The organism is Janibacter alkaliphilus, assembly GCF_013408565.1.
GTDB classification, from domain to species: domain Bacteria; phylum Actinomycetota; class Actinomycetes; order Actinomycetales; family Dermatophilaceae; genus Janibacter; species Janibacter alkaliphilus.
Genome location: NZ_JACBZX010000001.1, coordinates 1,120,917 through 1,175,019 on the forward strand (window position 1 = coordinate 1,120,917; position 54,103 = coordinate 1,175,019).

Annotated in this window: 59 protein-coding genes, 1 tRNA gene and 1 pseudogene (2 of these 61 only partly in view); 32 read left to right on the forward strand and 29 right to left on the reverse strand. The window is 72.5% G+C overall.

Annotated features, from left to right (window positions below):
- The 12 genes from BJY28_RS05380 to BJY28_RS05435 form a co-directional block, all read left to right on the forward strand.
- Window positions 1-287 carry the end of a T6SS immunity protein Tdi1 domain-containing protein gene (locus BJY28_RS05380; protein ID WP_246313606.1) on the forward strand. 295 nt of this gene lie to the left of the window's left edge, so 287 of the gene's 582 nt are visible here — the last part of the coding sequence; its start codon lies off the left edge, out of view; its stop codon occupies window positions 285-287.
- A gap of 103 nt (window positions 288-390) precedes the next feature.
- A complete protein-coding gene (locus tag BJY28_RS05385) occupies window positions 391-942 on the forward strand; it encodes a DUF6301 family protein (protein ID WP_281366992.1) in 552 nt (183 codons plus the stop codon).
- Between the two features lie 2 nt (window positions 943-944).
- The gene (locus BJY28_RS05390; RefSeq protein ID WP_179462087.1) at window positions 945-1,496 is read left to right on the forward strand and encodes a TY-Chap domain-containing protein; all 552 of its coding nucleotides are present in this window, start codon (window positions 945-947) and stop codon (window positions 1,494-1,496) included.
- 572 nt (window positions 1,497-2,068) lie between these two features.
- Window positions 2,069-2,650 carry a T6SS immunity protein Tdi1 domain-containing protein gene (locus BJY28_RS05395; protein WP_246313606.1) on the forward strand — a complete coding sequence of 194 codons (582 nt, stop codon included), beginning with the start codon at window positions 2,069-2,071 and terminating at the stop codon, window positions 2,648-2,650.
- A gap of 104 nt (window positions 2,651-2,754) precedes the next feature.
- Window positions 2,755-3,303 (forward strand): DUF6301 family protein, encoded by a 549-nt coding sequence (locus tag BJY28_RS05400; RefSeq protein WP_179462088.1) that lies wholly within the window; start codon window positions 2,755-2,757, stop codon window positions 3,301-3,303.
- Between the two features lie 16 nt (window positions 3,304-3,319).
- Window positions 3,320-3,853, forward strand: a complete 534-nt coding sequence (locus BJY28_RS05405; RefSeq protein WP_179462089.1) for a TY-Chap domain-containing protein — start codon at window positions 3,320-3,322, stop codon at window positions 3,851-3,853.
- Between the two features lie 46 nt (window positions 3,854-3,899).
- Window positions 3,900-4,355 (forward strand): hypothetical protein, encoded by a 456-nt coding sequence (locus BJY28_RS05410; RefSeq protein WP_179462090.1) that lies wholly within the window; start codon window positions 3,900-3,902, stop codon window positions 4,353-4,355.
- Between the two features lie 9 nt (window positions 4,356-4,364).
- Window positions 4,365-4,913, forward strand: a complete 549-nt coding sequence (locus BJY28_RS05415) for a DUF6301 family protein (RefSeq protein ID WP_246313609.1) — start codon at window positions 4,365-4,367, stop codon at window positions 4,911-4,913.
- 81 nt (window positions 4,914-4,994) lie between these two features.
- Window positions 4,995-6,208 (forward strand): IS3 family transposase gene (locus tag BJY28_RS05420; RefSeq protein WP_179462092.1). Its coding sequence is split into 2 segments (ribosomal slippage): window positions 4,995-5,256 and window positions 5,256-6,208, totalling 1,215 coding nucleotides; the frame shifts between segments, so codons are not numbered across the junction.
- A gap of 29 nt (window positions 6,209-6,237) precedes the next feature.
- Entirely contained in the window at window positions 6,238-6,774 is a 537-nt protein-coding gene (locus BJY28_RS05425) for a TY-Chap domain-containing protein (RefSeq protein WP_179462093.1), read from the forward strand.
- A gap of 83 nt (window positions 6,775-6,857) precedes the next feature.
- On the forward strand, window positions 6,858-7,322 hold the full coding sequence (locus BJY28_RS05430) for a hypothetical protein (RefSeq protein ID WP_179462094.1): 465 nt from the start codon (window positions 6,858-6,860) through the stop codon (window positions 7,320-7,322).
- A 9-nt stretch (window positions 7,323-7,331) separates the two neighbouring features.
- Window positions 7,332-7,880 (forward strand): DUF6301 family protein, encoded by a 549-nt coding sequence (locus tag BJY28_RS05435; RefSeq protein ID WP_179462095.1) that lies wholly within the window; start codon window positions 7,332-7,334, stop codon window positions 7,878-7,880.
- 95 nt (window positions 7,881-7,975) lie between these two features.
- Here BJY28_RS05435 and eccCb read toward each other — a convergent pair whose 3' ends face one another.
- From eccCb to BJY28_RS05455, 5 genes are read right to left on the reverse strand one after another with little or no spacing between them, the layout of a single operon-like run.
- Complete coding sequence (eccCb, locus tag BJY28_RS05440) at window positions 7,976-10,846, reverse strand: type VII secretion protein EccCb (protein WP_218875200.1); 2,871 nt, start codon at window positions 10,844-10,846, stop codon at window positions 7,976-7,978.
- A 12-nt stretch (window positions 10,847-10,858) separates the two neighbouring features.
- On the reverse strand, window positions 10,859-11,980 hold the full coding sequence (locus BJY28_RS15810) for a hypothetical protein (RefSeq protein WP_218875202.1): 1,122 nt from the start codon (window positions 11,978-11,980) through the stop codon (window positions 10,859-10,861).
- A complete protein-coding gene (locus BJY28_RS05445; RefSeq protein WP_179462096.1) occupies window positions 11,977-13,074 on the reverse strand; it encodes a P-loop NTPase family protein in 1,098 nt (365 codons plus the stop codon). The genes BJY28_RS15810 and BJY28_RS05445 overlap by 4 nt, the downstream gene beginning before the upstream one ends.
- Window positions 13,075-13,083: 9 nt before the next feature.
- Entirely contained in the window at window positions 13,084-14,409 is a 1,326-nt protein-coding gene (locus BJY28_RS05450) for an EsaB/YukD family protein (RefSeq protein ID WP_179462097.1), read from the reverse strand.
- Window positions 14,406-14,684, reverse strand: a complete 279-nt coding sequence (locus tag BJY28_RS05455; protein ID WP_179462098.1) for a hypothetical protein — start codon at window positions 14,682-14,684, stop codon at window positions 14,406-14,408. Before BJY28_RS05455 ends, BJY28_RS05450 begins: the two co-directional genes overlap by 4 nt.
- 224 nt (window positions 14,685-14,908) lie before the next feature.
- Here BJY28_RS05455 and BJY28_RS05460 point away from each other — a divergent pair, with 224 nt between their 5' ends.
- From BJY28_RS05460 to BJY28_RS05470, 3 genes are all read left to right on the forward strand, one after another.
- The gene (locus tag BJY28_RS05460; RefSeq protein ID WP_179462099.1) at window positions 14,909-15,601 is read left to right on the forward strand and encodes a MerR family transcriptional regulator; all 693 of its coding nucleotides are present in this window, start codon (window positions 14,909-14,911) and stop codon (window positions 15,599-15,601) included.
- 46 nt (window positions 15,602-15,647) lie between these two features.
- Window positions 15,648-15,730: transfer RNA gene (locus tag BJY28_RS05465), tRNA-Leu, on the forward strand.
- Between the two features lie 84 nt (window positions 15,731-15,814).
- The gene (locus BJY28_RS05470) at window positions 15,815-16,873 is read left to right on the forward strand and encodes an NAD(P)-dependent alcohol dehydrogenase (protein ID WP_179462100.1); all 1,059 of its coding nucleotides are present in this window, start codon (window positions 15,815-15,817) and stop codon (window positions 16,871-16,873) included.
- Between the two features lie 42 nt (window positions 16,874-16,915).
- Here the strand turns inward: BJY28_RS05470 and BJY28_RS05475 are convergent, their stop codons facing one another.
- The gene (locus BJY28_RS05475) at window positions 16,916-18,496 is read right to left on the reverse strand and encodes a cation:proton antiporter domain-containing protein (protein WP_179462101.1); all 1,581 of its coding nucleotides are present in this window, start codon (window positions 18,494-18,496) and stop codon (window positions 16,916-16,918) included.
- Window positions 18,497-18,615: 119 nt separating this feature from the next.
- Window positions 18,616-19,092 carry a hypothetical protein gene (locus BJY28_RS05480; RefSeq protein ID WP_179462102.1) on the reverse strand — a complete coding sequence of 159 codons (477 nt, stop codon included), beginning with the start codon at window positions 19,090-19,092 and terminating at the stop codon, window positions 18,616-18,618.
- A gap of 181 nt (window positions 19,093-19,273) precedes the next feature.
- Here BJY28_RS05480 and BJY28_RS05485 point away from each other — a divergent pair, with 181 nt between their 5' ends.
- Window positions 19,274-19,819: a nuclear transport factor 2 family protein gene (locus BJY28_RS05485; RefSeq protein WP_179462103.1), complete on the forward strand. Its 546-nt coding sequence runs from the start codon at window positions 19,274-19,276 to the stop codon at window positions 19,817-19,819.
- Between the two features lie 161 nt (window positions 19,820-19,980).
- Here the strand turns inward: BJY28_RS05485 and BJY28_RS05490 are convergent, their stop codons facing one another.
- Window positions 19,981-20,514, reverse strand: a complete 534-nt coding sequence (locus BJY28_RS05490) for a mycothiol transferase (protein ID WP_179462104.1) — start codon at window positions 20,512-20,514, stop codon at window positions 19,981-19,983.
- A 177-nt stretch (window positions 20,515-20,691) separates the two neighbouring features.
- Between BJY28_RS05490 and BJY28_RS05495 the strand changes: the two genes are divergently transcribed.
- On the forward strand, window positions 20,692-21,645 hold the full coding sequence (locus BJY28_RS05495; RefSeq protein WP_179462105.1) for an SDR family NAD(P)-dependent oxidoreductase: 954 nt from the start codon (window positions 20,692-20,694) through the stop codon (window positions 21,643-21,645).
- A gap of 129 nt (window positions 21,646-21,774) precedes the next feature.
- Here the strand turns inward: BJY28_RS05495 and BJY28_RS05500 are convergent, their stop codons facing one another.
- From BJY28_RS05500 to BJY28_RS05525, 6 genes are all read right to left on the reverse strand, one after another.
- Window positions 21,775-22,104 carry a rhodanese-like domain-containing protein gene (locus BJY28_RS05500; protein ID WP_179463969.1) on the reverse strand — a complete coding sequence of 110 codons (330 nt, stop codon included), beginning with the start codon at window positions 22,102-22,104 and terminating at the stop codon, window positions 21,775-21,777.
- Window positions 22,105-22,340: 236 nt separating this feature from the next.
- Window positions 22,341-22,829 carry a DoxX family protein gene (locus BJY28_RS05505; protein WP_343036981.1) on the reverse strand — a complete coding sequence of 163 codons (489 nt, stop codon included), beginning with the start codon at window positions 22,827-22,829 and terminating at the stop codon, window positions 22,341-22,343.
- Window positions 22,826-23,836, reverse strand: coding sequence for an NADP-dependent oxidoreductase (locus BJY28_RS05510; protein ID WP_179462106.1), 1,011 nt, complete (start codon window positions 23,834-23,836; stop codon window positions 22,826-22,828). The genes BJY28_RS05505 and BJY28_RS05510 overlap by 4 nt, the downstream gene beginning before the upstream one ends.
- Before the next feature lie 5 nt (window positions 23,837-23,841).
- Window positions 23,842-24,264 (reverse strand): organic hydroperoxide resistance protein, encoded by a 423-nt coding sequence (locus BJY28_RS05515; RefSeq protein WP_179462107.1) that lies wholly within the window; start codon window positions 24,262-24,264, stop codon window positions 23,842-23,844.
- Window positions 24,261-24,725, reverse strand: coding sequence for a transcriptional regulator, SarA/Rot family (locus tag BJY28_RS05520; protein ID WP_179462108.1), 465 nt, complete (start codon window positions 24,723-24,725; stop codon window positions 24,261-24,263). Before BJY28_RS05520 ends, BJY28_RS05515 begins: the two co-directional genes overlap by 4 nt.
- Before the next feature lie 119 nt (window positions 24,726-24,844).
- Window positions 24,845-25,603 (reverse strand): DUF2470 domain-containing protein, encoded by a 759-nt coding sequence (locus tag BJY28_RS05525; protein ID WP_179462109.1) that lies wholly within the window; start codon window positions 25,601-25,603, stop codon window positions 24,845-24,847.
- 103 nt (window positions 25,604-25,706) lie between these two features.
- Here BJY28_RS05525 and BJY28_RS05530 point away from each other — a divergent pair, with 103 nt between their 5' ends.
- The 4 genes from BJY28_RS05530 (at window position 25,707) to BJY28_RS05545 (ending at window position 28,730) form a co-directional block, all read left to right on the forward strand.
- Window positions 25,707-26,888 (forward strand): acyl-CoA dehydrogenase family protein, encoded by a 1,182-nt coding sequence (locus BJY28_RS05530; RefSeq protein WP_179462110.1) that lies wholly within the window; start codon window positions 25,707-25,709, stop codon window positions 26,886-26,888.
- A gap of 143 nt (window positions 26,889-27,031) precedes the next feature.
- The gene (locus BJY28_RS05535; protein ID WP_179462111.1) at window positions 27,032-27,664 is read left to right on the forward strand and encodes a hypothetical protein; all 633 of its coding nucleotides are present in this window, start codon (window positions 27,032-27,034) and stop codon (window positions 27,662-27,664) included.
- A gap of 40 nt (window positions 27,665-27,704) precedes the next feature.
- Entirely contained in the window at window positions 27,705-28,325 is a 621-nt protein-coding gene (locus BJY28_RS05540; protein ID WP_179462112.1) for a hypothetical protein, read from the forward strand.
- A gap of 12 nt (window positions 28,326-28,337) precedes the next feature.
- Window positions 28,338-28,730: an SRPBCC family protein gene (locus BJY28_RS05545; protein WP_179462113.1), complete on the forward strand. Its 393-nt coding sequence runs from the start codon at window positions 28,338-28,340 to the stop codon at window positions 28,728-28,730.
- 92 nt (window positions 28,731-28,822) lie between these two features.
- On the opposite strand, the gene BJY28_RS05550 is transcribed toward BJY28_RS05545, so the two are convergent.
- From BJY28_RS05550 to BJY28_RS05560, 3 genes are all read right to left on the reverse strand, one after another.
- A complete protein-coding gene (locus tag BJY28_RS05550) occupies window positions 28,823-29,623 on the reverse strand; it encodes a DUF1295 domain-containing protein (protein ID WP_179462114.1) in 801 nt (266 codons plus the stop codon).
- Between the two features lie 98 nt (window positions 29,624-29,721).
- On the reverse strand, window positions 29,722-30,513 hold the full coding sequence (locus tag BJY28_RS05555) for an SUMF1/EgtB/PvdO family nonheme iron enzyme (protein WP_343036983.1): 792 nt from the start codon (window positions 30,511-30,513) through the stop codon (window positions 29,722-29,724).
- Between the two features lie 74 nt (window positions 30,514-30,587).
- Window positions 30,588-32,813 carry a sulfatase-like hydrolase/transferase gene (locus BJY28_RS05560; protein ID WP_218875206.1) on the reverse strand — a complete coding sequence of 742 codons (2,226 nt, stop codon included), beginning with the start codon at window positions 32,811-32,813 and terminating at the stop codon, window positions 30,588-30,590.
- Between the two features lie 111 nt (window positions 32,814-32,924).
- On the opposite strand from BJY28_RS05560, the gene BJY28_RS05565 reads away from it, so the two are divergent.
- Window positions 32,925-33,800, forward strand: coding sequence for a LysR family transcriptional regulator (locus BJY28_RS05565; protein WP_179462116.1), 876 nt, complete (start codon window positions 32,925-32,927; stop codon window positions 33,798-33,800).
- Between the two features lie 134 nt (window positions 33,801-33,934).
- Here the strand turns inward: BJY28_RS05565 and betT are convergent, their stop codons facing one another.
- The 3 genes from betT to BJY28_RS05580 form a co-directional block, all read right to left on the reverse strand.
- Window positions 33,935-35,980, reverse strand: coding sequence for a choline BCCT transporter BetT (gene betT / locus BJY28_RS05570; RefSeq protein ID WP_179462117.1), 2,046 nt, complete (start codon window positions 35,978-35,980; stop codon window positions 33,935-33,937).
- Window positions 35,977-37,737, reverse strand: a complete 1,761-nt coding sequence (gene betA, locus BJY28_RS05575; RefSeq protein WP_179462118.1) for a choline dehydrogenase — start codon at window positions 37,735-37,737, stop codon at window positions 35,977-35,979. Before betA ends, betT begins: the two co-directional genes overlap by 4 nt.
- A gap of 147 nt (window positions 37,738-37,884) precedes the next feature.
- Complete coding sequence (locus BJY28_RS05580; protein WP_179462119.1) at window positions 37,885-39,375, reverse strand: aldehyde dehydrogenase family protein; 1,491 nt, start codon at window positions 39,373-39,375, stop codon at window positions 37,885-37,887.
- Window positions 39,376-39,558: 183 nt separating this feature from the next.
- Here BJY28_RS05580 and BJY28_RS05585 point away from each other — a divergent pair, with 183 nt between their 5' ends.
- From BJY28_RS05585 to BJY28_RS05610, 6 genes are all read left to right on the forward strand, one after another.
- Window positions 39,559-40,149 carry a TetR/AcrR family transcriptional regulator gene (locus BJY28_RS05585; protein ID WP_179462120.1) on the forward strand — a complete coding sequence of 197 codons (591 nt, stop codon included), beginning with the start codon at window positions 39,559-39,561 and terminating at the stop codon, window positions 40,147-40,149.
- 78 nt (window positions 40,150-40,227) lie between these two features.
- Entirely contained in the window at window positions 40,228-41,028 is an 801-nt protein-coding gene (locus BJY28_RS05590; RefSeq protein WP_179462121.1) for a maleylpyruvate isomerase family mycothiol-dependent enzyme, read from the forward strand.
- Window positions 41,025-43,310 carry a DUF4185 domain-containing protein gene (locus tag BJY28_RS16770; RefSeq protein WP_179462122.1) on the forward strand — a complete coding sequence of 762 codons (2,286 nt, stop codon included), beginning with the start codon at window positions 41,025-41,027 and terminating at the stop codon, window positions 43,308-43,310. Before BJY28_RS05590 ends, BJY28_RS16770 begins: the two co-directional genes overlap by 4 nt.
- 208 nt (window positions 43,311-43,518) lie before the next feature.
- A complete protein-coding gene (locus tag BJY28_RS05600) occupies window positions 43,519-43,815 on the forward strand; it encodes a hypothetical protein (RefSeq protein ID WP_179462123.1) in 297 nt (98 codons plus the stop codon).
- 192 nt (window positions 43,816-44,007) lie between these two features.
- Window positions 44,008-44,541, forward strand: a complete 534-nt coding sequence (locus tag BJY28_RS05605) for a DUF389 domain-containing protein (RefSeq protein WP_179462124.1) — start codon at window positions 44,008-44,010, stop codon at window positions 44,539-44,541.
- Complete coding sequence (locus BJY28_RS05610) at window positions 44,542-45,207, forward strand: DUF389 domain-containing protein (RefSeq protein WP_179462125.1); 666 nt, start codon at window positions 44,542-44,544, stop codon at window positions 45,205-45,207.
- A 60-nt stretch (window positions 45,208-45,267) separates the two neighbouring features.
- Here BJY28_RS05610 and BJY28_RS05615 read toward each other — a convergent pair whose 3' ends face one another.
- The gene (locus BJY28_RS05615) at window positions 45,268-45,978 is read right to left on the reverse strand and encodes a M50 family metallopeptidase (RefSeq protein WP_179462126.1); all 711 of its coding nucleotides are present in this window, start codon (window positions 45,976-45,978) and stop codon (window positions 45,268-45,270) included.
- A gap of 77 nt (window positions 45,979-46,055) precedes the next feature.
- Here BJY28_RS05615 and BJY28_RS16140 point away from each other — a divergent pair, with 77 nt between their 5' ends.
- The 3 genes and pseudogenes from BJY28_RS16140 to BJY28_RS05630 all read left to right on the forward strand — a co-directional run.
- Window positions 46,056-46,340 carry an antitoxin gene (locus BJY28_RS16140; protein ID WP_179462127.1) on the forward strand — a complete coding sequence of 95 codons (285 nt, stop codon included), beginning with the start codon at window positions 46,056-46,058 and terminating at the stop codon, window positions 46,338-46,340.
- Window positions 46,337-46,747: a PIN domain-containing protein gene (locus BJY28_RS16145; protein ID WP_179462128.1), complete on the forward strand. Its 411-nt coding sequence runs from the start codon at window positions 46,337-46,339 to the stop codon at window positions 46,745-46,747. Before BJY28_RS16140 ends, BJY28_RS16145 begins: the two co-directional genes overlap by 4 nt.
- A 46-nt stretch (window positions 46,748-46,793) precedes the next feature.
- Window positions 46,794-47,114, forward strand: a pseudogene (locus BJY28_RS05630) (P-loop NTPase family protein); the annotation flags it as partial.
- A gap of 53 nt (window positions 47,115-47,167) precedes the next feature.
- Here the strand turns inward: BJY28_RS05630 and BJY28_RS05635 are convergent.
- Genes BJY28_RS05635 through BJY28_RS05670 form a run of 8 tightly spaced genes read right to left on the reverse strand, consistent with a single transcriptional unit; the run spans window position 47,168 to window position 53,739 of the window.
- The gene (locus BJY28_RS05635; protein ID WP_179462129.1) at window positions 47,168-48,640 is read right to left on the reverse strand and encodes a phytoene desaturase family protein; all 1,473 of its coding nucleotides are present in this window, start codon (window positions 48,638-48,640) and stop codon (window positions 47,168-47,170) included.
- Entirely contained in the window at window positions 48,637-48,930 is a 294-nt protein-coding gene (locus BJY28_RS05640; protein WP_179462130.1) for a response regulator transcription factor, read from the reverse strand. The genes BJY28_RS05635 and BJY28_RS05640 overlap by 4 nt, the downstream gene beginning before the upstream one ends.
- Entirely contained in the window at window positions 48,927-49,691 is a 765-nt protein-coding gene (locus BJY28_RS05645; protein WP_179462131.1) for a class I SAM-dependent methyltransferase, read from the reverse strand. The genes BJY28_RS05640 and BJY28_RS05645 overlap by 4 nt, the downstream gene beginning before the upstream one ends.
- On the reverse strand, window positions 49,688-50,257 hold the full coding sequence (locus BJY28_RS05650) for a hypothetical protein (protein ID WP_179462132.1): 570 nt from the start codon (window positions 50,255-50,257) through the stop codon (window positions 49,688-49,690). The genes BJY28_RS05645 and BJY28_RS05650 overlap by 4 nt, the downstream gene beginning before the upstream one ends.
- Window positions 50,258-50,302: 45 nt before the next feature.
- Window positions 50,303-51,193 carry an alpha/beta fold hydrolase gene (locus BJY28_RS05655; RefSeq protein ID WP_179462133.1) on the reverse strand — a complete coding sequence of 297 codons (891 nt, stop codon included), beginning with the start codon at window positions 51,191-51,193 and terminating at the stop codon, window positions 50,303-50,305.
- Window positions 51,190-52,029: a hypothetical protein gene (locus BJY28_RS05660; RefSeq protein ID WP_179462134.1), complete on the reverse strand. Its 840-nt coding sequence runs from the start codon at window positions 52,027-52,029 to the stop codon at window positions 51,190-51,192. The genes BJY28_RS05655 and BJY28_RS05660 overlap by 4 nt, the downstream gene beginning before the upstream one ends.
- A 24-nt stretch (window positions 52,030-52,053) precedes the next feature.
- A complete protein-coding gene (locus tag BJY28_RS05665; RefSeq protein WP_179462135.1) occupies window positions 52,054-52,761 on the reverse strand; it encodes an ABC transporter permease in 708 nt (235 codons plus the stop codon).
- A 45-nt stretch (window positions 52,762-52,806) separates the two neighbouring features.
- Window positions 52,807-53,739: an ABC transporter ATP-binding protein gene (locus BJY28_RS05670; RefSeq protein WP_179462136.1), complete on the reverse strand. Its 933-nt coding sequence runs from the start codon at window positions 53,737-53,739 to the stop codon at window positions 52,807-52,809.
- A 193-nt stretch (window positions 53,740-53,932) separates the two neighbouring features.
- Between BJY28_RS05670 and BJY28_RS05675 the strand changes: the two genes are divergently transcribed.
- Window positions 53,933-54,103, forward strand: the 5' portion of a protein-coding gene (locus BJY28_RS05675; RefSeq protein ID WP_179462137.1) for a hypothetical protein. It continues 81 nt past the right edge of the window; 171 of the gene's 252 nt are visible here — the first part of the coding sequence; its start codon is at window positions 53,933-53,935; its stop codon lies off the right edge, out of view.

Genomic DNA, 54,103 nt, shown 5'->3' on the forward strand with positions numbered 1-54,103 from the left:
CGCTGCCTCGGGGTGCGGGCCTGGCGCAGGTGGTGGGGTGGTTGCAGGACGAGCGGGTGCTGGACGGGGTGTTCGGTCGGGGGGTGTTCGCGGAGGCTGTGGCGGCGGACCGGGGTGGGGTGCTGGGTCCTGATGAGTGCTACGGGTTCGTGCCGTTGTTGGCGTTGGGCGGTCCGGAGCGGGCGGCGAATCTGGATCGGTGCGGGATGTGGGAGCACATCGCGTTGATCCTGGCGATGGCTGGTCCGCCGGCGGTGGGCGCGGAGCTGGCGCTGCCCCCGGCCTGACCTCTTCGACCGGTCGTGACGCGGAGGCTCGCGCAGGGCTCGGGATCAGGTCGATGCGTCCTGGTCTTGACGAGCCCCGATGTGTGAAGGGTGAGGTGTGCTGATGGCCGGGTTGACGGGTTCGGATCTGGTGGTGGGTGAGTGGTCGTGGGCTCCGGTGGAGGAGGTCGTGGCATGGGCCCGGCTCTGGGCATCGGCGTCCTGGCCGATGACCGAGGATGTGGCGATCGACCTGGGGGTGGCGCATCTGGGGTGGTCGGTGGACGAGAAGGGTGCGGCGGTAAGTCCGTGGCCGCTGAACCGGCCTGGAGTGTCGCTTTCACGGGACTACGGCGCGGATGACTGTTACGGATTCACCTTCCAAGTGACGGATGTCGTCGGGCGTCCGGGAGAGCTGCTGGATGGTGAGGGTCAGCGGCTGTGGGAGGCGTTCTTGCGGGATCGGTTCACGCTGCTGGTGCGGGCGCTGACGGCCGAGCTGGGGACGCCGAGAAGGTCGCGCGACAGGCTGGACGAGGAAGAGGTGCTGACGCGGGCACGGTGGGAGCTGCCGGACGGTGGAATCCGCTGGGATGTGACGCAGTCGGAGCGGTCGGTGCGGGTGTTTGTGAGTTCGCCGGATCGTGCGGAGCGGGAGCGGTACATGGGTCACTAGCAGTGGACATTCATCTGTCGGGTTCGCGCGTCGGTGTGAAGGAGTTGGTTGTGGTGGAGTGGTCGGAGTTTCAGGGTGCGTTGGCGGGTGTGCTGGGTGAGGTGGGTGATCGGTGGCGGGTGATCATCAGTGAGCCGGCCTCGGGGGTGTTCGTGCAGTTCGCGGATGACCCTTCGGGGGTGGAGATGCAGTGCTCGTCGCGTGAGGTGGCGAAGTTCGCTGATCTGATCCCGGCGTCCGCGGATGAGGTGATGGAGGCGCAGGGGTGGCAGGCGCCGACCCGGGAGCTGCCGTTGTGGTCGCAGGTGGTGGAGCTGCCGGCGTTGACGTCTGAGCTGGAGGCGGCGGCGGGGGCGTGCGTGATCGCGTTGCGTGATGCGTTCGGTGTGGGCTCACCTGACGATCTGGAGTACACGGCGTGGCGTGAGCGCGAGGTGATGATGCAGGGAGTGACGTACTCGGGCGAGGAGGTGGATGAGCTGGATCCGGGTGAGTATCCGATGCCGTTGCCTCGGCTGGGTCTGCCGCTGGTCGCCCCTCCGGGTATGGAGTAGCCAGTACCGGCTCGCCGGTGGTATTCGCGCTGGCCTTCCGGAATGGCCGGCCCAGGAAACCTCGGGTGAGGAGGCCGTGTGACTGAATCTAGAGTTGGTGCCGAGGTCGCTGCTTTCTTGGACTGGTGCGAGCTCCTGGACGAATCGGCGGCGCGGCAGATTTTGCGCTGGCGCAGATCTGTTAAGCGCGACCCCGGATTCCGAGCAGCGCTCGTCGAGCAGCGCGGTGCCGGTGTCCCGGCGTCATTCACCAGTGCCCTGTTCAAGGGTGTCGAGACGGTGAGGTGTCGGCTCGCACTGCTCCTAGTGGACGATGCGGCAGAGAGAGCGTTGGTGCAGACCTCGGTGCATTCCGCTGCGCAAGCGATCTATCAGCGGGGTCGGTTGAGTGTGGGGTCGTATCTGGTGTTGACGGAGCCATTTCGCGTGGCGGGGTTCGACTTCGAGGATGGGTGGGGTGTGGGTCCTCACGCGGAGGGTGTGGTGACGGCTGCTGCTGTGGGCGACAGCGGTTCCGTTGGTGGCGGCGGTTCTGGTCGTGGTTCTGGTGATGGTTCGGAGGGTGTGTCGTGATGTTGGGTGATGGTGTGGTGGCGTCGTTTGGTGAGGTGCCGTTCGAGTCGCGGGTGGTGTGGGGGCAGTGGGCTCCTGAGGGTGCGGTTCAGCTGTGGGAGAGCTCGGGGGTGTGTGCGTTCTCGGGTGGGTTCGTGCGGCTGGTGGATCCGGGTCGGGCGGCGCAGATGCTGGAGGGGGTGTACGGGCTGCCGGAGAACTCGGTGGTGCTGTTCGCGACCGGGTTGGGGGATCTGGTGGTGAGCGCGCAGGGGATGTTCTTCGTGGTGTTCTTCCGCTGGGGTGTGGTGGCGCCGCTGCCTCGGGGTGCGGGGTTGGCGCAGGTGGTGGGGTGGTTGCAGGACGAGCGGGTGCTGGACGGGGTGTTCGGTCGGGGGGTGTTCGCGGAGGCTGTGGCGGCGGACCGGGGTGGGGTGCTGGGTCCTGATGAGTGCTACGGGTTCGTGCCGTTGTTGGCGTTGGGCGGTCCGGAGCGGGCGGCGAATCTGGATCGGTGCGGGATGTGGGAGCACATCGCGTTGATCTTGGCGATGGCTGGTCCGCCGGCGGTGGGCGCGGAGCTGGCGCTGCCCCCGGCCTGATCCCTTCGACCCGGTTGTGACGCGGAGGCTGGCGCAGGGCTCGGGCCCAGGTCGATGCGTCCTGGTCCTGAAGAGTCGCTCAGCGTGAAAGGTGAGGTGTGCTGATGGGTGAGCCGGCAGGGTCGGATCTCGTGGTCGGGGAGTGGTCGTGGGCTCCGGTGGAGGAGATCGTGGCGTGGGCGCGGTTCTGGGCGGGCGCGTCGTGGCCGATGACGGAGGGTGTGGCGATCGATCTGGGGGTGGAGCACCTCGGGTGGTCGGTGGACGAGCAGGGCGAGGCCGTGGCGCCGTGGCCGCTGAACGGGAGGGATCTGTCGTTGTCGCGCGCGTACGGCGCGAAGGACTGTCATGGATTCTCGTTCGAGGTGACCGACGTTATGGGTTCGCCTCATGAGCAGCTGGACGTTGAAGCTCAGCGGTTGTGGCAGGCGTTCTTGCGGGACCGGTTCACACTCTTGGTACGGGCGCTGACCCCCGAGCTGGGTGAGCCCACGAGGCTACGAGAGAGCTTTCAGGGGCGCAGCATGGTCACCGCACGGTGGGATCTTCCAGACGGGGGGATTCGGTGGGATGTGACGCAGTCTCATCAGTCAGTGAGTGCGTACCTGAGTTCGCCAGCGACGGCAGCGATGGAGCGGCGGTCAGGCAACTAGGGATACCTAGCAACGGGTGTTGCTCTTGATGTGCAGGAAGGTGATCGTGGTGGAGTGGTCGGAGTTTCAGGGTGCGCTGGCGGGTGTGCTGGGTGAGGTGGGTGATCGGTGGCGGGTGATCATCCGCGAGCCGGCCTCGGGGGTGTTCGTGCAGTTTGCGGATGACCCTTCGGGGGTGGAGATGCAGTGCTCGTCGCGCGAGGTGCCGAAGTTCGCTGATCTGATCCCGGCGTCGGCGGATGAGGTGATGGAGGCGCAGGGGTGGCAGGCGCCGACCCGGGAGCTGCCGTTGTGGTCGCAGGTGGTGGAGCTGCCCGCGTTGACCTCCGAGCTCGAGGCGGCAGCGGGGGCGTGCATCACCGCGTTGCGTGATGCCTTCGGTGTCGGCTCACCTGACGATCTGGAGTACACGGCGTGGCGTGAGCGCGAGGTCATGATGCAGGGAGTGACCTACTCGGGCGAAGAGATGGATGAGCTGGATCCGGGGGAGTATCCGATGCCGTTGCCTGGGCTGGGTCTGCCGCTGGTCACGCCTCCGGGCATGGAGTAGTCAGCGGAAGACTCAAATCATGTGGGCACGGGGCGAGGTGAAGCGTATGAGCGGGATCGATGAGGACGTCGCCAGGTTCCTTGAGTGGTGCGAGAACTCGAGCCCGTGTGCCACGAGAGTCGTCAGCGATCGCACGCGGATCCTGGATCTGTCAGGTCAGATGTCCTTGGCTGTTGCTGAGCAGGGTCAAGTGGGCGTTCCCGCGTCCTTCACCTCGTCTCTGGTGAGTGCGACGAGGCCCGTGGCCCGATCGTGCCGAGGCAAGATCGAGGGGTCTTTGGCCTTCAGTCGTGTGCGCACATCGGTGACCTTCGCCGCGCAAGCGATCTATCAGCGGGGTCGGTTGAGTGTGGGGTCGTACCTGGTGTTGACGGAGCCGTTCCGGGTGGCGGGCTTCGACTTCGAGGATGGGTGGGGTGTGGGCCCTGGCGCGGAGGGTGTGGTGACGGCTGCTGGTGCCGGCGGCGTCGAGCGTGAGGTCACCGACGAGTGTGAAGGGTGAGGTGTGCTGATGGCCGGGTTGACGGGGTCGGATCTGGTGGTGGGTGAGTGGTCGTGGGCTCCGGTGGAGGAGGTCGCGGGGTGGGCGCGGTTCTGGGCGTCGGCGTCGTGGCCGATGACCGAGGATGTCGCGATCGATCTGGGGGTGGAGCACCTGGGCTGGTCGGTGGACGAGAAGGGTGCCGCGGTGGGGCCGTGGCCGCTGAACCGGCCTGGTGTGACGCTGTCGAGGGCGTATGGCGCAAAAGATTGCCGCAGTTTCTCATTCAACGTCACTGATTCCGTTGCGCGCTATCGCGAGCAGTTGGACGCCGAGGGTCAGCAGTCGTGGAAGGCATTCGTGCGGGACCGGTTCACGCTCCTAGTGCGGGCGCACAAGGCCGAGCTGGGGAAGGCGCAGAGGTTCCGCGAGACCTTCCAAGGGCGCACGCTGGTCACGGCGCGATGGGATCTGCCGGACGGGGGGATTCGGTGGGATGTGACGCAGTCAGAGGGCGCGGTCCGGGTGTACCTAACATCGCCGGCGACGGCAGCTATGGAGCGGCGGTTGGGCCACTAGCCGCACCTAGCGGTGGTGTGAGGTTGCCCCGGTTCGGCGGACATCTTGATGGCTCGGCCTGGTTGGGTCGGGCAGGGAAGGATGGCCCTTATGGGTGCGAAGAGGAAGAGCTACACCCCGCAGTACCGGCGTGATGCTGCGCGTCTGGTGATCGACTCGGGCCGCACGATCTCGGCGGTGGCTGCGCAGATCGGTGTGGGTGAGCAGGTGCTGGGTCGGTGGGTGGCCAGGGAGCGTGCGCGGATGGATCAGCCGCCGGAGGCGGTGGATCTCGACGAGCGTGCCGAGCTGGAGCGGTTGCGCGCGGAGAATGCTCAGCTGCGGATGGATCGGGAGTTCCTGAAAAAAGCAGCGGCCTTCTTCGTGGCGGAGGGGGCGTCGGAGCAGACGCCGCGTTCGCAGTGATTCACGCGGAGAAGGCCTGCGCCGAGGGTGTGCGGTCCACGGTCGGTGACATGTGCGAGCTGCTGGGGGTGTCGCGGTCGGGCTACTACGACTGGCTCGCCCGCCAGGCGGCTGGGCCGGGGCCGCGTGAGCAGCGGTTGCGGGATCTGGCCGCGAAGGTGGTGAGCGCGCACCAGGACTCCGACGGGGTGTACGGCGCGCCCCGGATCACCGCGCAGCTGCGGGCGGCGGGTGAGGTCGTGACCCGCAAGACGGTCGCGAAGGTGATGCGCGCGAACGGGATCGAGGGCATCAGCCCGCGCGCGTGGCGGCCGGCGACCACGGTCACCGGTGCGGCGCCGCACCGCATCCCGGACCTGGTCCAGCGCCGCTTCGACCAGGGCGAGCTGAACCGGGTGTGGACCTCGGACATCACCTACCTGGCCACCGGTCAGGGCTGGCTGTACCTGTGCGCGGTCCGGGACGGCTGCTCCCGGCGCGTGCTCGGGTACGCCTTCAGCGACAGCCTGCACACCGACCTCGTCGAGGACGCGCTGCGGCGGGCGGTCACCTTCCGTGACGGCCGCACGGCCGGGGTGATCCTGCACGCCGACCGCGGCTGCCAGTACACCTCCGACCAGCTCGAGCGCGCCGCCCGCGCCCTGGACGTGCGACTCAGCGCCGGACGTACCGGCGTGTGCTGGGACAACGCCCAGCACGAGAGCTTCTGGTCCACCCTCAAGACCGAGCACTACCACCGCCACGAGTTCACCACCCGAGCCGCCGCGATCCACAGCGTGACCCACTGGATCGAGACCGTGTACAACCGCCGACGACGCCACACCGCCCTCGGCAACATCAGCCCCGTAGCCTTCGAGCACGGACTCACCACGGCGGCACCAGCCGCCTAAACCGATGTCCACCAAACGGGGGCAGCCCCATGGTGTTGCTCGTGATGTCTAGGGGAGTGATCGTGGTGGAGTGGTCGGAGTTTCAGGGTGCGTTGGCGGGTGTGCTGGGTGAGGTGGGTGATCGGTGGCGGGTGATCATCCGTGAGCCGACCTCGGGGGTGGTGGTGCAGTTCGCGGACCATCCGGTGGGGTTGGAGATGCAGTGCTCGTCGCGTGAGGTGCCGAAGTTTGCTGATCTGATCCCGGCGTCGGCGGATGAGGTGATGGAGGCGCAGGGGTGGCAGGCGCCGACTCGGGAGCTTCCGTTGTGGTCGCAGGTGGTGGAGCTGCCGGCGTTGACGTCTGAGCTGGAGGCGGCGGCGGGGGCGTGCGTGACCGCGTTGCGTGATGCGTTCGGTGTGGGCTCGCCTGATGACCTGGTGTACACGGCGTGGCGTGAGCGCGAGGTCATGATGCAGGGAGTGACGTACACGGGCGAGGAGGTGGATGAGCTGGATCCGGGGGAGTATCCGATGCCGTTGCCTCGGTTGGGTCTGCCGCTGGTCGCCCCTCCGGGCATGGAGTAGCGCGCGCCGGATCGGGCGGGTGCACGGTTCGGGGGAACGTCCTGCTGGGTCGACAGGGTTCTGCGCGAAGGGTGGTGGCGTCGGTGGCTGGTCGCGAAGAGCTGCTGGCGGAGGTGTCAGGCTTCCTGGAGTGGTGCGAGGGACTGGACAAGCAGTTGTTCGAGGTTGCCCACGACGTGGTGAAGCGACAGCTGCGATCGAAGCTGCGTGTGCCGGTGGTGAAGGAGGTGGGGGCCTCTGGACTCCCAGTCACGTTCATTAGCGCGCTCGACAAGGCGGTCGCACCTGTGGCGCGCCACTTCGCAGAACTCTCGGACGACACTAGGTCTGCTGGTCGGACTCAGCTGGCGGCGACTGTTGCGGCGCAGGCAATTCGCCAGCGGGGTCGGTTGAGTGTGGGGTCGTATCTGGTGTTGACGGAGCCGTTTCGGGTGGCGGGGTTCGATTTTGAGGATGGGTGGGGTGTGGGTCCTGACGCGGAGGGTGTGGCGACGGTCGCCGGTGCCGGCGGCGTCGAGCGTGAGGTCACCGATGAGGGCGACGGGTGAGGTGTGCTGATGGGTGAGCCGATGGGGTCTGAGCTGGTCGTCGGTGAGTGGTCGTGGGCTCCCGTGGAGGAGGTGGTGGCCTGGGCGCGGTTCTGGGCGTCGGCGTCGTGGCCGATGACCGAGGACGTGGCGATCGATCTGGGGGTGGCGCATCTGGGGTGGTCGGTGGACGAGAAGGGTGCGGCGGTGGGGCCGTGGCCGCTGAACCGGCCGGGGGTGACCCTGTCGCGGGACTACGGCGACAAGGACTGTCACGGGTTCTCGTTCAAGGTCACTGACGTTGTGGGTCGTCCTGAAGAGTTGCTGGATGCTGACGGTCAGAGGTTGTGGGAGGCGTTCCTGCGGGACCGGTTCACGCTGCTGGTGCGGGCGCTGACGCCCGAGTTACGTGAGTCGAAGCGCCTCCGAGAGAAGCTCGAGGACAGCAGTTTGGTCACGGCGCGATGGGATCTTCCAGACGGGGGCATCCGGTGGGATGTCACGCAATCGGCAGGCTCGGTCACGTGCTGGGTGAGTTCGCCAGAGTCGGCGCAGGTGGAGCGGAACCTGGGCAACTAGACGCGATGACCGGGGTCGTCGCGCCCGCCGCATGAGCGCAGGCTCGGCCGACCAGAGCGAGCACCACCCCCCGCGACACCTCGGCGACGACCACGTCAGCCGTCGCCGAAGCCGCGTCCCCCGAGCGCGTCGTCGGCCTGCTCGCGGTGCCCCACCTGCACGGTGATCGTCGGCTCCCCGGTCCGCAGCAGCCGGGCCCGGCCCGTCGGCAGCCGCTGCGGCCGTTCGCTGCCGAGCAGCTGACCCTCGGTGCGGTCACCCGAGTACATCAGCCCCACCGAACCGGAGTCGCGCAGCGCCATGAAGGCCGACTCGTAGACCCCGCGCGAGGCGCCGCTGGTCCGCCGGGTCAGCAGCACGTGCAGGTTCACCTCCGCCGCCATCGAGATGAAGGGGACCAGCGGCGCCAGCGGCGAGCTGCTCCCCGCCGTCACGACCTCGTAGTCGTCGACGACCACCACGATCTTCGGCAGATGGGTCTCCTCCGGCTCGTCGCCGACCTGCATCGGCACCCGCTTCTGCAGCTCCGGCAGCACCGCCGCCACCAGCCGCTCCGCCAGCGGCGCCGAGCTGGCATACCCGCCGAGGTACTCGTCAGGCACCTCCCCGCGCAGCACCCGACGCGGGTCGATGACCGCGAAGACGATCTCCTCCGGGGTGTGCTGAGCGATCAGCGTCTGCACCACGTGCCGCAGCAGCGAGGTCCGCCCGGTCTGCGAGTCGCCCAGCGCCAGCACGTGCCGGTCCGTGCCCTCCAGGTCGATGGTCACCGTCTCCAGGGTCGCCTCGTGCAGCCCCAGCGGCACCATCCCGGCCCGGCCCGCCGGCGCCAGGTCACCGCTGGCCACCACCGACGGCAGCAGCCGCACCCGCGGCGCCGTCGAGGTCGCCGACTCGCCCACCCGGGCCACCAGCTCGGCCAGCCCCTCGGCCGCCGACCCGCGGTCCGCGCGCCCGTCCACCCGCGGCAGCGCCACCTGGGCGAAGAGCCGGGCCGGCAGCAGCGCCCGCCCCGCCGGCGCGTCCCGCAGCGTCGCGCTGAGCTTGCTGTCCACCGCCGAGTCGCCGGCATCGGCGAGGCGCAGCTCCACCTTCGTCCCGAAGAAGGTCTGCTGCTGCATCCGCACGTCGTTCCACCGGGTGGCGGTCGCCACCACGTGGATGCCCAGCCCGCCACCGCGCCGGACCAGGGTCAGCATGGTCTCCTCCAGCCCGGCGAAGTCCTCCACCAGGCCGTAGCCGTCGACGAGCAGCACGACGTCGGCGAGCATCTCCCCGCTCGCCGGGCCGGCCGCCGCCCGTGCCGCCGGCAGCGAGTCCACCCGCAGCCGCTGGAAGAGGTCCTCGCGACGCTCCAGCAGCGCGTGCACCTCCTCGACCGTGCGCCGGACCACCTCCGGGTCGCTGCGCAGCCCCACGCCGGCCACGTTCGGCAGGCCGTCCAGCGCCATGAGGTTCGAGCCGAGCAGGTCGATCGCGTAGACCACCGCCTCCTCGACCCGGTGGGTCACCGCCAGCGACGCCGCCAGCGTGCGCAGCACCGTCGTCTTGCCCGAGCGCGGCGCCCCGATGACGAGCACGTGCCCGCCCGCGGCCGCCAGGTCCAGCTCCCACGGCCCCTGGGTCTGCCCTCGCGGGTCGTCCAGCCGCCCGATCGGCACCCGCAGCGGACCGGCGCTGGGCACCCGCACCCCTTCGGCCGTGGCCACCGCCGGGCCGGCCGCCTGGTCCAGGGTCAGCTGCTCGGGCAGCGGCGGCAGCCACACCGGCGACCCTGACGCCGGTCGCCGCGCGATCTGGTCGATGACCGTCGCCAGCACCGTCGGACCGGTCGGCTCCTCGTCCAGCGCGTCGGCCTCGGTCGTCTCGACCCCCGGCTCGTCCTCGACCGGGATCGCTGGGTAGTCCGCCAGCGGCCGCAGCACCGGCGCCTCGTCCACCTCCACCTCGGTGTCGTCCGGGATGGCCCCGGAGACGTAGCCCGCGCGGAAGCGGGTGTAGGTCGTGGTGTCCACCTTGAGGTAGCCGTAGCCGGGCAGCGCCGGCAGCGCGTAGGCGTCGGTGGTGTCCAGGATCGTCCGGCTCTCTGCCTCGGAGAGGGTGCGCAGCCCGATCCGGTAGGAGAGGTAGGTGTCCAGGCCGCGCAGCTTGCCCCCTTCGATCCGCTGGCTGCTGAGCAGCAGGTGCACCCCGATCGACCGGCCGATCCGCCCGATCGAGAGGAAGAGCTCGATGAAGTCCGGGCGCGCGGTCAGCAGCTCGCCGAACTCGTCGATGATCACCAGCAGGTGCGGCATCGGCGGCAGCGACGCCCCGGCACCGGCCTGCTCGCGCCGCAGCCGCCGGTAGGCGGAGATGTCGGAGAGGTTGCCGGCATCCTTGAGCATCTGCTGGCGCCGCTGCACCTCCCCGGCCAGGCTGGCGTAGACCCGCTCGACGAGCGTCGAGTCGTCGGAGAGGTTGGTGATCACCCCGCTCACCTGCGGAGCCGTGGCGAAGGGAGCGAAGGTCGCCCCGCCCTTGTAGTCCACGAGCACCATCGCCAGGTCGTCCGGGCCGTGCGAGGTCAGCAGCGCCAGCACCAGCGTGCGCAGCAGCTCGGACTTGCCGGAGCCGGTCGCGCCGACGCAGATCCCGTGCGGCCCCATCCCGAACTGTGCCGACTCCTTGAGGTCGAGCATCACCGGGTCGCCCTGGTCGTCGGTGCCGATCGGCACCCGCAGGAAGGAGGTGCGCGGCCGCGGACCCCACAGCGCGTCCAGGTCGATCCGCTCCACGTCGTCCACCCCGAGCAGCCCGGTCACCTGCAGCGCCTGGCTGGAGGCGTCGTGCTCGAGGGAGTCCGCGGACAGCCGCAGCCCGGCCAGGTGCCGGCACAGCGTCTCGGCCTCGGCCGCGGAGAAGCGGTCCAGCTGCACCTCCTGGCGCACCGGCACGCTGTCGCGGCGCTCCAGGCGCTCCAGCACCGCCTCGCCGGCCTAGCCCGCCTGCACGATGCGCATCCGCACGTCCTCGGGCTCCTGGCGCTGGTCGTCGACGAGGTGCAGCACGGTCAGCCCGAGGTCGGCCGGGCCGTGCTCGACGTCGCCCAGCAGCAGCGGCTGCTCGGTGGGGTCGTCCACGTCGACGACGATGACCATCGTCGCGTGCGGGGTCGCCCCCTTCCGCCCGGTGAGGTCCCGGCGGGACTCCGCGGTGCGGGCCCGGCGGCGCCGCAGGTCCTCCCGGATCATCCGGTCCAGGGTCACCACGTCCGGCGCCAGCCGGCGCTGCGGACCCTCCGCGGTCGCCTGCCGCTGGTCGGCCAGGTGCGGCAGCCACGCCAGCCAGTCCCAGCGACGGCGCCGCTCCGGCGCGATCGCCGCGGCCAGGTGCAGGTCCTCTGGGGAGACGAAGGTGGCCGCCTGGCAGAGCAGATTGCGCACCGCCGCGGTCCGGAAGCCCGGGCCGCCGACGATGCTCACGTGGCCGGCCCGCTCCAGCGGCACCCGCACCGGCAGGTCGTCGAGGGTGGTGAAGCGCCGCTGGATGACCTCGAGCTCGCGGGCCAGGAACTCGTCGGTCTCGGTGAGGGCGTCGTCGCCGCCCTGCTCGTCGAATCGGCGCACCGGCATCGGTCCGGTGCCCAGCCGGGCCTGCAGGAAGTCGCCGTCGCCGCGGCGTCGCTCCCACAGCCGGTCCTGGTCGCGGACCACCGCCAGCAGCCCGGTGCACGCGGGGTCGCTGTGCCAGGCGACCTCCTCGGTGCGGGCGTCGGCGGAGCGCATCGCCGTGCGCGCTCGCTCCAGGTAGGAGAGGTAGGCCTCGCGCTTGCGGACCCGCGCCCGGGTGGCCTTGCCGCGCTGCGAGACGAGCATGACCACCGAGCTGATGAGCACCGCCACCATCATCAGCGCCCCGATCGCGGCGAAGCTCGACCCGCGGAAGAGCATCATCACCGTCATCGACGCGCCGGCGCCGAGCAGCGGCACGAGCATGATGAGCTGCCCGAAGCCGCCCTGCCCCTCCGGCAGGGTGGGCGGGCGCTCGATGTCCTGGTCGGCCGGGCCCGGCGCCGCGGGCGTGGTGCGGGCCGCCCGGTGGACGAGACGGACGCTCACACCGGCCTCGCGGCCAGGCTCACCACGGCGGCCGCGACCTCGGCGAGGTCGCGCTCGCCGGGCTCCCCGACGTGGCCCGGCACGATCCCGGCCGCGCCGGCGAGGTGCCGGTCGTGCCCCACCGGGGCGCGGGTCGGGGCGGTGCCGGCCAGCGCCTCGGCCGCCTCGGCCGCACCGATCCCGCTCTGCGGGTCCAGCTCGGTGAGCACGAGCACGATCCGCCAGGCGTCCCAGCCGGCCGCGAGCAGCTCGGCCACCGCGCCACGGGCCGTGCGCAGCCCGCGCAGGCTGGCCGCGGCGGCGACGACGATGACGTCCGCCTGGTCGGCCTGCGTCGGCAGCGCCAGCCCGGCGTCGGTGAAGGTGAGCGCGGCGTAGCGCCGCAGCCGGGTGGCCAGCTCGTCGGCGTCGGCCAGCTCCTCCGGCGCCGGGGCGAAGGTGAGCAGCGGCCCGGTGGACGAGGTGCGGCTCTGCGCCAGGTCCGGACGCACCGGACCGGTCACCGGCTGGGCCAGGCGCTCGCCCAGCCCGGTGCGGCCGGGCGCGGCGTCGACCAGGGCCACCCCGTCGGGGCGACGGGCCTGCAGCTCCTGGGCCAGCGCGACGGCCAGGGTGCTCGTGGCCGCCCCGCCGTGGGCACCGGCGACCCAGATGCGTCGGCCGGTCGCCACCGGGGTCTGCGCGGTGTGCCAGGCGGCGGCCAGCCGCTGCGGGGTGTCGTCGGAGCTCAGCGCCCCCTTCACCCGGTGGCGCAGCCGGGCCCGCCAGCCGTCCGAGGCGCGGCGGGTCAGCCGGTCGCGCAGCGCCTGGTCGGGGTCGGCCGGGGTCTGGGCAGGTGCGGTCTGCGGGGGCAGCGGTGGCTCGGCCGGTGCCGGCTGCGGGGGCAGCGGCGCTTGGGCGGGGTGCGGGGGTGCGGTCCCGGCAGCCGGTGGTGCGGGCTCGGGCACGGCTGGTGGGGCAGCCTGCTGAGGCGGCTGCTCCGGGGGCGCCGGTGGCGGCGGGTAGGGCGGAGGGCTCGGCACCTCCTGCGGCGGGGCGCTCGTGGGGCCGCGCAGGGCGGAGGGCTGCCAGGGCTGGTCAGGTCCAGTGCTCATCTCGGCCTCTCAGAAGGTGTCGAGCATCGCGGAGTACACGCCGAAGGCGCCGACCAGCAGCGGGATGCCCAGGAGCACCGCGACGGTCTCCAGCCGGCCGGCCCAGCGACGGACGGTCGCGGCCATCAGCGGGGTGGGTTCGCGCAGCAGCACCAGCGTGCACACCGCCGCGGCGGCGAGCAGGCCCAGCACGAGCGCGGTCTCGGCGGCCGGCCACCGCTCGGCGGCGACCCGGGCCACCGCGGCCAGGCCCACGAGCGCGCCGGCGCCGAGGAGCAGCCGCTCGGCGACCAGCGGGACGTGGCGCACCCGGACCAGCCAGGCGACCGCGGCCGAGCCGACCAGTGCCAGGGTCCATCCGTCGTCGGGGCGCTCGCTCACGGCGACCGCCATCGCCGCGGCGCCGCTGAGCGCGATCACCGCGACCGCACCGAGCAGCGAGAGGTGCGCGGCGGTCACCGTGCTGGCCACCCGGCTGCGTCGCAGCTGGGCGCCCCGGCCGAGCTGCTCGTCCACGGAGAAAGCCCCCGTCGTGGCCAGCGCGATCCGCGGCGCCAGCCCGAGGAACATCCCGCACAGCACGACGACGACGGCTGCCGCCAGGCCGACCTCGCCGGTCAGCCCCCAGGTGGCCCCGCCCGCGACGAGCACCCCCAGCCAGGCCATCACCCCGGCGGACGCGGCCGGCATCTGCCGCGCGCAGGCGCCGAGGTTGAGCAGCAGGATCGGCACCGCGAAGCCCACCCAGACCAGGTCGCGGGTGGAGGCGTTGAGCATCGTGCCGAGCGGCAGCATGACCCAGGCCACGGTGAAGCTGCCCCAGGCGATCGCCGTCCGGGATCGCCAGGCGGCGACCAGCGAGGCGGCCAGCGCCACCACGCCGACCAGGGCCAGCCCGGAGCCGGTGGAGCGCAGGGTCGGGCTCCCGGAGACCACCGCGGCGGCGGCCAGCAGCCCGCCGATGACCAGCGGCAGCGCCCAGTCCCGGGAGGCGCCGTCCCAGACACCGCGGGGGCGCTCCTCCTCGACCGCGTCGACGAGGTCGTAGACGATCGGGTCCGGCGGCGCCTCGGCGGCCCCGGTGAGCCGCAGCTGGGCGCCGTCGCGCAGCCCCGCCTCGGCGAGGGTGAGGTCCTGGCGCAGCGGCCGCCCGTCGAGCAGGTAGAGCCGGTGGCTGCTGCCGCCGGCCTCCGGGCCGACGAGGTCGAGCAGCGCGGGCAGCAGCGAGGACACCGGCTGGGTGGTCGGCAGCACGACGTCGATCGCCCGGGCGCTGGTGAGGATCGTCGTGCGCAGGTAGGGGCCGACGACGGGGTGATCGGTGGCGGTGCTCATCGGGCACCTCCGGCGGGTGCGCTCACCGTGACCTCGTCCGGGGTCGGTGCGGTGCGGCCCATCCGCTCGTCGTTGGCGAAGAGGTCGATGATGAAGCTCGCGGCCACGCAGCCGGCGCAGGCCAGCACCGCGAGGAAGGCCGCGGCCAGGTGGGTGCCCACCCGGTCGGTCCAGCTGCGCAGCAGCCGGTGCTCGCCGAAGAGGAGGGCGCGGGCCAGCCGGGTCCGCCGGACGGCCGTCGCCTCGATCAGCTGCTCGTCGTGGTCGTACGCCAAACCTCGAAGTCCTTCCCCTGCAACGCCACTGGAGGGCCGGCGTCGGGCCCGATCGTGTCCCGCCCGGCAGGCTACGTGAGGTGGGCTCCCTTCGCGCGTCGGAGCGGGGTAGGGCATCCGTCAGGTGCGCCACGTCCGGCCGGAGGGCTCCGAACGGCGCCACCAGGCACTAGGTAGTCGTACTGTCTACGGGTACGCGCGGCGCCCGCGCAACAGGAGGTGCGGTGAAGATCTCGGAGCTGGCCGACGCCGGTGACGTCTCGGTGGCCACCGTGAAGTACTACCTGCGCGAAGGGGTGCTCCCGCCCGGGCGGGCGATCTCCCGGACCCAGGCGGACTACGACGCCTCGCACGTGGAGCGGCTGCGGCTGGTGCGCGCGCTGATCGGTGTCGGCGGTCTCTCGCTGGCCCGGGTGCGGCAGGTGCTCAGCGTCATCGAGGACGGCTCGATCGGCCCGGCCGACGTGATGTCCGCCGCCCAGCTCTCGCTCTACGACACCGAGGGCGGAGAGGGAGGCGCCGGGCCGGTGAGCGCGGACGCAGAGGGCGACGCGACCGCTCCGCCCAGCCCTGGTGCCGCCCTGATGGGGGCGCTCGGCTGGCACGTGCGGCTACCCGACCCGGTCGTCGACGAGCTGGACGAGGCGATCGAGGCGTGCGTCACCGCCGACATCGGGTACTCCGACGAGCTGCTCGCCCGCTACGCCGAGATCTGCCTCGAGGTCGCCGAGACCGACCTGGCGACCGTGCCGAGCGAGCCGGCCGCGGCGGTCCGTCAGGTCGTCCTCGGCACCGTGCTGCTCGACCCGGTGCTCGTCGCGCTGCGCCGCCTGGCCCAGCAGCACGCGGCGCACACCCGTCTCCCGTCGACCGGCCCGGGCCCCGGTTTTGCTGCCCGCCCCCCTGGTGAGGCATGATGTGACGGCTCGACGCCTCGGACCAGAGGCTGCGGGCGACACTTACGCGAGAGTGGCGGAACGGCAGACGCGCTGTCTTCAGGTGGCAGTGTCCTTATGGGCGTGGGGGTTCAAATCCCCCCTCTCGCACGCATGACGCACCAGCAGGGGCGGACCTCGACGAGGTCCGCCCCTGCTGCGTGTCACCCCGCAGCCGTCTGAAGGAGAACCTGCATGCCCACCACCGTCCCCGCCCTCGCCGCCGCCGCGGCCGACGCCCCCTTCGAGCGGGTCCAGATCGAGCGCCGCGACCTGCGCCCCGACGACGTGCAGATCGACATCCGCTGGGCCGGCATCTGCCACAGCGACATCCACATGAAGCGCGGCGAGTGGGGCGAGACCCTCTACCCGCTCACCCCCGGTCACGAGATCCTCGGGACCGTCGTCGCCGTCGGTGACCAGGTCACCCGCCACCAGGTCGGCGACGTCGTCGGCGTCGGCTGCCTCGTCGACTCCTGCGGCGAGTGCGCCCCGTGCACCGACGGCGAGGAGCAGTACTGCACGAAGGGGTCGGTGCAGACCTACGGCCAGGAGGACTACCACGGCGAGGTGACCAAGGGCGGCTACAGCGACCAGGTCGTCGTCAAGGACGCCTTCGTCGTGCGCATCCCAGACGGTTACGCCGAGAGCGACCACGCCGCCGTGACCCCGCTGCTGTGCGCCGGCATCACCACCTACCACCCGCTCAAGGAGCACGGTGTCGGCCCCGGCAGCCGGGTCGGGGTCATCGGGCTCGGCGGGCTCGGCCACGTCGCGGTGAAGATCGCGGCCGCCATGGGCGCCGAGGTCACCGTGCTCAGCCGCACCGACGCGAAGAAGGCGGACGGGCTCGCCTTCGGCGCCACCGACTACCGGGCCACCGAGGACGGCACCGCCTTCAGCGAGCTCGCCGGCAGCTTCGACGTCATCATCAACACCGTCGGCTCGGGCATCCCGCTGGACTCCTACATGCGCCTGCTCGACCGCGGCGGCGTGCTCGCCAACGTCGGCGCCCCGACCGACTCGCTGCAGGTCAGCGCCTTCTCGCTGCTGGCCAACCGGCGTCGTCTGGCCGGCAACATGATCGGCGGCCTGCCGGAGACCCAGGAGATGCTCGACTTCTGCGCCGAGCACGGGGTCGCCGCCACCGTCGAGGTCATCGGCGCCGACCAGGTCGACGACTACTACGACAAGGTCGTCGCCGGCGACGTGCGCTACCGCGCGGTCATCGACACCACGACCCTCGCCGGCTGAGGACCGGGGCTCCCGAGCCTGCGACCGGGCCGGGGCGGGCGCTCACCGCGCGTCGGTGAGCGCCCGCGCCTCGTCCGCGAGCTGCGCCCCGGCGCCGGCGTAGACCTGCAGCACGACGTCCACCCCGGCCGCGCGCAGCTGCCGGGCGTGGTCCTCGTAGCGGGCGGCCGCGGCGATCACCCCGGTGTAGCCGTGCTCGTGCAGCAGGTGGGTGATGTCCAGGCAGGCCTGGTGGGCCGGCAGCGCGAGCACGACGAGGCGGATCGTCGGGCTCTCCACGATGGCGTCGACCAGCCCGGTGTCGGTGCCGTCGGCCTCGATGACCTGGATCCCGCCCCGGGTGATCGGCGCCAGCTTGTCCCGGCTCTGCTCCACCCCGAGGGTGCGCAGGTGGTGCACGTCGGCGAGCTGGTGCGCGGCGCCGGTGCCGACCCGGCCGATGCCGATGACCACGGCCTCGGCGTCACCGACGTCGAAGGGTCGGCACTCCGGGTGCACCCGCTCCCGCGGCGGGTCGGCCGGCAGCGCCCGGGCCACCTCGTCGGCCAGCCGCTCGTGCCGGTTCACCGCCGCCGAGAGCACGAAGCTGGCCGCCACCGCCAGCGCCATGATCGTCAGCCAGTCCTCGCTGACCCACCCGGTGGCGCTAGCCGTCGCGGTGACGATGAGGCCGAACTCGGAGAAGTTCGCCAGCAGCAGCCCCACCCGTGAGGTGGCGTGCCGCGTGATCCGGAAGAGCCGCAGCAGCCCGGCGTAGCCCCAGCCCTGTAGCGGCAGCATCACGAGCACGACCAGCGCGACGAGCACGTGGTCGAGCTGCGGCACCTCGGTCATGCCGATGTTGATGAAGAAGCCGATGAGCAGCACGTCCTTGATCGAGGACAGCTGCCGGGAGAGCTCGGTGGCGGCCGGGTGCCCGGCCAGCAGCAGACCCATGACCAGGGCGCCGAGATCCCCCTTCAGCCCGAGGGCCTCGAAGAGGGCGTAGCCCGGCACCAGCGCCACGAGGATGCCGAAGAGGGCCTGCATCTCGCCGTGGCCCAGCCACCCCCACAGCGCTCGCACCACGCGGGAGAGCGGCCAGAGCAGCACGAGGGCGAAGACCCAGGGGGACGGCAGCTCGCCGTTCGCCGCGACGATGAAGAGCACCGCGGCGAGGTCCTGGATGACGAGCACGCCGAGGGCGATCCGCCCGTAGAAGGCCTGCTGCTCGCCGCGGTCCTCGAGGACCTTCACCACGAGCACGGTCGAGGAGTAGGACAGGGCGAAGCCGAGCGCCAGCAGCCCTGGCCAGCCCAGCCCGGCGAGGTAGGGCAGGCCGGCGAGCGAGAGCAGGCCGAGCACCCCGGCGCCGACGATGGAGAAGATGCCCATGTGGGCCACCGAGGTCACCCAGACCTCGGGGCGGACCAGGGTGCGGACGTCGAGCTTGAGGCCGATGCCGAAGAGGAGCAGGGTCACGCCGAGGTCGGCGGCCACCTCCAGCCCGGGCAGCGGGTCGGCGCCGATCGCCGCGAGCAGGAAGCCGGCGCTGAGGAAGCCGACGAGCGGCGGGAGCCGGAGCACCACCGCCAGCAGGGCGCAGCCGAAGGTCACGACCAGGTACGTGCTGGCGACCTCCATGACCGGAGCCTAGTGAGGCGACCCTGCTCGGGCGCAGGGGCGTCCGTCGGTCGGTTGGCCCGCGGTCGGCGCGCGGTTGGCGCGCGGTTGGCGCGCGGTTGGCGTGCGGTGGGCGCAGGTCAGACCGCGACGCCGACCGCCCCGAGCAGCTCGCGCAGCGCGGCCCCGGCGTCCCGCTGCTGGCCGATCTCGCCGCCCGCGGCGCTGCTCAGCGCCCCGCCGTAGGTGCCGTCGCTGGAGCTCGTCGAGCCCACGTAGAGCGCCCGCCCGGCCATGAGCGTCTGGGCCGAGGGGTCCGCCTGGACCGCCGGCCGCGAGGCCGCCAGCTCGTCGAGCTGCGCCTGGCTGTAGGGGGCGCCCTTCGCGCTGCCCACCCCGGCGACGATGTGCTTGGTGCCGGCGACCTCGAGGGTGACGTGCCCGACCTTGCTCGCCTTGGCCGTGATCGTCTGGGCCGGCGCGTCGAAGAAGACGCCGTCCTGGCCGGTGAGCCAGACCCGGCCGGGCAGCACCCCGAGGATCACCGGCTCCGACTTCGACGTCATGAGCGTGGGGTAGCGGTAGAGGCCCATGAGGATCGGCGGGGGCTGCGTCATGCCCCGGACGCTACCTCCCCCTCCCCCTCCCTTCGCCCCCGATGCCTTTATCGGGTTACCCGATAATCGCTCGGATGCGGGGGAAGCCTTGTCCGGTGAGCGAGAGGTTCTCCGCACGCGGCGCCGATCTCGCACGCACGATTAGGTAGCGGAACTATCCAACTTGGGTGATGATGGGGTCATGAGTGCAGCTCAGCAGACTCCCGAGACCGGACTCCCGCCGACGATCGAGGCCTGGGTGCAGGGCTACCGCCACGGCGACCGCGCCCTGACCGTGCAGCAGATGGCCGACGACGTGGTGCTCACCTCACCGCTGACCGAGGCCTTCGTCTTCCGCGGACGGCACCAGGTCGGCGAGGTCATCGCGGCCGCCCTCGACCTGCTCAAGGAGACCGAGGTGGCCGGCGTGACCGGATCGGGAAGGGAGTGGGCCGTGCGGACCACCGCCCGGCTCGGCGGCCGGCCGCTCGAAGAGGTGCAGTGGCTGACCCTCGGCGACGACGGCCGGGTCGCCGAGGTGCGCCTGCTGGTGCGGCCGGTCCCCGCCGCGGTCTCGCTGCTCGCCCGTCTCGGTGACGGGCTGCACCAGCGAGGGGTCATGCCGCGCCGGGCCGCCTTCGCCTCGCGCGGTGCGCTGCCGATGGCTCTGGCCATGGACGCGGTCGAGCGCTGGATCATGCCCCGGGTCGCACCGCCGCGACCGCCGCGGGGTCAGCTGCGCGGCTGAGCGCGTCGGGTCACCTCCACGCGCGGGGTCGGGCCGTGGGTGGAGGTATCGGGACGCGGCAGGGCGCGTCGCATCACCTCCACCTGTGAGATCAGCCCGCGGGTGGAGGTAACCGGACGCGGCAGGGCGCGTCGCATCACCTCCACCGGCCAGACAGCGGCCTAGCGCCGGCGCTCGACCAGCCCGCGCAGGTAGCTCGCCTGACCGAGGTGCTGGGTGGTGTCGCCGACCACCGAGACCAGCCGCACCTGAGCGGTGATCGGCTCGCCGTCGTAGGTGTCCACCTGGCGCTGCAGCTCGTCCTCGGTCATCCCCGCCAGCACCTGCTCGGTCAGCGCGTCGACCGCCTCGGCGTACCCCAGGAGCAGCGCCGGGTCGGTGACGTCGAAGGCGGCCACGTCCGCGCTCGAGTGGCCGTAGCCGATGGCGTCCCTCGGGTAGGGGAGGCCGAAGCGCCTTTTGTGTTCCGTCCATGCCTGGTCCACGGTGCGCCCCAGCGCCGCCGCCACCCCGGCGAGGTGGTCGTCCTGCACCCGCAGCAGGTGCCAGACGAGCCAGCCGATCGGGTTGGCCTCTGCGTCGGCCCGCCAGAGCACCTCGTCGGGCGTGAGGCCGTCCAGCACCGAGGGCAGCTCCTCACGGACCCGGCCGAAGCACTCGCGCAGCACGGACAGGGCAGGCGGCAACGTCGTCATGCCTTCACGATAGGCCCCGCGCACCGCGCGTACCGGCCGGTGGCCCGGAGGTGGAGCGCCGTACGGGGGAGGCGCGGGTGTGGTGGGGCCTGTGCATCGGGAGCGGTCAGGGGGAGGTGGCGGATCGGCGAGGGCTCGCGGGTCCTCCCGGAGGTGACGGCGCGTAGCGTCGGGAGCATGCAGCTGCCCGACGCCGTCGATCGCGCGATCGACACCGCCCTGGACCGGATGATCGTGCCCGGCTACACCTCGATCGGCCTTGCGGTGCGGCGCCGGCTCGACACCTGGCCCGACGACCCTGGGCCGGAGGCGCTCGCCGGCCGCGGCGTGCTCGTCACTGGCGGCTCATCAGGCCTGGGCGCGCAGACCGTCGCCGACCTCGCGGCGCTCGGTGCCTACGTGCACGTCGTCGTGCGCAGCGAGGACAAGGCGCGCGAGGCGCTGACCGAGCTCGGGGTGCTCGACGCCTGCACCATCTGGCGCTGCGACCTCGGTGACCTCGACGACGTGCGGGACCTGGTCGACCGCCTCGTCGGGGCGAAGGTGGCGCTGCGCGGGATCGTGCACAACGCCGGGGTGATGCCCCCGGAGCGTTCCGAGAGCCCGCAGGGGCACGAGCTGTCGATGGCGGTGCACCTGCTCGGGCCGGTGCTGCTCACCGAGCTGCTGCAGCCGGTGCTGGAGGAGGACGCCCGCGTGGTCTTCGTGACCTCGGGCGGGATGTACGCGCAGGAGCTGCGCGCCGACGACCCGGAGTACGTCGATGGCGAGTACAGCCCGACGACGGCCTATGCCCGCAGCAAGCGCGCCCAGGTCGAGCTGCTGCCCGCGCTCACCCGACGCTGGCCGGGGATGACGGTGCACGCCACCCACCCCGGCTGGGCGGCGACGCCCGGGGTCACCGACAGCCTGCCCACCTTCGCCAAGGTGATGGCGCCGGTGCTGCGGGACGCCTCGGCCGGCGCGGACACGACGGTCTGGCTCATGGCCACCGAGCCGGCGCCGGAGGGAGGTCGGCTGTGGCAGGATCGGGCGCCGCGGCCGAGCACCTGGCTCGGGCTGAAGGCGACCGACCGAGCCTCCCGCGACCGGATGCTCACCTGGACCCTGGACGCCCTCGACCTCCCCTGACCCCCGCCCCCGCGCGCCCCCTCTTCTGCCCCTGACCCCCAACTGCCTAAGGGGCTGCAGACCCTGCGCTTGCAAGCGCAGGGTCTAGGGAGAAGGTGAGCGTCTGTGTCGGGAGGGCGGGCCGACAGCTCAGATGACCGAGCCGTCGCCTCCGTCGTCGGTGCGCACCGGCTTGCCGGCGGCGTTCCAGGCGCGCATGCCGCCGTCGACGTTCACGACGTCGAAGCCCTGCTGGGACAGCCAGGCGACCGCTCGCCCGGACCGTCCGCCGGAGCGGCAGATCACCGGCAGCGGTTCGTCGGTCTCGGGCAGGTCGGCGAGCCGGCTCGGCACGTCACCGAGCGGCACGTGCACCGCGCCGGGAGCGTGACCGGCCTGCCACTCGTCGTCCTCGCGGACGTCCAGCACCACGGCGTCGTCGGTGATGTCGCTCACGGCGACCTGAGCCTCGGGGTTCATCTCGCTCATGCAGCCATCGTGCCAGCCGGACCGGTCGGGTGCGGTGGCAGCCCGGTGGAGTGGAGAGCTCGCGGCTCGGACAGACGCTCACCTTCTCCCCAGACCCTGCGCTTGCAAGCGCAGCGCCTGCAGCTGCCTAGGGGGTTGGGGGTGGTGGGGGAGCCTGCGAGTTGGGGTATCGGGGGAGTGAGGTCGGCGGGTCAGGTGGTGGTAGTCAGGTGGTGGTGGTCAGGTGGTCAGCGAGCGCGGCGGCGGCGCCACTCGCGGACGGCGTCGGTGGACCAGAGGGCCCAGCCGATGAGCACCGGCTGGAAGAGCAGCCGCACGGCGCGAGCCCGGTCGGTGTCCAGCCCGAAGGCGTCGCGGTGCTCGGTGAGCTGGGCGATGTTGCCGGGGAAGACCGCGACGAAGAGCGCGGCGGTCCCGGCGCCGACGACGGCCCGGACGGGCTGGCGCCAGGCGAGCAGCAGCGCCGAGCCGACGGCCACCTCGACGACACCCGAGGCGAGCACCACCGGGTCCGGGTCGAGCGGCACCCACGGCGGCACCTGGGCCTGGAACTCCTCGCGGGCGAAGGTGAGGTGCCCGACGCCGGCGAAGACCATGAATCCCCCCAGGGTGGCCTGCGCCGCACGCTTGAGCGACCGGCTCACCCGGCCCTCGGTGACGCCCGTGTCGCGGGTGTCACCGAGGGCCGGGCCGTGGTCGGCGTCGCGCCGACTCACAGCCGCACCAGCATCTTGCCGGTGTTCGCGCCGCCGAGCAGGTCGATGAAGGCCTGCGGCGCCGCGTCCAACCCCTCCCGGAAGGTCTCGTCAGCCTGCAGCCGCCCATCGGCCAGCCACTGAGTCGCCCGCTCGCGGTACTCGGCCGCGAGGTGGTCGTAGTGCCCGACGATGAAGCCGCGCAGGGTGAGGTTCTTGCCGATGGCCAGCGCGAGGTTGCGCGGCCCCGGTGCCGGCTCGGTGGCGTTGTACTGGGCGATCGCCCCGCACATCGCCACCCGGCCGAAGAGTCGCAGCGACCCGATGGCCGCCTCGAGGTGCTCGCCACCGACGTTGTCGAAGTAGACGTCGATGCCGCTCGGCGCCAGCTCGCGCAGGCTCTGCCGCACCGGACGGTCGCGGTAGCCGAAGGCCTCGTCGAAGCCCAGCTCGCGCACCCGCTGCACCTTCTCCGGGCTGCCGGCCGAGCCGATGACCTTCTCCGCGCCGAGCGCCTTGGCGATCTGCCCGACGGCCGAGCCGACGGCACCGGCCGCGCCGGAGACGAAGACGATGTCGCCCTCCTTCATCTCGGCGACCGCGGTGAGACCGGCGTAGGCGGTCAGCCCCGGCATGCCGAGGATCCCGAGGTAGGCCGAGGCAGGAGCGGCATCGGTGTCGACGACGCTGACCCGGTCGCCGGGCAGCACTGCGTGCTCGCGCCAGCCGAGCCCGTGCAGCACGTGCTGGCCGACGGCCACCGCCTCCGAGCGGGAGGCGACGACCTCGCCGACCGCGCCGCCGTCCAGCGGTGCGTCGACGGCGAAGGGGGCCACGTAGGACTCGCGGTCGTCCATCCGGCCACGCATGTACGGGTCGACCGACATGACCTCGTTGCGGACGAGGACCTGACCCTCGGCGAGCTCGGGCAGGTCGACGGTCTCCAGGCGGAAGTTCTCGGCCGTGGGCTCCCCGGTGGGTCGCGAGGCGAGGGCGATGTGACGGGTGCTGGTGGGCTGCTCGCTCATGCCGATCAGTCCTCGACGACCGAGACGTTGACCTCGATGTTGCCCCGGGTCGCGTTGGAGTAGGGGCAGACCTGGTGGGCCTGGTCGGCCAGCTGCTGGGCGGCGTCGTGGTCCAGGTCGGGGATGGTCACCTCGAGGTCGACCGCCAGCTGGAAGCCGCCGTCGTCGGTGGAGCCGATGTGCACCCGGCTGCCGACCGAGCTGCCGGAGATGTCGGTCTTGCTCTGCCGCGCCACGGCCTGCAGCGCGGAGTGGTAGCAGGCGGCGTAGCCGAGGGCGAAGAGCTGCTCGGGGTTGGCGCCGTCGCCGCTGCCGCCCATCTCCTGCGGGATCGCCATGCCGAGGTCGAGGCTGCCGTCGGCGAGCCGGGCCTGGCCGTTGCGGCCGGCGCCGGTGGCCAGCGCCTCTGCGGTGTAGAGAGCCTTCATGAGATCTCCTTCGTCGTGCGATCGGTGGTGCGCGTGGTCGTGCGGGTGGTCTCCGAGAAGCGCTGGGCGAGCGCGCGCAGCGTCGCCAGCTCCTCGGGGGTCATCTGGAGCGCGCCGTAGACGCGCTGCTGCACGGCGGCGACCTGGCTCTCCAGGGCGCGGCCGGCGTCGGTGAGGTGCACCGTGACCGCGCGGCCGTCACGGCCCTCGCGGCGGCGCTCGACCAGGTCGGCGTCGGCCATCCGGCGCAGCAGCGGCGAGAGCGTGCCGCTGTCGAGCTGCAGCGCCTCGCCGAGCTCGCGGACGCTCTGCCCGTCGCGCTCCCACAGCGCCAGCAGGGTGACGTACTGCGGGTAGGTCAGGCCGAGCTCGTCCAGGCTCTCCCGGTAGCAGCCGACGGCCGCCCGCGACGCCGCATGAAGGGCGAAGCAGATCTGGTCGTCGAGTGGTGCCGTGCTCACAGAGACAACAGTTGCACACAACTAAGTTGTGCGCAACTTAAATGCTCGGAAGGGGGACCGTCAACTGGGGTGGCGGTCGGTGACGGCGCGTCTCGGGCGTCGCCCTCGGACGTCAGCCCTCAGGCCTCAGGACCGAGGGTGCCGAGGAGGCGGTTCAGCCCCTCGACCGCCTCGCACCCGCAGGTCACCTCGTGCGGGAAGGGGATGCGCACGTCTCGGACGGCGTCGCCGGCGTAGTGCCGCAGCACCAGCCCGAAGCGGTCGGCGAGCACCGGCCGCAGCACGCCGATCTCGACGGGCAGGTCCGGGTCGGCCCGGCGGGCCAGGTGCGTCAGCGCGTCGTCGTGGTGGTCGGCGAGGTGGCTGATCCACTCGCTCTCCCAGCCGACGAGCGCGTCCAGGTCGGCGCAGGTGTAGTCCTCGACCGGCAGCGCCCGCCAGCCGAAGCCCCCTTCGCAGCGCCACTGCACCGACACCGAGGTGGGGTAGAGGCGCACCACCTCGTCGCTGCGGGTGTGCTCGGTGAGGTACTCGCGCACCCCTTCGGGGAGCGCGCCCGGGATCCGGTGCACCGGTCCGCGGAGGATGACCCCGCCGCGCACCCGGTCCGGCTGCGGCACGACGCAGACGTCGAGCGCGCTGAGGGTGAGCACCGGCGCCGGGGTCCCGGGGCGGGCGATCCGCGGCCTGCCGGTGAGGTCGGCCTCGGGGACGAGGATGCTGCCGTCGAGATCGATGGCGTGCCGCATCACCTGGCGGGTCCAGCTGCCCGATCGCAGCTCGACCCCGGAGGCGGTGGCCAGCATGGTCCGGGCGTGCTCGGCGGGGCTGGTCGACGGCAGGGAGGCCGTCGACTCGCGACCGGTAAGATTAGGCATACCTAACTAAAGCACGACGGCTGCTCGGTGTCGACCCGCCCGCATGCGTGAGACCCTTCCTGAAACAGGACTCAGGTCCCCGCCCGCGACGAAAGGACCCGGCATGACCAGCACCCCCTTCGAGCTCTTCGGCATCGACGGGCTGATCGACCCCGACGACCGGGACATGCAGCGCTCGGTCCGCGGCGTGCTCGCCGACCAGGTCCGCCCGCACCTGCAGGACTGGTACGAGGCCGGGTCCGTGCCGGTGCGCGAGCTGGCCCCGCGGCTCGGCGAGCTCGGGCTGCTCGGCATGCACCTGGACGGCTACGGCTGCGCCGGCACCTCGGCGACCGCCTACGGGCTCGCCTGCCTGGAGCTCGAGGCCGCCGACTCCGGCATCCGCTCGCTGGTCTCGGTGCAGGGGTCGCTGGCGATGTTCGCCATCCACCGCTGGGGCAGCGAGGAGCAGAAGCAGCAGTGGCTGCCGCGGATGGCGACCGGCGAGGCGATCGGCTGCTTCGGCCTCACCGAGCCCGACTTCGGCTCCAACCCGGCCGGCATGCGCACCCGCGCCCGCCGCGACGGCGACGACTGGATCCTCGACGGCACGAAGATGTGGATCACCAACGCCCCGGTCGCCGACGTGGCCGTGGTCTGGGCGAACACCGACGAGGGTGAGGGCTCGAAGGGGGTCCGCGGCTTCGTCGTGCCGACCGACACCCCCGGAATCACCGCACCGGAGATCACCAAGAAGCTCTCGCTGCGGGCCTCGATCACCGGCGAGATCGTCCTCGACTGCGTGCGGCTGCCGTCCTCGGCGATGCTGCCCGAGGCGCGCGGGCTCTCCGGGCCGCTGTCCTGCCTCAACGAGGCCCGCTTCGGCATCGTCTTCGGCGCGGTCGGCGCGGCCAGGGACTGCCTGGAGGCCGCGGTGGAGTACGTCGGCGACCGGGAGATCTTCGACAAGCCGCTGGCCGGCTACCAGCTGACCCAGGCCAAGCTCGCCGACATGACCCTCGAGCTCGGCAAGGCCATGCTGCTCGCCCTCCAGCTGGGCCGGCTCAAGGACGCCGGCTCGCTGCGCCCGGAGCAGGTCAGCCTCGGCAAGCTGAACAACGTCCGCGAGGCCATCGGCATCGCCCGCGAGTGCCGGACCCTGCTGGGCGCCAACGGGATCACCCTGGAGTACCCGGTGCTGCGGCACGCCAACAACCTCGAGTCGGTGATGACCTACGAGGGCACCAACGAGGTGCACCAGCTGATGATCGGCCAGGCCCTCACCGGCACCCCCGCCTTCCGCTGACCCGCGGCCGCTCCAGTCTCCCCAACTCGTTCTCCCCAACTCCCTAGGCAGCTGGACCTCCCTAGGTTGCAAGCGCAGCGTCTGCCACGAAGGTGAGCGTCTGTCGGGTCGGGGGTCGTGAGGCCGCTTCGTAGGGTGTGTGCATGAAGGATCGTTTCGACGGCCGCATCCTCGGTGCTGGCACGACATCGGGGCTGCGGCTCGTCATCGGTGACTGGCCGCGTTCGCCGCTGGGAGCCTTCACGGACGTCATGGTGGCGCTGCCGGACGGGGAAAGGGTCTTGCTGGCACCGGACGAGCAGGTCGCCGAGTACGTCACCGCGACCTACTCCTTCGACCGGGTGATCACCACGCCGGTGTCGGTCGAGGAGACCCGTGACGCCGAGGACCCGGTGGTTCAGTCGTCAGGCGAGCAGCACTGGCAGCTGGATGCCGGTCCGCTGCAGGCGCGGCTCGGCATCGGCGCCCGCACCGGGGTGGGCCGGCTGCTGCGGCTCGTTCCCGGACCGGTCGCGACGAGCCCGGTCTTCGCCTCGGCGGTGGACCCGATCGCCCGGCACGTCTTCCCCGGGGTACGGACGAAGGGGAGTGCCGGCGGCGGTCGTCGGGAGTACTACGGAGCCCGTGACCAGCACGCGGTGAGCGCCCTCTCCGGCACCTGGCTGGGCGAGGACTTCGGTGGCCTGAACGATGTCGACCCGCCCCCGGACTTCGGCTTCAGCTCGACGCCCGCCCGGCCGTGCCTGACGCGGGTGGTCACGACGGTGGTGCGGTAGGGGGCTAGCTTCTGCCGGTCAGCTTTGGGAAGCTCCGCCGGTGACCATCGAGCGGCAGGGATACACCCGGGGCGACGTCTCAGCCTCAGAGGCTGACGAGTCGAGACGAGTCGCGGGCTTGGCAGCAGAGCTGCAGCGGCAGCTTGAACTCCGGTCGGCGGAGATCGACGGCGCTCATCTCCCGGGCGCGCAGAGCCGTGCCATCCAGGACATCGTGTCTCTGGTGCTCACCCGCGAGATGGAGTTTCGCGAAGAGGTGGTCCTGACCAAGCAGGACGGCATCGTCACGCAGGCGCGCCCTGACTTCGTGTATCGCCTCAGCGACGGGCGAGGGGTGATGGCTGAAGTCGAGCGCGGCGGGACCGTCAACAACAACCATGACCTGAAGGACATGTGGAAGGCGCACATCGCGCCGGATATCCAGCACCTCATCCTTATCGTTCCGAACTCCAACTGGAAGGGTGATGGTGCCGCTCGCGAGCGTCCCTATCCGCGGGTGTGTGCGCGGGTGGGTGCCTTCTTCGGACATCCTCGGCGCGAGGTGGATGTGCTGTCCGCTCACGTTCTCGGATACGGACCCCTCACGCTTGACCCCAGCTGGTCACCTGCCAGCGTGGTTGAGCTGCCTGCGAGTCGTACGGACGATCCCAACAGCAGGTAGTCCCGGAGACCCGTGATCACCGTCCATGCCACCGGCCCCCGCCCACCGGACGACGTCTGGCACGACCTCGTCACGCCCGAGGCGTGGCCCGGGTGGGCGCCGCACATCACCCGCGTCCAGGACCTGCCGAGCCCGATCCGGCCCGGCGCTCGCGGGACGGTGCACGGTCCGGCCGGCCTGCGGATCCCGGTCTTCATCACCGAGGTCGACGACACCGGCCGCAGCTGGCAGTGGCGGGTCGGTCCCGGTCGCGCCAGCATCCTCATGGACCACCGGCTCGACGCCTCACCCGAGGGTGGGTCGCGGGTGGTCGTGACGATCCACGCCCCCTTCCCGATGCACCTCTACCGTCCGCTGGCGCGTACGGCGCTGCGTCGCCTGGTGGGCGACCGGTCGACCGGCTGACCTGGCGGCGGCGACGGCCGAGCCGCCGCCGAACGGCCCCCCGACGACTCAGGTGCTCCTGGCACACCGCGTCACCTCACCGTGCGAGCACCTCACGACCCGAGCAGCCGCCGCGGGTCGGGGAAGAAGAAGGGCACCCGCCGCTGGTAGTCGGCGTACCCCGGACGCCCCTCCATCCGCCGCTCGGTGAGCCGCGCCCCGGTGCCCTGGATGAGCACGTAGCTCATCAGCGCCGGCGCGGGCCAGGTCCATCCGCCCGGCGACGACGCGGCCGCGGCCAGCCACACCCCGTCCCACACCAGCGAGTCGCCGAGATAGTTCGGGTGCCGGGAGATCCCCCACACGCCGGTGTCGAGCACCTGCGGCCGCTCGTCCTTCGGCGTCGCCGTGTACTCCTCCTTCTGCCGGTCGGCCACCGCCTCGAGCACCGCCCCACCGACGGCCAGCGCGATCCCGGCCGGCAGCAGCAGCCGCCGCGCCGAGCGCGGCAGCGTCGAGGCCGCCGCCACCTGGATCGGCAGCGACACGGCGAGCTGCGCCGCGCCCTGCATGACGAAGACCTTGCCGATCACCCGCGCCGTCGAGTCCCCCTCCAGCCACTCCGCGTAGCGCGGGTCCTCCTCGTCGTGCCCGGTCATCCGCGGCAGCACGTGCGCGCCCAGCCGGGCCGCCCAGCCCCCGACGACCGTGGCCAGCGCCCAGCGGCGCCGCGCATCCCCGGTGCCGACAAGCGCGCTGGAGAGGGCGATCGCGCCCAGGCCCGGCCCCCAGACGACGTCCACGTAGTCGCGTCTCCCCTTCGGCAGGGCCACGGCAGCGGTCCCGGCCTGCACGGCGGCGGTCACCCCGAGCGCCGTCGCGGCGACGCGGCGCAGGTTCCTCAGGTCGATCATCGGTTCGCTCCTCGTGGTCGTGGTCGTGGTCGTGGGTGCGGGGTCCTGGTGTCGCGCAGTCACAACGAGGTTCGTGCTGGCGGCGACGACGGATGGAGTCAGCGTGCCAGCCGGACGCCGAGGTTGCCGGTCGTCGAGCCAGGCGCGAGCAGCTGCCGCGCGGCCGGCCGGTAGCGGCGGCAGTACGAGGCATGGCACAGGTAGGAGCCGCCCTTCGTCACGACGGCCGGATCATCCCCGCTCGCCGTCCACTCCCACACGTTGCCGGTGACGCAGTGCAGCCCGTACCCGTTCGCCTCGTAGGACCGAACCGGGCACGTCCCGATCCACCCGTCCTCGCCGGTGTTCACCTCGGGGAAGCTGCCCTGCCAGACGTTCATCCGGTGCTCCCCGCCGGGCGTCAGCTCCTCGCCCCACGGGAACGTCGCCTGGTCCAGCCCGCCACGCGCCGCGGCCTCCGACTCCACCTCGGTCGGCAGCCGTGCCCCGGCCCAGCGGGCGAAGGCGGTCGCGTCGCCGTGGCTGACGTGCACCACCGGGTGGTCGGCGCGGTCCTCGACGTCCGAGCCGGGCCCCTCCGGGGTGGCCCAGGTCGCCCCGTCCACCCGTAACCACCACGGCGCCGCCGCCACCGCCGGCCACCGCTCCGGGTCGGCGACGAACCCCGCGACGACATAGCTCCAGCCGCTGCGCTCGGCCAGCGACCGATGCCCCGTCGCGGCGACGAAGGCGGCCCAGTCGGCGTTCGTCACGGTCACCGCGGAGAGCTCGACCGGCGCGAGGTCCACGGTGCGTACCGGCGACTCGCCGTCCTCCGGGTAGCCGAAGGGGTCCTCGCTGCCGATCCGCACCGGCCCGCCGGGCACCGCGCGCCAGGGCGTCGCAAGCACCGCGGCGCCCGCGCCGGCCGGTACATCGTGGCCACGCGACTCCTCCCACGGCCCCGACGACGGCGCGCAGCAGCTCATTCGTGCGCCAGCAGCCGCTGCTGCTCCTGCGCCTCGGTCAGCGGCTCGACGTCGTCGCCGAGGTCGACCCGCACCCGCACGACCTCGCCGGCGCAGCGGTTGCGCAGCGGCACGTACTCCGGGCTGGTGGCGGTCCCGCGGTCCACCCCGACGTTGAAGGTCTCGTCGAAGGAGAAGTAGTACGCGGTGGTCTCCTCCAGCCGCCCGGCCGCCACGATCACTGCGTCCACCGAGAGCGCCAGGTCCGCGCCGGCCCCCGGCGCCCCACCGTCGTAGCCGAAGGCCAGCGCCACCTCGTGCTCGCCGGGCGCCAGCGGCTCCGGCGCCCGGACGATCGTCAGGTCGCGCCCGAAGAGGTTGTAGGCGTAGGTCGCCCGGCCCTCGTGCAGGTAGAGGCTCCACCCGCCGAAGGCGCCGCCCTGCGCGACGAGCACGCCCTCGGCTCCGCCCTCCGGGACGCGCACGGCCGCGGTGATCGTGTGCGAGCGGTTCTTGACGTTCGGCGCGACCTCCTCGGTCAGCCGGGCCGTCTCCGGCCCGTAGACGAAGGTGGTGATCCCGCGCCGCGGGTCGGCCCGCGGCGCGAGGTCCGGGTTCTCCCGCTCGGTGACCCGGTCGTCCAGCGGGTGCACCCGGTAGCGCTGCGCCTCCACCTCGAAGCGCGCTCGCAGCTCGGCCAGCCGCTCCGGCTCGTCCGCCGCCACGTCCCGCGTCTGGCTCCAGTCGCTGCGGGTGTCGTAGAGCTCCCAGGTGTCCTCGTCGAAGCCGCGCGGCTCCTCGGCCATCCGCCAGGGCACCCCGTGCTGGGTCACCGCGGTCCACCCCTCGTGGTAGATCCCACGGTTGCCGACCATCTCGAAGTACTGGGTGGGGCGGGTCTCCGGGGCGTCGGCGTCGAGCAGCGCGGCGTGCATCGAGACCCCGTCCAGCGGCTGCTGGGCCACTCCGTCGACCTCCGTCGGCGGGGCCACCCCGGCCGCCTCGAGCAGCGTCGGCATGACGTCGATGACGTGGTGCCACTGGTGCCGGACCGTGCCCCCGTCGCGGATCCGGGCCGGCCAGCGCACGATCGCCCCGTCCCGGTTGCCGCCGTGGTGCGAGGCGACCTGCTTGGTCCACTGGTACGGGGTGTTCATCGCCAGCGCCCACCCCGCCGGGTAGAGCCCGTAGGTGCTCGCCGAGCCGAACTCCTCGAGCCGGTCGGCCATGTCGGCGACGTCGTCGGCGCCGCCGTGCCCGACGAGGTGCTCCCGCAGGGTGCCCTCCAGGCCCCCTTCGCCGGAGGCCCCGTTGTCCCCGAGCAGGTAGAGCACGACGGTGTCCTCAGCCACCCCGAGCTCGTCCAGGGTGTCCACCAGCCGCCCCACCTGGGCGTCGGTGTGCTCGGCGAAGCCGGCGTAGGTCTCCATGAAGCGGGCGGCCACCGCCCGGGCCGGTTCGTCGAGCTCGTGCCAGCGCGGCACCCCGGGCGCCCACGGCGCGAGCTCGGTCTCCGGGGGCACGATGCCCAGCTCGCGCTGCCGGGCGAGGGTGGTCTCGCGCACCGCGTCCCAGCCCCGGTCGAACTCGCCGCGGTAGCGCCGCGACCACTCCGGTGCGACGTGGAAGGGGGCGTGCGTCGCCCCGAAGGCGACGTAGGCGAAGAACGGCCGGTCCCCCTCCGCCGCCTCCCGGATCCAGGCGTCGGTCTGCTCCACGAGGTCCTCGGTGAGGTGGTATCCCTCCTCGGGCGTGCGGTCCGGCTCGACCGGCGTCGTGCCGCGGTAGAGCTGCGGGTACCAGTGGTTCATCTCGGCACCCATGAACCCGTAGAAGTGCTCGAACCCCTCGCCGGTGGGCCAGTAGGTGAAGGGACCCTCGGGCCCGGTCTCGGACGGCGGGGTCTGGTGCCACTTGCCGAAGGCGGCGGTCGCGTACCCGGCGCCGTGCAGCGCCTGCGCCAGGGTGCCCGCGGTCGCTGGCCGCCGCCCGTCGTAGCCGGGATGGTCGGAGGTCATCTCGCTGGTCGCGCCCATGCCCACGGTGTGGTGGTTGCGGCCGCTGAGCAGCGCCGCCCGGGTGGGTGAGCACAGCGAGGTGACGTGGAAGCGGGTCAGCCGCACCCCGTCGTCGGCGAGCCGCTGCGCCACCGGCATCCGGCACGGACCGCCGTAGGGGGACGATGCGCCGAAGCCCATGTCGTCGACGAGCACGAGCAGGATGTTCGGGCGGGTCTGCGGCACACCTGACTATCGGATCTGGCCCGGCCCGGGGTCAAGGCAGGTCCGCACCCCTCGGCGACGGACCGCGCCATGCTGGAGATGCACACGCCACGACACGGATACGATCCGCGGATGGCAGGCGACCGCTCCGAGCTCTCCCTGCGCGACCTGCGCTCCTTCCTCGCGGTCGTCGACGAGGGCACCTTCACCGACGCCGCGATCGCGCTGGGCACCACCCAGGCCTCGGTCTCGCGGCACGTCGCCGCGCTGGAGCAGGCCCTCGGGGCGCGGCTGCTCGTGCGCGGCGGTCGGGTGGTCACGCTCACCGTGGCCGGTCGCCGGGTGCTGCGGCACGCCCGGACCATGCACGATGAGGGCGAGGCGATCCGCCGGGCCGCCCGCGACGAGCAGGGCCCGATCCGGATCGGCTACGCCTGGGCGGCGCTCGGCGCGCACACCGCGCCGGTGCAGCGCCGGTGGGCCGAGCTGCACCCCGGCTCCGAGCTCGTCTTCGTCAACTCCACCGGCCGCTTCTCGGGGCTCAACGAGGGCCTCGCCGACGTGGCCGTGGTCCGCCGCGACCCGGGGATGGCGCAGATCGGCACCGCCCTGCTCGGGCACGAGTCCCGGGTGGCCGCGCTGCCGCGGGAGCACCCGCTGGCCCGCCGACGGAGCCTGCGGATGGCCGACTTCGCAGGACGGACGGTGGCCGTCGAGGCGCTCACCGGCACCACCCGCGAGGAGCTGTGGTCGCCCGAGAAGTACCCGGCCGGCTTCCGCACGGTCAGCGGCACCGACGAGTGGCTCACCGAGACCGCCGCCGGGCAGGGGATCGGCCTGACCTCGCAGGCCACCGCGGTGCAGTACTCCCGGCTCGGTGTCGTCTTCCGCCGGGTGCGCGACGCCCCGCCGCTGCCGGTGTGGCTCATCTGGTGGCGCGACGACCCGCCGTGGTACCTCGACGCGCTGCGCGGGCTCATCCAGGAAGAGCTCGACCGGGAGGGGTGACCCAGCGGTCTGACCAGCCGACGGACGACGAGCCGACGGACGACCAGCCGACAGACGACGAAGGGCGGGACCGCACGGTCCCGCCCTTCGTCATCTCCCCGGGGCCACGTGAGGTGGCGCCCGGTGCTGCCGGCTCAGCTGCCGTGGTCGGCCACCGCCGCCGAGCTGTTCGCCCAGCGCTCGTAGTGGTCGAGCACGTCGTGGCAGACCTCGTCGCCGTCGTAGTCCATGAGGTCGTAGCTCACGCCGGTCGGCAGCGCCACCTCCAGCAGCGTGGTGGTGTCGTCCGCCTCGAGCATCCGCGCCCCGTAGCTGGGCGCCGGGGTGCGGCGCACCTGCACGAGGTAGCAGAAGTCCTCGTAGCCGATCTCGGTCGCCGGGACGACGAGCTTGGCGGTGCGCCCGATCCGGCCGTTGCCGGTGTCCTCGCTGACCTCGGCGACCACGCCGCGCTCGGTCAGCTCGCCGGCGACCTCCTGCAGCGAGGGCAGCACGACGTCGTCGAGCCGCTCCTCGGCCTGCTTCACGGTCACCGTGCCGAAGGTCCGGGAGAGCCGGCGGCGCCACGAGCCCGAGCCCGACGGGTGGCCGACGATCGAGCGGGTCAGCGAGACCCGCTGGGCCACGCCGAGCACCCGGTCCTCCTCCAGCGCCCGGTGCAGCGCCCACATCACGAGGATCATGACGAAGGCGAAGGGCAGCCCCATGATGATCGTCGCGCTCTGCAGCGCCGGGATGCCGTCGACGGTGAGCATCGCGATGGTCAGCACACCGGTGGCGGCCGCCCAGACGATGCGCATCGACGGCGCCGCGTCGGTGTCGTTGTCCGGCAGGTCCGAGGACAGGTTCGCCATGACCAGCGCCCCGGAGTCGGCCGAGGTGACGTAGAAGAGCAGCCCGACGAAGGTCGCCAGGGCCACCAGCACGGTCGCCCCCGGGGTGTCCTGCAGCAGGGTGAAGAAGCCCAGCTCCGGGGTGTTCATCGCGGCCTCGCCGAACTCGGCGTCGCCGTCCATGATCTTCTGCACGGCGCTGTTGCCGAAGATCGTCACCCACATGACGATGTAGCTGAAGGGGATGGTCATCGTGCCGAGCACGAACTGACCGATGGTGCGCCCCTTGCTGATCCGGGCGAGGAACATGCCGACGAAGCACGCCCAGGCGATCCACCATGCCCAGAAGAAGAGCGTCCAGCCGCCCATCCAGTCGGCGTCGTAGTCGTAGGCCATCGTGTCCATCGTGATCCCGGGGAACATCGACACGAAGTCGCCGACGTTCATCATCGCCGCCCGCAGCAGGAAGGCGGTGTCCCGGGTGATCAGCACCCACGCGGCCAGCGCGATCGCCAGCAGCACGTTGAGCTGGGAGAGCAGCCGGATGCCCTTGTCGACGCCGGTGGTCGCCGAGATGGTGGCGACGAGGACGGCGACGACGACCAGCGCGATCTGCGCCGGGGTGCCCTGCTCGATGCCGAAGAGCAGGTCGAGGCCGACGTTGAGCATGACCACGCCGATGCCCAGGCTGGTGGCCACGCCGAAGATCGTGCCGAGCACGGTGGCGATGTCCACGGCGTCACCGATCGGGCCGCGCACCCGCTTGCCGATGAGCGGGTAGAGCGTCGAGCGCACCGCCAGCGGCAGCCCCTTGCGGTAGGCGGCGAAGCCGAGCGCGATGCCCATGAGCGCGTACATGCCCCAGCCGGTGATCCCGTAGTGGAAGAGGGTCCACACGGTGGACTCGCGGGCGGCGTCCAGGGTGCCGCCGTCGCCCTGCGGCGGGGCGAGGAACTGGCTGGCCGGCTCGGCCACCGCGTAGAACATCACGTCGGTGCCGATGCCGGCGGCGAAGAGCATCGAGGCCCAGGCGAAGGTGGAGAACTCCGGCCGGTCGTCCGGGGAGCCCAGCCGCACCTTCGAGTAGCGCAGCCCGACGTAGAGGACGAAGACGAGCACCACGGTGGCCAGCGCGATGTAGAACCAGCCGAACCACTCCGAGATCCAGCCGACGGTGCTGCCGAGGATCTCCCCGGAGCTCTCCGGGGCGATCAGCGCCCAGCCGGCGACGATCACGGTGATGACGCCGGCGACGGTGAGCACCGGGATCTTCGGGGTGGGCTTGCGCGGCCTGTCGGCCCGGGTCTCCTGACCTGGCGGTGTGGCGGGGTCGGTGGTCGTGCTCATCGGGTCTCCTCCTGAGCGGCGCGCTGCGCCGCGATGGCGTCGATCGAGCTGGGGATGCTCGTCGGGGTGTTCCAGGCGTCGTTGCGCGGGTCGCCCGGCGGGTAGAGCGGCATGCCCGCGTTCGCCTTGTAGGTCGGTGGGGCCTCCGGGGCCAGCGGGGTGTTGCCGGCGATGAGGTCGGCCGCCTTCTCGGCGACCATCATCACCGGGGCGTAGATGTTGCCGTTGGTGATCGAGGGGAAGACCGAGGCGTCGACCACCCGCAGGCCGTCGGTGCCGTGCACCCGCATCGAGGACGGGTCGACCACGGCCATCTCGTCGGTGCCCATCTTCGCCGAGCACGAGGGGTGCAGCGCGGTCTCGGCGTCCTGGGCCACCCAGTCGATGATCTCCTGGTCGGTCTCCACCGAGGGGCCGGGGCTGATCTCGCCGCCGTCGAAGGCGGCGAAGGCCGGCTGGCGCAGGATGTGCCGGGCGGCGCGGATGACCTCGACCCACTCGCGGCGGTCGTTCTCCGTCGAGAGGTAGTTGAAGAGGATCGACGGGTGGTGCCGCGGGTCGTCGTCGGTGATGTGCACCCGGCCGCGCACGTCGGAGTTCATCGGGCCGATGTGTACCTGGTAGCCGTGCTTGCCCTCCGGGGCGGTGCCGTCGTAGCGGACCGCGATCGGCAGGAAGTGGAACATGAGGTTGGGGTAGGCGACGTCGTCGTTGGTGCGGATGAAGCCGCCCCCTTCGAAGTGGTTGCTCGCGCCCACCCCGGTGTCGGCGAAGAGCCACTGCGCACCGATGTAGGGGGCCTTCCACTTCTTCAGCCAGGGCGCGATCGAGACCGGCTGCAGGCTGGTGTGCTGCAGGTAGACCTCGAGGTGGTCCTGCAGGTTCTCACCGACGCCGGGCAGCTCGACCCGGGTGTCGACGCCGGCGGCGCGCAGCACCTCGGGGCTGCCGACGCCGGAGAGCTGCAGCAGCTGCGGGGAGTTGAAGGCGCCGCCGCAGAGGATGACCTCGCCGGCCTCGACCGAGCGGGGCCGCCCGGCCCGGGTGAAGTCGACGCCGGTGACCCGGGTGCCGGACCAGCGCAGCCCGGTGGCCATCGACAGCGTGGAGATGTCGAGGTTCTTGCGGTCGCGGATCGGGCGCAGGTAGGCGCGGGCCGCCGAGAGCCGGCTGCCGTGGCGCACGTTCCGGTCGAAGGGGGCGAAGCCCTCCTGGCGGTAGCCGTTGACGTCGTCGGTGCGGGCGTAGCCGGCCTGGGTGGTGGCCTCGAAGAAGGCCTGGAAGAGCGGGCTGGAGGCCGGGCCGCGCTCCATCGCCAGCGGGCCGGAGCCGCCGCGCCAGGCGTCGGCGCCGGCGACGCAGGTCTCCATCCGCTTGAAGTAGGGCAGGCAGTGCTCGTAGTCCCAGTGCTCCAGGCCGGCGTTGGTGGCCCACTTGTCGTAGTCGCCGCGGTTGCCGCGCTGGAAGATCATCCCGTTGATCGAGGACGACCCGCCGAGTACCTTGCCGCGAGCGTGCGGGACGCGGCGGCCGCCCATGTGCGGCTCCGGGTCGGTCTCGTAGGCCCAGTCGTAGAGCGGGTTGCCGGAGGGGAACATCAGCGCCGCCGGCATGTGGATCAGCGGGTCCATGATGAAGTCCGCGCGGCCGGCCTCGAGGACCAGCACGCTGGTGGACTCGTCGGCGGAGAGGCGGTTGGCCAGGGCGGACCCGGCCGAGCCACCACCGACGATGACGTAGTCGTAGCGCTTCTTCATTGGTTGCGACCTCGTTTCCAGGGAGGGTGCCTTTATCGGGTAACCCGATAACAGCTCGTTTCGGGGGGAAGCCTTCTCCGGTGACCGAGCGTTTATCGGGTAACCCGATAAACGCTCCTCAGGGCCGAAGGGGGCGAAGGGGGAGGGTCAGTCGTGGACGGGGAACCAGTCGGCGGGGGCCGGCTGGGTGTTGTGCCAGACGTGCTTGGTCTCGATGTACTCGTGCAGCCCGGCGACCCCGAGCTCGCGGCCGATGCCGGAGCGCTTCATCCCGCCCCACTCGGCCTGCGGCACGTAGGGGTGGTAGTCGTTGATCCAGATCGTGCCGTGCCGCAGCCGCCCGGCCACCCGCTCGGCGCGCCCGGCGTTGCTGCTCCACACCGCGCCGGCCAACCCGTAGACGGTGTGGTTGGCGATGGCCACCGCGGCGTCCTCGGCCTCGGCCGGGGTGTCCCCGGAGAAGGTCTCCACGGTCAGCACCGGCCCGAAGGACTCCTCCTGCACCGCGCTCATCTCGGCGGTGCAGCCGTCCAGGATCGTCGGCGGGTAGTAGCTGCCCTCGGCCAGCGCGCCGCCGGGGATCTCCCCGCCGCAGCGCAGCACCGCGCCCTCGTCGACCGCGGTCTGCACGTAGCGCACGATCTTGTCGCGGTGCTCGTCGCTGATCAGCGGCCCGGTCTCGGCCTCGGGGTCGAAGGGCCCGCCCATCCGGATCTGCTGAGCGCGGGCCACCAGGGTGTCGACGACCTCGTCGTGGATCGACTCCTCGACGACCAGCCGCGCCCCGGCCGAGCACACCTGGCCGGAGTCGAGGAAGATCGCGGTGAGCGCGTTGTCGATCGCGGCCGGCAGGTCGGCGTCGGCGAAGATGACGTTGGGGTTCTTCCCGCCGAGCTCGAGCGCCACCTTCTTCACGGTGCCGGCGGCGGTGGCCATGATCGTCTTGCCGGTGGCCAGCCCGCCGGTGAAGGAGACGAGGTCGACGTCCGGGTGGTCGGTCAGCACCGCGCCGACCTCGGCGCCGGTGCCGAGCACGAGGTTGGCCACCCCGGCCGGCAGCCCGGCCCGCTCCAGGGCGCCCATGAGCCAGATCGAGGTCTGCGGGGTCAGCTCGCTCGGCTTGAGGATGAAGGTGTTGCCCGCGGCCAGGCACGGCGCGACCTTCCACGCGGTCTGCAGCAGCGGGAAGTTCCACGGGGTGATCAGGCTGCACACCCCGACCGGCTCGTGCACCACCTTCGAGGAGACGCCCGGCATGCCGGTGTCGACGACCCGCCCGGCCTCGCCCTGGACGAGCGCGGCGAAGTGGCGGAAGACGCCGATGATGTCGTTCATGTCGACCTGCGACTCGACGAACCGCTTGCCGGTGTCCAGCGACTCCAGCCGCGCCACCTCGTCGAGCTCGGCCTCGAGCAGGTCGGCGACCTCGGTGAGCACGGCGGCCCGCTCGGGGGTCGGGGTGGTCGGCCAGGGGCCACGGTCGAAGGCGGTGCGGGCGGCGGCGATCGCGTCGCGGGCGTCCTGGGCGCCGCCCTCGGCGACGGTCACGACGACCTGACGGTCGGCCGGGCAGGTGATCTCGCGGGTCCCGCCGGCGGCGGCGTCGCGCCAGGTCCCGTCGATGTAGAGGCTGGGCATCTCGCTCCTTCTCATGGGGTGGTCGAAGGGTGTGGACGGAGGGTGAGGACGAAGGGGGGGGTGGTCCCGGAGTGCCCGGTGGGGCAGCGTGCGTGGCCCGTCGTGGCGCCGGGGAAGGGTCGGTCGGGCGGACGTGTCCTGCATCTCTCGACGGTGAGCATAACGGACGTTATATTTCTTGTCATGCCCCGCCGGCCCGTCCCCGTGCGCGAGCGTCTGCTCGACGCCGCCGACAACCTGCTCTTCGTCGACGGCGCCTACGCGACCCCGGTCGACGTCATCCTCCGCGAGGCCGAGGCGTCGCCGCCGAGCCTCTACACCCACTTCGGCAGCAAGCAGGGGCTCATCGCCGCCGCGCTGCGGCGCCGCCTGGAGATCTGGACCCGCACCTGGGACGAGGCGATCGACGCCGGCGAGGGGGCGCGTGGGCGGCTGCTCGCGGTCTACCCCGCGCTGCGCCGCTACCAGGGGGTCTTCCTCACCGAGCGGTGGTGCGCCTTCACCGGGACGACCGCCGGGATCACCGACCCTGGGCCGGAGCTGGCGGAGGTGCTCGCCGACGAGCGGCGGCTGCTCAGCGAGCGTCACGAGGAGCTGTGCGCCGCGCTGCTCGGCCCCGGCCCGGAGGCCGATGCGCTGGCCCGCCGGCTGGTCATCGCCTACGGCGGGACGATCGTGCTCATGCTGCGCGACCCCTGGCGCGAGGCCATCGACGACGGCGAGGCGACGGCGGCGGCGCTGCTCGACGCTGCCCTCGTGGGTGCGCCGGCCTGACCCGCGCCACCGTGATCCGGCCCCTCGGGTGAGCCCCATCACGGGTGGTCGCGCGCCGCGCGCCCTAGGGTGGCGAGCATGAGCCGACCTGACCCGCTGCAGCTCTGGGACGACGTCGCCCAGGACACCCTCGCCGTGGTGCGCGAGCTCGACGGCGAGGAGTGGCAGCTGCCGACCGCGCTGCCCGGGTGGGACGTCCGCGACGTCGTCGCCCACCTGGCGCACCTGGAGTCCGAGGCCGCCGGGATGCCGCAGCCCGACGGGGGCGGCGCCGACCAGGTCGAGGCCACCGGTGCGATGCCGACCTCGCTCACCCAGGCCGGGGTCGACGCTCGCCGCGACGCCAGCGGCGAGGAGCTGCGGGCCGAGCTCGAGCAGGCCTGCAGCACCCGCCGCGAGGTGCTCGCCGACCTGGACACCAGCGACCTCTCCGCACCGGCCCCGGGGCTCGTCGGTGGCCTCGGCTGGGACCTGAGGACGTGGCTGCGCAACCGGCCGGTCGACCTGTGGGTGCACGCCACCGACCTGCGCCGGGCCACCGGCCGCACCGTGCGGACCGACGAGACCGGTGCCACGCACGTCGCCCGGATGCTCACCGGGGCCTTCCCCTTCGCGCTGCGCCGGCTGCCGCCCGGGACCAGCGTCGTCGCCGAGATCACCGGGCCGCAGGGCCGCACGCTGGCCGCCCAGGTCGGCGACGACGGGCGCGCGGCTCCGGTCGACCCGCCGACCGAGCCCACCGTGCACCTGGCGATGGACGACGTCACCTGGCTCGTCCTCGGCTCGGGCCGTGAGGACCCGGCCGGGGCTGCGGTGACGATCACCGGCGACGCCGCGCTCGCCCAGCAGGTGCTCGGTCAGCTCAATGTCATGCCGTGACGGGTCCGACCAGCTCGTCGACGGGCCGCACCGGTCACCGGCCGCCCGGGCCGCGGGTGTGGCTGCTCGTCGGGCTGGTCGTCGTCATCGAGATCGTGTGGGCCGTCGTCGTGCTGCGCCCGGCGGACGAGGCGAGGCTGCACGACGCCCCGGTCACCGTCGTCGCGCCGGCGGTGATGTCCGAGCCGCTGGCCGGCCGGCTGAACCAGCTCGACGGTGCGCCGCTGCAGGCGCGCGGCAGCGAGCAGGCCGAGGGTGCCCGCGCCGATCTCGCCGAGGGCAGCACCAGCGCGGTGCTCATCGTCGACCCGAGCGGCACCGAGGACGAGCTGCTGCTCGACACCCGCTCGGCCCCGGAGCTGAACGACGCCCTGCAGGCGCACGCCGAGCGGGTCGAGGCCAGCTACGGGCGGACCGTCGCGGTGACCCGGACCGGGCCTGCGGACGGGGCCGCGCAGCTGGACCGGGTACGGCTGGCGACGGTGCTGGCGAGCGTCGGCGGCTTCCTGCTCGTCGTCGTCGCCGCCCTGCGCCGCGGCCCGGTGGCGCCGGACGCCCGCTCCGGGCTGCGCCGGCTGGGGGTGCTGCTCGCGGCCTCGGCGGCGCTCGGGCTGATCCTCGGTGGGCTGCTCGTGCCCGCCGACGCCGGCGGCCGGGTGCAGGCCGCGCTCGCCGTCGGGCTGGTCGCGCTCACCGCGGCGGCGATCACCGTCGCCCTGGACGAGCTGCTCGGCTGGGTCGGGCTCGGCGTGGCTGCGGCGCTGTGGTTCGCCACGGCCCTGCCGCTGCTGGCCCGCACCGACCCGCACCTGCTCGACCAGCCGTGGGCCACCCTCGCTCCGCTGACCATGCCGGTCGCCGGCCTGGACGCCGTCGTCGGCGCGGGGCTGCGCGGCACCCTGGCCGGGGACGCGGTGCTCGTGCTCGGCGCCTGGCTGGTCACCGCCCTGCTGGTTCCTCCGCTGGCGCGCCGGCTGCGTCGGCGCGCGGGGGCACCGGCCCCCGGCACCGCCGAGGACCGCGCCGACGAGGTCGCCGGGAGCACCGCCGAGGACGGTGCGGCGCGGCCCCCGGCACCCGCTCGGACCGGTGACGCCGGCGGCCACGCGCGGCCCTGGCGGCTCGGCGTGCTCGCCCTCGTCTCCCCGCTGACGCTCGCGATGCTCGCCGCGATCCTGCTCACGCCGGAGCCGGCCGAGGCCGCCCCCGCCGAGGCGGACGCCCGGGTGACCACCACCGAGTGCGTCTCCACCGGCCCGGTCGAGGGGGTCGGCGACCTCAACCGGATCGCCGAGCTGCGCGGCGGGGAGTACTTCCGCGGCGGCGACGTCGGCGCGAGCGTGGCGCTGCAGGACGGGCGGATGCTGTGGATGTTCGGCGACACCCTGCGGGACGCGTCGGCCGGCGCCCGCACCGCCCGTAACTCCATGCTGCTCGTCGACGACGGGTGCATCCGCTCGGTGCTGCCCCCCGACGAGGGGGCGATCATCCCCCTTCGCCCGGCGCAGCAGGGTGACGACCGGCCGGTCGGCTACTGGCCGATGTCCACCTACGCGGTGCCGCGGGAGGGCTACGACCTCGTCTACGTCACCGCGCAACGGGTGCGGTCGACGGGGTCGGAGGCCTTCGACTTCGAGAACCTCGGCCCGTCGGTGGCGGTCTTCCTCGTGCCCGAAGGGGGCACCCCGCAGCTCATCGACCAGCAGGACATCGGCCCGGACCAGGCCGGTCGGGAGCACCCGATGTGGGGCGCGGCGACTACCTACGTGCCCGGTGACGGCGGCGGCTGGGTCTACCTCTACGGCACCGCGAACCCCGGTACCGACGAAGCCTGGGGCTACTCGCTGCGGGTCGCCCGGGTGCGTCCCGACGACGTGCTGGACCGCTCCGCCTGGCGCTACTGGGACGGGTCGTCCTGGGGGTCGAGCGAGGACGCCGCGCAGGAGATGATCCCGGCGCAGGACGGGGTGAGCCAGACGCTGTCGGTCTTCACCCGTGACGGGCGCTGGTACGCGGTGAGCAAGCGCAACGACCTGCTCGGCTCGGACGTGACGATCTGGACCGCGGACGCGCCCACCGGCCCGTGGTCCTCCGGCGAGGCGGTCGCGCCGACCGACGCCGAGACCGGCCAGCTGCGGTACATGCCGCTGGCCCACCCGGACGTGCTGCCGGTCGAGGGCACCGTCGTCGTCTCGTACAGCCAGAACACCGACGACCTCGACGAGGTCATCGACGACCCGCTGCTCTACCGGCCCCGCTTCCTGCGGGTGGACCTGCCCTGAGGGAGCCCGCAGCGGCGCGAGGCCCCCTGCTGTCGCGCACGGGTGGAGGTATCTGCGTGGGTGGAGGTGCCTGGACGCGGTGGGGCGCGTGGGTTCACCTCCACCGACGTGCTTCACCTCCACAGAATGGCGCGCCTGGGCCATGCTGGGTTGACACGGAGCGGGAGAGCGCCGCCGGTGTCACCGCACAGGCCCGCAGGGGGAGCGGATGAACGAGGGTCCCACCACCGAGCCCGCCGACGACCGCAGCGCCACTGCCGGTTCAGCCGCCGCAGCCGACCTCGACGAGCTCGAGAACCTGGACGAGCTCGAGAACCTCGACGAGCCGGACGCACCCGAGAGCATCCCGTGGCGCGAGCGGGTCGACGTGGGCCGGCTGCGCGAGCCCACGGTCCTCTTCCACCTGGCCGACGCCGTCTTCGCCTGCTCATCCTGCTGTGGCCGGACCGCAGCACCGTCGTCCTCGGCCGCCTGCTCGGCCTGGCGCTCGTCGTCGGCGCGCTGATCCTGCTGGTCGGCAGCCTGCGCCAGAGTGTCGGTGGCCGCAGCCGACCGGTGGTCCTGGTCAGTCTCGTCGTCGTGGGCGCCGCGCTGGTCGCGGCGTGACCGAGCGCCCGACCGACCTCGGCCGGGTGCTCGGCCTCGTCGTGCTGGTCGTCGGGCTCTGGCTGCTGGCCCGTGGGCTGGTGCACCGGGAGTGGCGCGACCGGTCCTGGGAGCTCGGCCGCGGCGGGGCCGTGGCGGCGCTGGGGCTGCTGCTGGCCGCCTTCCCCGATCAGCTGCTCTCCGGGACGCTCGCCATCGGTGCCGCCGGGCTCCTCGTCGTCAGCGTCGCCGGCGTGCTGCTCTCTCTCGACCGGACCACGGCGCGGTCAAGCGCGGCCAGGTCTGGCGCCTCTTCCTCTCCTGGCTGGGCAGCCGCTACGACCCCGACGAGGGGCTCGTCGACGAGCTCGCGGACAAGCTGCTCTTCGGGCCGCCCTGGCAGGCCGGTCAGCTGTGGCGCTACGCCATCCTCATGGTGCTCGCCGCCGGGATCTCCTCGATGGGGGTCATCGCCGACTCCACCGCGGTGGTCGTCGGTGCCATGCTCATCGCGCCGCTGATGACGCCGCTCATGGCGATGGCCCTGAGCCTCGTCGTCGGCTGGCCCGTCCGTCTGGGCTACGCCACGCTGGTCGCGCTGCTCGGCGTGCTTCTGGCGATCGGTGCGGGCGTGCTGCTCGGCTAGATGAGCCCGGTGCCGCTCGACGTCACGGCGAACTCCCAGATCACCAGCCGCACCTCACCGACGGTCGTCGACCTCATGACGGCGGTCCTGGCCGGCGCGGCGGGCGGCTACATCCTCTCCAGACACTCCATCTCCGACTCGCTGCCGGGGGTGGCCATCGCGCTCGCGCTGGTCCCGCCGCTGACGGTGACCGGGCTCGCCTGGTCCCAGGGCGAGTGGCTCGTGGGCTCGGGGGCGCTGCTGCTGTGGCTGACCAACCTCATCGCCATCCTCGGGATGGGCGGGCTGGCCTTCGTGCTCAGCGGCGCGGTGCCGCTGCGGCGGGTCAACGAGAGCCAGCGTCGGCTGCGCACGTGGATCGCCGCGCTCGTCACGCTGGCCTGCCTGGTCGTCGGCGGACTGCTGCTCAACGGCGCCCAGCTCGCTCAGAACCGCTATCGCACCGGTGAGGCGCGTGAGGTGGCCCAGGAGTGGCTGGCCGGTGGCGACCACCGGCTCGTGGCCGTCGACGTCGACGGGGAGGGGCTGTCCGTGGTCATCGCCGGCCCGGCCGGCACCCCGCCATCGGCCGACCGGCTGCAACGTCTCGTCGCCGAGCAGGCCGGCCAGGACGTCGACGTGGAGCTGCGGCTCATGGTCGAGGAGCAGTACTCGACGCAGGAGTGAGGTCGCTCGGAAGGCGCTGAGCCGCTTGGGTGTCGCTGGGGCGAATCGCCGGGGTGAGCCTCAGGCCCGCACCACCGGCACCAGCTCGGCGACCGCCGCCCAGGTCGCCAGCCCGCACACCAGGGCCATCGAGAGCACCCACAGCCCCGTGGGTACCCGGGTGAGCCGGGCGAGCGTCCCCGGGTCGCTGGCGGGCGTGGGGCGGGCGGCCACCGCGCCCAGGTGCCGCCAGGCGCCGACGAGCAGCACCACCCCGACCGCGACCAGCGCCTGCTGCTGCAGCACCGCGGTGCCCGCCCACCACAGCCACCCCACCGCGGCACCGGTGCCGAGCACCACCGCGGCGGTGAGCCCGGAGCGGACGAAGGGGAGCGCCGCGAGGAGCGCGAGCAGGCCGACCGCCAGGGTCGGGGCCGACCAGCCGTGCGCGCCCAGCCAGACCAGTGCGCTGCCGAGCAGCGCCGGCGCCGGGTACCCGGCCCAGGTCATCGCGACCATCCCCGGGCCGCGGGGCCGGCCCACGGTCACGGCGTGACCGGACATGTCCGAGCGCAGCACGAAGCCGGTGAAGCGCCGCCCCACCGCGACACCGACCGCGGCGTGACCGAGCTCGTGGACGAGGGTGACGGCCAGCCGCAGCGCGGCCCAGGCCGGCCGCCAGGTCACCGCGACCGCGGCGACGACGAGGGCGGCGACCAGGGCCGGCGCGGCCAGCTCCGGTGCCTGCGCCGCCGGTCGCACCCGCTCGGTGATCGCCTCCAGCCAGTCCACGCCCGGCACCGTAGCCGGGGAACCTGTGACGTCGGTAGCTACACATCGTATGAACATACACATGTTAATGTGCATGTGTGTCAGTGATGGAGAAGCGGCTGCAGCTGCTCCTCGACGCGGAGCGCTACGAGCAGGTCCGCACGGAGGCCGAGCGCAGCGGGCGCAGCGTCGCCGCGGTCATCCGCGAGGCGATCGACCTGCGCTTCGCCGCCGACTCCTCCGCCGAGCGTGCCCGCGCCGGGGCCGAGCTGCTCGCGCTGGCGGCGGTGAGCGAGGCACGGTCCGGTCGGTCGCCGGGGGAGGGGCCGGCGGAGCTGAAGTCCGCGTACGACGCCGACCTGGTGGATCGGGGTCCGAGGTGAGCGCCCTCTTCGTCGACTCGTCGGTGCTGCTGCTGGCCGTGGGCGGCGACCACCCGTCGCGGGAGCCGTGCCGTCAGGTCGTCGCCGCCGCCTCCCAGGGCCGGCACACGCTGCACGCCAGCGTCGAGGCCGGCCAGGAGTTCCTCTTTCACCGGATGCGTCGGGTCTCGGCCCGGGCTGCTGTCGGAGAGACCCGGCTGCTGCGGCGGCTCGTCGTCTGGCATCCCTTCGACGAGCAGGTGCTGGAGGCCTCCATCGGGCTGGTGGCGCAGCACGGTCTGCGGGGCCGGGACGCCGTGCATGCCGCCACCGCACTGTCGGCCGGCTTCACCGGCATCGTGTCGACCGATGCCGACTTCGAGGGGATCCCGTCGCTGGAGCGTGTCGACCCCGGCCGGGTGCCCTGAGCTCGGGCGTTCTCGGCCGTCACCGGTACGTGCTTGGATCAGCCTCATGACCAGCGCCCCGTCCGGCACCGCGAGCCACGATGTCGACCAGCACGATGTCGACCAGCACGAGACGATCCGGGTGCGCGGCGCCCGGGTGAACAACCTCCAGGACATCGACATCGACCTGCCCAAGCGGCGGCTGACCGTGGTCACCGGGGTCTCCGGCTCGGGCAAGTCGAGCCTCGTCTTCGGGGCGATCGCGGCGGAGTCGCAGCGCCTCATCAACGAGACCTACTCCGCCTTCGTCCAGTCCTTCATGCCGGCGATGCCCCGGCCGGACGTCGACGAGCTGGCGAACATCACCGATGCGGTCATCGTCGACCGCTCGACGAGCCGTCGGTGGCGCCCCTGCTGGCTGCGGCACATGCTCGCGCTGCTCTACCGGCCCCGATTCCTCCGGGTCGACCGGCCCTGAGTCCCTCGGGAGCGCTGTCCGGTTCCCGTCGCGAGGGCGTCGACGGCCGACCTCGCCGCCAGGTATCCGCACATGCCGTGAGCACCCGCCCCCGGAGGCGTTGACGCCGAGCACAGGAAGACGCCGGGTGCGCCGGTGGCGTAGGGGTCGAGAGACCAGCGGGGTCGCCCGACCAGCTGCCGGGTCGTGCTGGCTCCTCCGATGACGTCACCGCCCACCAGGTTGGCGTTGGCGAGCTGCGCCTCGGCCGTCGTGCGGGTGCGGGTCGCCAGCACCCGTTCGCGGGTCCCGGGCGCCGCCTCCTCGATCCGGTCGAGGATCAGGTCGGTGGGGTCCCCCGGATACCCGGAGGGGACGTGGCAGTACGCGTAGACCGGGTGGACGTCCCCCCTCGACCGGCCCGGGTCGGCGAGATACTGCTGACCGACGAGCACGAAGGGGCGTGCGGGAAGGCGGCCCCTCGTCACGTCACGGAGTGCGGCCGCGACCTCGCGCTCGTCGCCGCCGACGTGGACGGTGCCGGCTCGCCGCGCGTCGGCCTGCAGCCACGGGATCCCTCGCTCGACCGCGAGATCCAGCTTGGCCACGCCCGGCGCGTGCTGGAAACGCCGATAGGCCCGTGCTGTGCCCGCCGGGAGGGCGTCGCCGATGATGTCGGCCGCCGTCGCGGGTGTCGTGTCGAGCATGACCAGGTCGGTCTCGACCTCGTCGAGGTCGTGGACGCGACGGCCCGTCTCGAGCTCGACACCGAGGTCGGCCGCCCGGCGCAGCAGCATGTCGAGCAGCGCGCCCGATCCTCCCTCGATGACCGGCCAGCCGCCTGCGTGCGCTGCCGTGGTGAGGGCGACACCGACGGACGCCGAGGCAGGCCCGCCCAGCGGGCGCAGGGCATGAGCCGCCACCCCGGCGAACAAGGCTCGGGCCGAGGGTGAGCGGAGCGCGCTGGTCACCGCTCGGGCGGGCAGCGCAGCCAGGGCGCCGAAGCGGGCCAGGCCCAGCGGGTGCGCGGGCAGGTGCAGGACCGGTCGCAGGATGTCCTCGACCACATGGTCGAAGTCCTCGACCAGGTGGCCGAACGTGCGCTCCCACCGGTGACCGTCCTCGCCCAGCCTCGTGGCCGTGCCGGCCACCGAGCGATGCAGGGCGCCCCCTCGGCCGTCGCCGAGCGGGTGAGCGAGCTCGACAGGCGCGCTGGACCACCGGAGGCCGAGCTCGGCGAGCCTTGCCTCGCGGACGAAGGGGGACCACGGCACCAGGGGGTGGAAGGCTGCACACTCGTCGTGGAGCAGTCCGGGCAACGTGAGCTCGCTGCTCTTCAGGCCCCCGCCGGGGCGGTCCGCGGCTTCGATCACCCGGACACGTACCCCCGCGTCGGCGAGGGTGATCGCGGCGGCGAGGCCGTTCGGGCCGCTCCCGACCACGGTGGCGGTGGTCATCCGGTGGCCTGCGAGAGGCGGGAGTGCCAGCGCGCGGCGACGGCCGGCTGGGTGAAGGGGCAGGTCAGCGGCAGCTGGTCGAGCGCGATGAGACCGAGGACGAGACCGTGCACGACGGCGGTGGTCCGGTTGGGCGCGCGGAGCTTCCGCCGGAGAGCGTTGACGTGGGTGTGCACGGTGGCGACGGCGATGCCGCAGCTGTGGGCGATCTCGGCGTCCGTGGCACCCCCGGCCATGATGCGCAGCACCTCGCGCTCGCGCTCGGTCAGTCGCACGGTCGTGCCGCTCATCGGGCCACCTCGACGGCGTCGCTGGCGGCGAGGACCGTGATCACCTGGCGGCTGTGCTCGGTGTACTCCTCGCGCTCGTAGCCTCCGTAGCGAGCCACCGTCCGCAGTCCGCTGCACCTGGCCAGCAGGTCGAGCTCGGCCGGGGTCGACCACACCGACACCTCGGGGAAGGTCCGTACGCCGTCTACGTCGCTGATCTGGTAGCAGACGGTGAGGCGCTGCGCCGGACGGTCGACGATGTTGGTGACCGTGACGAAGGAGTCGGGCCCCAGGGGGAGGGCGTAGGTGTGCGGGCTGGCGTCGGCGAGGAAGGTGGCTGGGTCCGTGCAGTCGAGGACGACGTGACCGCCGGGCTCCAGGTGCTGGCGGAGCCGATCCAGCAGACGGATCTTGTCGTCGTGCGAGTGAGCCATGAAGAAGGTGTTCATCGACAGCGTGATCGCGTCGAAGGGCGTCCCCACTGTGAAGTTGCGGAAGTCCGCCTCGAGCACCGTCACCGGCAGGTCCCCGGCTCGCTCCGCCAGCCGCGTCAGCATGGGTGCGGAGGTGTCGAGCGCCGTGACCTGGTGCCCGACCCCCGCCAGGGCGAGCGCCAACCTGCCCGTGCCCGTGCCGACGTCGAGGACACGGGCTGGTCCACCGGTGAGCTCGCCGACCAGGCCGATCACGCCGTCGACGTCGCCGAGGCCGGCGTAGATGCGGTCGTAGTCGTCGAGGATCCGCTCCGGATAGGGGTGCCCCTGCTGTCCCCCCGTGCTCATCGGCGCGCCTGTCCCGCGGTGCGCGGTCGCAGCGCGTGCAGGTCTGAGGTGAGGACCGGGGTCGGCAGCAGCTCTGGCTCGTGCGTGGCGGCCTGGGCCACGAGGAACTGCACGTGGGTGGCTCGGTCGGGATGCTCGACGCGGTGGGTGACGCGGTTGAGCAGGGCGAGGTAGGCGGGGCTTGACCGGACGAAGCTCCAGGAGGTCTCGCCCTCGTGGCTCCGTGAGGTCGCCATCAGCGCCGCGGTCGTGTCGAAGAGGCTCTTCTCCATCCGTCGGTGGGGAGCCCAGAGCATGTGCTGCCAGCGTCGGTCCTGGGTGATCATGAGGTCGCGCCAGGTCGTGAGCTGCTCATCGGGGCCCTGAGTGCGCACGAGGAGCCGATACTCGTGCGTGGCCGGCGTCGGCGCGAAGAAGCGCCAGTCGGGGATGGTGATCCCGGTCGGGTCGAGGGTCGTCGTGAGGCGCCGCCCCCGTCCGAGCTGCTGGGCGACGGTGAGCAGGCCCCATCCGGCGAGCGTGGCGTTGATGCCGAGGGCGGTGGCGCGGGTCAGGTGTGCGTTCATGAGTGGTCCTCTCGGTCGTCGGTCGTCGGTCGTCGGTCGCGAGACTCAGCGGGTCCCGTCCGCGTGGACGGCGTCGGCGATGGCGTCGGCGGTGGTCGTGGCGACCTCAGGGTCGAGCAGGAGCGACATGTGCTCGCCCTCGATGACGAGCGACCGGCCCCTCGGGGTCAGTGCCGCCATCTGGTCGTGCATCTGCGCCATGAGCGGGTCGCGGCGGGTGCTGGAGGCTGAGACGACGAGCAGCGGGACGTCCGGCAGCTTCGCCGCGCGGGCGTCGGCTCCCCAGCCCGCCTCCCATCGGGCCATCTCAGCCAGCGTCGTGAGCAGCGTCCCGGGATCGCCGCCCGCCCGGGAGAGGGCGGCGCGGTCGTTGCCGCCGTCACCGCTGGTGCGCCCGGGCACGAGTGCCCGGGCGAGCGCGCCGGTGACCTGGTGCCGGGCTGCGGCGGTGGCGTCTCGCTGGCCCGCGCTGCGCATCTGATCCGGATCCGTGGGGTCGACGAGCACGAGCCCGGCGACCCGCCGAGGGTGCGTCGCGGCGAAGAACCGCATGAGCAGGGCACCGACCGAGTGGCCGACGAGCCAGACCCGCGCCTCCGGCGCGAGCTCATTGAGCAGCGAGGCGACCTGCCGACCGTGCTCGTGCGCCGACGGAGGGAGGTGGTGCGGCATCGGTGCGGTCCAGCCGATCCCCGGGCGGTCGTGCGCGATGCTCGTCACGCCCGCCCGCTGCAGGCTCTCCTGGACGTGCGACCAGGACACCGCCGGTGCGCCGAGACCGGACTCGAGGAGGGCGACCGGTGCCTCCGGCCCGGCCGCGCACAACCGGTAGGCGACGTCGTGGTGGTCCAGGTGGGCACGGGACATCGACGCCGGCGGGGGGTCCATCGGGCGGGCGTCGACGAGTCGCTGGACGACGCGGCGCAGCACGGTCATCGCTGGACCGCCGGACGTCGACCCAGCCGGTCCACCGCCGGGTACGTCCCGACGAAGGCCCAGAGGAACCGGTTGAGGCCCATGTGCCTGGCGTTGGCGACATGGAAGCCGCCGAGGACGGCGAGGTAGCCGCGGCGGACCGGTGGCGGAGCGAGGAGCATCAACGGTGCCCCGGTCTCGACGGCGATGACGGTCCAGCACATGGCTCGGCACAGCCAGGGGCGGTCCTTGAGTATCCGGTAGAGCCAGGCGTCCCCGTAGGTCTGGGTGCGCATGATGCCCGGTAGCGCTGACCCGTCGCGCCACTGCGGGGAGATGGTCTTGGCGGCGCCGGCCACCGTGTATGACATGAGGGACTGCGCACCGATGAAGTCGAGGGCGCGCTCCCGCTCGACGGCGGGCAGCCCAGGCAGCCGCGCCAGGGTCGTGCAGGCCGAGGTCAGGAAGACGACCTGGTCCGACCCGTCAGAGCCGTAGGACTGGCGGAAGCTCTTGATCCAGAAGGCGCTCGCCGTCGCGGCCGAGGCGGCCAGGCGGAGACGGCTGTCGCGTGGACCAGCGAGGTGGATGGCGGCGGCCGCCAGTCGGACGGCGGCGTTGGCCCGGTCCCACCGCTGCGAGCTGAGGGCGAGGACGGGACGCATCAGCCGGGTGAAGCGGCGGTTCCACGCCGTGCGTCGGATGGTCCACGAGTGCAGCGAGTCCTCACCGACCTCGTGGTGGCGGGTGATCTCCTCCAGCGCCCCGATCCCGACGGTGACGGCGGTGATCCCGTCGATGAGGCGCATGGTCTGGGTCGTGTCCCGACTGGCGCCGGGGCTCAGCAGCGACAACATGATGATCTCCTCTCGACCGGCCGCTCAGGACCGGGGCTCCCAGCGGAAGGTGGACCGGGCCAGCACTGCGCCGACGAGGACCCAGGCGACGATCGGTCCGACCAGCGGGGCGACGTCACCGACCGGGGCCCCTGCCCATCCCTGCATGACGAGCTCGCTGATGGACCCCCCTGGCGTCAGGCGCTTGAGTCCTGCCTGGTCGGTGGTCCCCGTGATGGCGACCCAGATCGCGCCCCCGACGACGAGGAGGAAGATCGGCAGCGTGGTGACCTGGGCGTGGTCGGGGGACGAGGTCACGCCTGACGTGGCCACGGCCAGCAGCCCGAGGATGAGGTTCAGGGCGACGACTCCGGCCACGACGACACCGAGGTTCCCCGGCGCCGACCCCACCGCGGCCAGCACGGCGAGGACGATCCCCGTCTGGATGAGGCTGAGCAGCACCGAGGGCAGCACCATCCCGGCGACGATCGCCGACGGGCTGAGCGGGGTGGTCCGCAGCCGCTTGAGGAAGAGGTGCTGGCGCCGGGCGGCGAGCGCCGTGGTCGCGGTGACGTAGACCCCCAGGCTGGCCATCACCGCGACCTGCATGGCTGCCACGCTCCCGGCGGAGTCGTACTGGTCGCGGGTGGCGAGGAGGACGCCCGCGAAGATCAGGGGCGCGGCGACCGCGCTGAGGGCGACGATCCGGTGTCGCCACAGCTGGACGATCTCGGCTCGGACGAGGTTCCACATGGTCCTTCTCCTTCGTGCTCGTTGGTCGATGGCGGTGGGTGCTGGTCAGACGGCGGCCGTCGGTGCGCCGGCCCGCTCGGTGTCGAGGAAGATCTCCTCCAGGCGAGCCCCCGACACCTCGAGCTGCTCGAGCGGGGTCCTGGTGCGCGAGGCCCAGGTGAGCAGCGCGAGCAGGTCCGTCTGGGGGTCGAAGGTGTCGATCTCCACGCTGCCGTCGGGCTCCGCGACTGCAGCGACGGGCAGCACCGTCGAGGGATCTGCGCGGAACGTGATCCGGGAGGGGCGCCGCCCCAGCACCTCGGCGACCGTGCCCTGCTGGACGATCCGACCCTGACTCATCACGGCGACCCGGTCGGCGTACCGCTCGGCCTCCTCGAGGTAGTGGGTGGTCAGGACGATGGTGGTGCCCGCGTCCCGCATCAGCTGCACCCCGGCCCACAGGGCCCCCCGCGCGGCGGGGTCGAGCGCCGTCGTCGGCTCGTCGAGGAAGAGCAGCTTCGGTGATCCGTAGGCGGCGACGGCGAAGTCGAGCCGCCGGCGCTCGCCGCCCGACAGCTGGCCGACCCGTACGTCCCGCCGACCGACGAGCCCGGCGAGGTCGAGCAGGCGGTCGGGGTCGTCGTCGCGACCGGAGAGCGCACCCAGCAGGCCGACGGTCTCTCGCACCGTCAGCTCATCGGCGTAGCCCGTCTCCTGGAGCATCACCCCGCAGCGGCTCATTGCGGCCGCCCGGTCTGCCGCGATGTCGAGCCCGAGGACCATGACGGCTCCTCCGTCGGGCTGGCGCAGGCCCTGGATCGTCTCGAGGGCGGTCGTCTTGCCCGCTCCGTTGGTCCCGAGGAGAGCGAAGAGCTCCCCCTCGCGGACGGTGAGGTCGAGGCCGTCGACGGCGACGAAGTCGTCGTAGCGGCACGTCAGACCCTGGACGTCGATGGCGAGCCGGTGCTCGCCGTGCTCGGTGATCGATGAGGTTGCCATGTCGACCACACTCCCCCGGCGGCCGACCGGGACGTCAGAGCCAAGAGTCCCTGGCTCGCAGGACAGATGTCCTGTGAGCCAGGGACGGATCGCTCTGTCCGTGCGCGGGGCTGTCGCCAGACGATGGACGTCGTCTCAACCACCGCTCACCCGCGCAGCACGGCGCAGGGTGACCCGATCGAAGGAGAGCACGATGAAGGCCGTCCGGATCCTCTGCTACGCCCTGCTGACCGTCGGGGGCGTCCTCTTCCTCATGCTGCTGGCCGAGTACCTCCCGCTCTCTCAGGCGGAGAACTTCCCGAGCTGGCTCACCGATCTCACCTCGTGGATCCCCGAGCGCGCCTCGGGGGGCGGTGTCCTCCTG

Excerpts from the sequence above, each read along its gene's own strand:
- BJY28_RS05565 (WP_179462116.1), top strand. The coding sequence starts at position 32,925 with ATGGCAGGCGACCGCTCCGAGCTCTCCCTGCGCGACCTGCGCTCCTTC.
- BJY28_RS05470 (WP_179462100.1), top strand. The coding sequence starts at position 15,815 with ATGCCCACCACCGTCCCCGCCCTCGCCGCCGCCGCGGCCGACGCCCCC.
- BJY28_RS05660 (WP_179462134.1), bottom strand. The coding sequence starts at position 52,029 with ATGTTGTCGCTGCTGAGCCCCGGCGCCAGTCGGGACACGACCCAGACC.
- BJY28_RS05415 (WP_246313609.1), top strand. The coding sequence starts at position 4,365 with ATGGCCGGGTTGACGGGGTCGGATCTGGTGGTGGGTGAGTGGTCGTGG.
- BJY28_RS05450 (WP_179462097.1), bottom strand. The coding sequence starts at position 14,409 with ATGAGCACCGCCACCGATCACCCCGTCGTCGGCCCCTACCTGCGCACG.
- BJY28_RS05640 (WP_179462130.1), bottom strand. The coding sequence starts at position 48,930 with ATGAGCGGCACGACCGTGCGACTGACCGAGCGCGAGCGCGAGGTGCTG.
- betA (WP_179462118.1), bottom strand. The coding sequence starts at position 37,737 with ATGAAGAAGCGCTACGACTACGTCATCGTCGGTGGTGGCTCGGCCGGG.
- BJY28_RS05610 (WP_179462125.1), top strand. The coding sequence starts at position 44,542 with ATGAGCCCGGTGCCGCTCGACGTCACGGCGAACTCCCAGATCACCAGC.
- BJY28_RS05580 (WP_179462119.1), bottom strand. The coding sequence starts at position 39,375 with ATGCCCAGCCTCTACATCGACGGGACCTGGCGCGACGCCGCCGCCGGC.
- BJY28_RS05425 (WP_179462093.1), top strand. The coding sequence starts at position 6,238 with ATGGTGTTGCTCGTGATGTCTAGGGGAGTGATCGTGGTGGAGTGGTCG.
- BJY28_RS05550 (WP_179462114.1), bottom strand. The coding sequence starts at position 29,623 with ATGATCGACCTGAGGAACCTGCGCCGCGTCGCCGCGACGGCGCTCGGG.
- BJY28_RS05445 (WP_179462096.1), bottom strand. The coding sequence starts at position 13,074 with ATGAGCACTGGACCTGACCAGCCCTGGCAGCCCTCCGCCCTGCGCGGC.
- BJY28_RS05500 (WP_179463969.1), bottom strand. The coding sequence starts at position 22,104 with ATGAACCCCGAGGCTCAGGTCGCCGTGAGCGACATCACCGACGACGCC.
- BJY28_RS05600 (WP_179462123.1), top strand. The coding sequence starts at position 43,519 with ATGAACGAGGGTCCCACCACCGAGCCCGCCGACGACCGCAGCGCCACT.
- BJY28_RS05485 (WP_179462103.1), top strand. The coding sequence starts at position 19,274 with ATGAGTGCAGCTCAGCAGACTCCCGAGACCGGACTCCCGCCGACGATC.
- BJY28_RS05645 (WP_179462131.1), bottom strand. The coding sequence starts at position 49,691 with ATGAGCACGGGGGGACAGCAGGGGCACCCCTATCCGGAGCGGATCCTC.
- BJY28_RS05385 (WP_281366992.1), top strand. The coding sequence starts at position 391 with ATGGCCGGGTTGACGGGTTCGGATCTGGTGGTGGGTGAGTGGTCGTGG.
- BJY28_RS05650 (WP_179462132.1), bottom strand. The coding sequence starts at position 50,257 with ATGAACGCACACCTGACCCGCGCCACCGCCCTCGGCATCAACGCCACG.
- BJY28_RS05510 (WP_179462106.1), bottom strand. The coding sequence starts at position 23,836 with ATGAGCGAGCAGCCCACCAGCACCCGTCACATCGCCCTCGCCTCGCGA.
- betT (WP_179462117.1), bottom strand. The coding sequence starts at position 35,980 with ATGAGCACGACCACCGACCCCGCCACACCGCCAGGTCAGGAGACCCGG.
- BJY28_RS05435 (WP_179462095.1), top strand. The coding sequence starts at position 7,332 with ATGGGTGAGCCGATGGGGTCTGAGCTGGTCGTCGGTGAGTGGTCGTGG.
- BJY28_RS05410 (WP_179462090.1), top strand. The coding sequence starts at position 3,900 with ATGAGCGGGATCGATGAGGACGTCGCCAGGTTCCTTGAGTGGTGCGAG.
- BJY28_RS05475 (WP_179462101.1), bottom strand. The coding sequence starts at position 18,496 with ATGGAGGTCGCCAGCACGTACCTGGTCGTGACCTTCGGCTGCGCCCTG.
- BJY28_RS05525 (WP_179462109.1), bottom strand. The coding sequence starts at position 25,603 with ATGCCTAATCTTACCGGTCGCGAGTCGACGGCCTCCCTGCCGTCGACC.
- BJY28_RS05535 (WP_179462111.1), top strand. The coding sequence starts at position 27,032 with ATGAAGGATCGTTTCGACGGCCGCATCCTCGGTGCTGGCACGACATCG.
- BJY28_RS05585 (WP_179462120.1), top strand. The coding sequence starts at position 39,559 with ATGCCCCGCCGGCCCGTCCCCGTGCGCGAGCGTCTGCTCGACGCCGCC.
- BJY28_RS05670 (WP_179462136.1), bottom strand. The coding sequence starts at position 53,739 with ATGGCAACCTCATCGATCACCGAGCACGGCGAGCACCGGCTCGCCATC.
- BJY28_RS05490 (WP_179462104.1), bottom strand. The coding sequence starts at position 20,514 with ATGACGACGTTGCCGCCTGCCCTGTCCGTGCTGCGCGAGTGCTTCGGC.
- BJY28_RS05395 (WP_246313606.1), top strand. The coding sequence starts at position 2,069 with ATGTTGGGTGATGGTGTGGTGGCGTCGTTTGGTGAGGTGCCGTTCGAG.
- BJY28_RS05530 (WP_179462110.1), top strand. The coding sequence starts at position 25,707 with ATGACCAGCACCCCCTTCGAGCTCTTCGGCATCGACGGGCTGATCGAC.
- BJY28_RS05655 (WP_179462133.1), bottom strand. The coding sequence starts at position 51,193 with ATGACCGTGCTGCGCCGCGTCGTCCAGCGACTCGTCGACGCCCGCCCG.
- BJY28_RS05515 (WP_179462107.1), bottom strand. The coding sequence starts at position 24,264 with ATGAAGGCTCTCTACACCGCAGAGGCGCTGGCCACCGGCGCCGGCCGC.
- BJY28_RS05665 (WP_179462135.1), bottom strand. The coding sequence starts at position 52,761 with ATGTGGAACCTCGTCCGAGCCGAGATCGTCCAGCTGTGGCGACACCGG.
- BJY28_RS05400 (WP_179462088.1), top strand. The coding sequence starts at position 2,755 with ATGGGTGAGCCGGCAGGGTCGGATCTCGTGGTCGGGGAGTGGTCGTGG.
- BJY28_RS05480 (WP_179462102.1), bottom strand. The coding sequence starts at position 19,092 with ATGACGCAGCCCCCGCCGATCCTCATGGGCCTCTACCGCTACCCCACG.
- BJY28_RS05590 (WP_179462121.1), top strand. The coding sequence starts at position 40,228 with ATGAGCCGACCTGACCCGCTGCAGCTCTGGGACGACGTCGCCCAGGAC.
- BJY28_RS05495 (WP_179462105.1), top strand. The coding sequence starts at position 20,692 with ATGCAGCTGCCCGACGCCGTCGATCGCGCGATCGACACCGCCCTGGAC.
- BJY28_RS05635 (WP_179462129.1), bottom strand. The coding sequence starts at position 48,640 with ATGACCACCGCCACCGTGGTCGGGAGCGGCCCGAACGGCCTCGCCGCC.